Origin of the sequence: Streptomyces mashuensis, from assembly GCF_014654785.1 — a bacterium.
Taxonomy (GTDB): Bacteria; Actinomycetota; Actinomycetes; order Streptomycetales; family Streptomycetaceae; genus Streptomyces; species Streptomyces mashuensis.
In genome coordinates this window covers 285,132-342,802 of record NZ_BNBD01000006.1, presented here as the reverse complement: position 1 = coordinate 342,802, position 57,671 = coordinate 285,132, and the positions used below count along the sequence as shown (strand labels likewise).

52 protein-coding genes, 1 tRNA gene and 1 pseudogene (2 of these 54 cut by a window edge) are annotated in these 57,671 nt (G+C 72.7%); 38 read left to right on the top strand and 16 right to left on the bottom strand.

Going from position 1 to position 57,671, the window contains the following annotated elements:
• Positions 1-235, top strand: the end of a protein-coding gene (locus IE305_RS17970; RefSeq protein ID WP_190130625.1) for a glycoside hydrolase family 5 protein. It extends 1,184 nt beyond the left edge of the window; 235 of the gene's 1,419 nt are visible here — the last part of the coding sequence; its start codon lies beyond the left edge, outside the window; it ends in the stop codon at positions 233-235.
• A 156-nt stretch (positions 236-391) separates the two neighbouring features.
• Here the strand turns inward: IE305_RS17970 and IE305_RS17965 are convergent, their stop codons facing one another.
• Positions 392-1,300, bottom strand: coding sequence for a PadR family transcriptional regulator (locus IE305_RS17965; protein WP_190130624.1), 909 nt, complete (start codon positions 1,298-1,300; stop codon positions 392-394).
• Entirely contained in the window at positions 1,300-2,130 is an 831-nt protein-coding gene (locus tag IE305_RS17960) for a DUF4097 family beta strand repeat-containing protein (protein ID WP_190130623.1), read from the bottom strand. Before IE305_RS17960 ends, IE305_RS17965 begins: the two co-directional genes overlap by 1 nt.
• A gap of 126 nt (positions 2,131-2,256) precedes the next feature.
• On the opposite strand from IE305_RS17960, the gene IE305_RS17955 reads away from it, so the two are divergent.
• Entirely contained in the window at positions 2,257-3,033 is a 777-nt protein-coding gene (locus IE305_RS17955) for a hypothetical protein (protein ID WP_190130622.1), read from the top strand.
• A 73-nt stretch (positions 3,034-3,106) separates the two neighbouring features.
• Here IE305_RS17955 and IE305_RS17950 read toward each other — a convergent pair whose 3' ends face one another.
• From IE305_RS17950 to IE305_RS17930, 5 genes are all read right to left on the bottom strand, one after another.
• Positions 3,107-3,283, bottom strand: coding sequence for a DUF6104 family protein (locus tag IE305_RS17950; protein WP_190130621.1), 177 nt, complete (start codon positions 3,281-3,283; stop codon positions 3,107-3,109).
• 80 nt (positions 3,284-3,363) lie between these two features.
• Positions 3,364-7,149, bottom strand: coding sequence for a multifunctional oxoglutarate decarboxylase/oxoglutarate dehydrogenase thiamine pyrophosphate-binding subunit/dihydrolipoyllysine-residue succinyltransferase subunit (locus tag IE305_RS17945; RefSeq protein ID WP_190130620.1), 3,786 nt, complete (start codon positions 7,147-7,149; stop codon positions 3,364-3,366).
• Positions 7,150-7,386: 237 nt separating this feature from the next.
• Complete coding sequence (locus IE305_RS17940) at positions 7,387-8,526, bottom strand: sensor histidine kinase (protein ID WP_190130619.1); 1,140 nt, start codon at positions 8,524-8,526, stop codon at positions 7,387-7,389.
• Positions 8,523-9,260 carry a response regulator transcription factor gene (locus IE305_RS17935; protein WP_190130618.1) on the bottom strand — a complete coding sequence of 246 codons (738 nt, stop codon included), beginning with the start codon at positions 9,258-9,260 and terminating at the stop codon, positions 8,523-8,525. Before IE305_RS17935 ends, IE305_RS17940 begins: the two co-directional genes overlap by 4 nt.
• A 90-nt stretch (positions 9,261-9,350) precedes the next feature.
• A complete protein-coding gene (locus IE305_RS17930) occupies positions 9,351-10,082 on the bottom strand; it encodes a spermidine synthase family protein (RefSeq protein ID WP_190130617.1) in 732 nt (243 codons plus the stop codon).
• 274 nt (positions 10,083-10,356) lie between these two features.
• Between IE305_RS17930 and IE305_RS17925 the strand changes: the two genes are divergently transcribed.
• The 3 genes from IE305_RS17925 to IE305_RS17915 all read left to right on the top strand — a co-directional run bounded on the left by IE305_RS17925 (position 10,357) and on the right by IE305_RS17915 (position 14,386).
• The gene (locus tag IE305_RS17925) at positions 10,357-11,175 is read left to right on the top strand and encodes a rhomboid-like protein (RefSeq protein WP_190130616.1); all 819 of its coding nucleotides are present in this window, start codon (positions 10,357-10,359) and stop codon (positions 11,173-11,175) included.
• A gap of 149 nt (positions 11,176-11,324) precedes the next feature.
• A complete protein-coding gene (gene lon / locus IE305_RS17920) occupies positions 11,325-13,733 on the top strand; it encodes an endopeptidase La (RefSeq protein ID WP_190130615.1) in 2,409 nt (802 codons plus the stop codon).
• Between the two features lie 98 nt (positions 13,734-13,831).
• Positions 13,832-14,386 (top strand): Uma2 family endonuclease, encoded by a 555-nt coding sequence (locus IE305_RS17915; protein WP_229891120.1) that lies wholly within the window; start codon positions 13,832-13,834, stop codon positions 14,384-14,386.
• A gap of 1 nt (position 14,387) precedes the next feature.
• On the opposite strand, the gene IE305_RS17910 is transcribed toward IE305_RS17915, so the two are convergent.
• Positions 14,388-14,816 (bottom strand): MarR family winged helix-turn-helix transcriptional regulator, encoded by a 429-nt coding sequence (locus IE305_RS17910; RefSeq protein ID WP_190130614.1) that lies wholly within the window; start codon positions 14,814-14,816, stop codon positions 14,388-14,390.
• Between the two features lie 110 nt (positions 14,817-14,926).
• Between IE305_RS17910 and IE305_RS17905 the strand changes: the two genes are divergently transcribed.
• Positions 14,927-15,805, top strand: a complete 879-nt coding sequence (locus IE305_RS17905) for an MBL fold metallo-hydrolase (RefSeq protein WP_190130613.1) — start codon at positions 14,927-14,929, stop codon at positions 15,803-15,805.
• Between the two features lie 122 nt (positions 15,806-15,927).
• Positions 15,928-18,813, top strand: coding sequence for a M4 family metallopeptidase (locus IE305_RS17900; protein WP_373311666.1), 2,886 nt, complete (start codon positions 15,928-15,930; stop codon positions 18,811-18,813).
• A gap of 155 nt (positions 18,814-18,968) precedes the next feature.
• Here the strand turns inward: IE305_RS17900 and IE305_RS17895 are convergent, their stop codons facing one another.
• Positions 18,969-19,826: a lysozyme gene (locus IE305_RS17895; protein ID WP_190130612.1), complete on the bottom strand. Its 858-nt coding sequence runs from the start codon at positions 19,824-19,826 to the stop codon at positions 18,969-18,971.
• Between the two features lie 222 nt (positions 19,827-20,048).
• On the opposite strand from IE305_RS17895, the gene IE305_RS17890 reads away from it, so the two are divergent.
• Complete coding sequence (locus IE305_RS17890) at positions 20,049-20,543, top strand: MarR family winged helix-turn-helix transcriptional regulator (RefSeq protein WP_373311664.1); 495 nt, start codon at positions 20,049-20,051, stop codon at positions 20,541-20,543.
• A gap of 62 nt (positions 20,544-20,605) precedes the next feature.
• Here IE305_RS17890 and IE305_RS17885 read toward each other — a convergent pair whose 3' ends face one another.
• On the bottom strand, positions 20,606-21,379 hold the full coding sequence (locus tag IE305_RS17885; protein ID WP_190130611.1) for a protein phosphatase 2C domain-containing protein: 774 nt from the start codon (positions 21,377-21,379) through the stop codon (positions 20,606-20,608).
• A gap of 192 nt (positions 21,380-21,571) precedes the next feature.
• Between IE305_RS17885 and IE305_RS17880 the strand changes: the two genes are divergently transcribed.
• The 5 genes and pseudogenes from IE305_RS17880 (at position 21,572) to IE305_RS17860 (ending at position 27,388) form a co-directional block, all read left to right on the top strand.
• A complete protein-coding gene (locus IE305_RS17880) occupies positions 21,572-24,472 on the top strand; it encodes a sensor histidine kinase (protein WP_190130610.1) in 2,901 nt (966 codons plus the stop codon).
• Between the two features lie 26 nt (positions 24,473-24,498).
• Positions 24,499-25,011: a roadblock/LC7 domain-containing protein gene (locus tag IE305_RS17875; RefSeq protein ID WP_229891144.1), complete on the top strand. Its 513-nt coding sequence runs from the start codon at positions 24,499-24,501 to the stop codon at positions 25,009-25,011.
• Complete coding sequence (locus IE305_RS17870; protein ID WP_190130608.1) at positions 25,008-25,448, top strand: DUF742 domain-containing protein; 441 nt, start codon at positions 25,008-25,010, stop codon at positions 25,446-25,448. The genes IE305_RS17875 and IE305_RS17870 overlap by 4 nt, the downstream gene beginning before the upstream one ends.
• A pseudogene (locus tag IE305_RS17865) lies at positions 25,429-26,079 on the top strand (GTP-binding protein); the annotation flags it as partial. The gene IE305_RS17870 and the pseudogene IE305_RS17865, both read left to right, overlap by 20 nt.
• A 73-nt stretch (positions 26,080-26,152) precedes the next feature.
• Positions 26,153-27,388 (top strand): styrene monooxygenase/indole monooxygenase family protein, encoded by a 1,236-nt coding sequence (locus IE305_RS17860; protein WP_190130606.1) that lies wholly within the window; start codon positions 26,153-26,155, stop codon positions 27,386-27,388.
• Between the two features lie 200 nt (positions 27,389-27,588).
• Here IE305_RS17860 and IE305_RS17855 read toward each other — a convergent pair whose 3' ends face one another.
• The 4 genes from IE305_RS17855 to IE305_RS17840 all read right to left on the bottom strand — a co-directional run bounded on the left by IE305_RS17855 (position 27,589) and on the right by IE305_RS17840 (position 30,423).
• Positions 27,589-28,233 (bottom strand): coiled-coil domain-containing protein, encoded by a 645-nt coding sequence (locus IE305_RS17855; RefSeq protein ID WP_190130605.1) that lies wholly within the window; start codon positions 28,231-28,233, stop codon positions 27,589-27,591.
• 143 nt (positions 28,234-28,376) lie between these two features.
• Positions 28,377-28,655 (bottom strand): DUF8847 domain-containing protein, encoded by a 279-nt coding sequence (locus tag IE305_RS17850; protein ID WP_190130604.1) that lies wholly within the window; start codon positions 28,653-28,655, stop codon positions 28,377-28,379.
• Between the two features lie 24 nt (positions 28,656-28,679).
• Entirely contained in the window at positions 28,680-29,453 is a 774-nt protein-coding gene (locus tag IE305_RS17845) for a TetR/AcrR family transcriptional regulator (protein ID WP_190130603.1), read from the bottom strand.
• A gap of 34 nt (positions 29,454-29,487) precedes the next feature.
• Positions 29,488-30,423, bottom strand: coding sequence for an AurF N-oxygenase family protein (locus tag IE305_RS17840; protein WP_190130602.1), 936 nt, complete (start codon positions 30,421-30,423; stop codon positions 29,488-29,490).
• Positions 30,424-30,674: 251 nt separating this feature from the next.
• On the opposite strand from IE305_RS17840, the gene IE305_RS17835 reads away from it, so the two are divergent.
• Complete coding sequence (locus tag IE305_RS17835; RefSeq protein WP_190130601.1) at positions 30,675-31,781, top strand: ferritin-like domain-containing protein; 1,107 nt, start codon at positions 30,675-30,677, stop codon at positions 31,779-31,781.
• A 149-nt stretch (positions 31,782-31,930) separates the two neighbouring features.
• Complete coding sequence (locus IE305_RS17830; protein WP_190130600.1) at positions 31,931-32,761, top strand: polysaccharide deacetylase family protein; 831 nt, start codon at positions 31,931-31,933, stop codon at positions 32,759-32,761.
• Positions 32,762-32,771: 10 nt separating this feature from the next.
• Here IE305_RS17830 and IE305_RS17825 read toward each other — a convergent pair whose 3' ends face one another.
• A complete protein-coding gene (locus IE305_RS17825; protein ID WP_190130599.1) occupies positions 32,772-33,641 on the bottom strand; it encodes a class I SAM-dependent methyltransferase in 870 nt (289 codons plus the stop codon).
• A gap of 162 nt (positions 33,642-33,803) precedes the next feature.
• Here IE305_RS17825 and pdxR point away from each other — a divergent pair, with 162 nt between their 5' ends.
• Positions 33,804-35,267: a MocR-like pyridoxine biosynthesis transcription factor PdxR gene (gene pdxR / locus IE305_RS17820; RefSeq protein WP_190130598.1), complete on the top strand. Its 1,464-nt coding sequence runs from the start codon at positions 33,804-33,806 to the stop codon at positions 35,265-35,267.
• 167 nt (positions 35,268-35,434) lie between these two features.
• Positions 35,435-36,190 carry a metallophosphoesterase gene (locus IE305_RS17815; RefSeq protein ID WP_190130597.1) on the top strand — a complete coding sequence of 252 codons (756 nt, stop codon included), beginning with the start codon at positions 35,435-35,437 and terminating at the stop codon, positions 36,188-36,190.
• A 129-nt stretch (positions 36,191-36,319) separates the two neighbouring features.
• Here the strand turns inward: IE305_RS17815 and IE305_RS17810 are convergent.
• Positions 36,320-36,391 (bottom strand) — tRNA-Arg (locus IE305_RS17810).
• 119 nt (positions 36,392-36,510) lie between these two features.
• On the opposite strand from IE305_RS17810, the gene IE305_RS17805 reads away from it, so the two are divergent.
• The 21 genes from IE305_RS17805 to atpA all read left to right on the top strand — a co-directional run.
• Positions 36,511-36,987, top strand: a complete 477-nt coding sequence (locus IE305_RS17805) for a response regulator (RefSeq protein WP_229891118.1) — start codon at positions 36,511-36,513, stop codon at positions 36,985-36,987.
• A 26-nt stretch (positions 36,988-37,013) separates the two neighbouring features.
• Positions 37,014-37,829 carry an ArgS-related anticodon-binding protein NrtL gene (gene nrtL, locus IE305_RS17800; RefSeq protein WP_190130595.1) on the top strand — a complete coding sequence of 272 codons (816 nt, stop codon included), beginning with the start codon at positions 37,014-37,016 and terminating at the stop codon, positions 37,827-37,829.
• A gap of 20 nt (positions 37,830-37,849) precedes the next feature.
• A complete protein-coding gene (lysA, locus tag IE305_RS17795) occupies positions 37,850-39,241 on the top strand; it encodes a diaminopimelate decarboxylase (protein WP_190130594.1) in 1,392 nt (463 codons plus the stop codon).
• Between the two features lie 161 nt (positions 39,242-39,402).
• Complete coding sequence (locus IE305_RS17790) at positions 39,403-40,695, top strand: homoserine dehydrogenase (RefSeq protein ID WP_190130593.1); 1,293 nt, start codon at positions 39,403-39,405, stop codon at positions 40,693-40,695.
• A gap of 74 nt (positions 40,696-40,769) precedes the next feature.
• Positions 40,770-41,834: a threonine synthase gene (thrC, locus tag IE305_RS17785; RefSeq protein WP_190130592.1), complete on the top strand. Its 1,065-nt coding sequence runs from the start codon at positions 40,770-40,772 to the stop codon at positions 41,832-41,834.
• Between the two features lie 318 nt (positions 41,835-42,152).
• Positions 42,153-43,067: a homoserine kinase gene (gene thrB / locus IE305_RS17780; RefSeq protein WP_190130709.1), complete on the top strand. Its 915-nt coding sequence runs from the start codon at positions 42,153-42,155 to the stop codon at positions 43,065-43,067.
• 414 nt (positions 43,068-43,481) lie between these two features.
• Positions 43,482-45,479, top strand: coding sequence for a transcription termination factor Rho (rho, locus tag IE305_RS17775; RefSeq protein ID WP_190130591.1), 1,998 nt, complete (start codon positions 43,482-43,484; stop codon positions 45,477-45,479).
• A gap of 344 nt (positions 45,480-45,823) precedes the next feature.
• A complete protein-coding gene (locus IE305_RS17770; RefSeq protein ID WP_190130590.1) occupies positions 45,824-46,933 on the top strand; it encodes an LCP family protein in 1,110 nt (369 codons plus the stop codon).
• A 133-nt stretch (positions 46,934-47,066) separates the two neighbouring features.
• Positions 47,067-47,291 (top strand): 50S ribosomal protein L31, encoded by a 225-nt coding sequence (gene rpmE, locus IE305_RS17765; RefSeq protein WP_190130589.1) that lies wholly within the window; start codon positions 47,067-47,069, stop codon positions 47,289-47,291.
• A gap of 159 nt (positions 47,292-47,450) precedes the next feature.
• Positions 47,451-48,539, top strand: a complete 1,089-nt coding sequence (gene prfA / locus IE305_RS17760) for a peptide chain release factor 1 (protein ID WP_190130588.1) — start codon at positions 47,451-47,453, stop codon at positions 48,537-48,539.
• A gap of 86 nt (positions 48,540-48,625) precedes the next feature.
• Positions 48,626-49,471 carry a peptide chain release factor N(5)-glutamine methyltransferase gene (gene prmC, locus IE305_RS17755; protein ID WP_190130587.1) on the top strand — a complete coding sequence of 282 codons (846 nt, stop codon included), beginning with the start codon at positions 48,626-48,628 and terminating at the stop codon, positions 49,469-49,471.
• 47 nt (positions 49,472-49,518) lie between these two features.
• The gene (locus tag IE305_RS17750; protein ID WP_190130586.1) at positions 49,519-50,166 is read left to right on the top strand and encodes an L-threonylcarbamoyladenylate synthase; all 648 of its coding nucleotides are present in this window, start codon (positions 49,519-49,521) and stop codon (positions 50,164-50,166) included.
• On the top strand, positions 50,163-50,816 hold the full coding sequence (locus IE305_RS17745; RefSeq protein WP_190130585.1) for an arsenate reductase/protein-tyrosine-phosphatase family protein: 654 nt from the start codon (positions 50,163-50,165) through the stop codon (positions 50,814-50,816). The genes IE305_RS17750 and IE305_RS17745 overlap by 4 nt, the downstream gene beginning before the upstream one ends.
• Before the next feature lie 124 nt (positions 50,817-50,940).
• Positions 50,941-52,290, top strand: coding sequence for a serine hydroxymethyltransferase (gene glyA / locus IE305_RS17740; RefSeq protein ID WP_190130584.1), 1,350 nt, complete (start codon positions 50,941-50,943; stop codon positions 52,288-52,290).
• Positions 52,291-52,390: 100 nt separating this feature from the next.
• Complete coding sequence (locus IE305_RS17735; RefSeq protein ID WP_190130708.1) at positions 52,391-53,767, top strand: MraY family glycosyltransferase; 1,377 nt, start codon at positions 52,391-52,393, stop codon at positions 53,765-53,767.
• A gap of 343 nt (positions 53,768-54,110) precedes the next feature.
• Positions 54,111-54,557 carry a Cg1360 family ATP-synthase-associated protein gene (locus tag IE305_RS17730; RefSeq protein WP_190130583.1) on the top strand — a complete coding sequence of 149 codons (447 nt, stop codon included), beginning with the start codon at positions 54,111-54,113 and terminating at the stop codon, positions 54,555-54,557.
• 282 nt (positions 54,558-54,839) lie between these two features.
• Positions 54,840-55,634, top strand: a complete 795-nt coding sequence (gene atpB, locus IE305_RS17725) for a F0F1 ATP synthase subunit A (protein WP_190130707.1) — start codon at positions 54,840-54,842, stop codon at positions 55,632-55,634.
• Positions 55,635-55,711: 77 nt separating this feature from the next.
• Positions 55,712-55,963: an ATP synthase F0 subunit C gene (gene atpE / locus IE305_RS17720; protein ID WP_190130582.1), complete on the top strand. Its 252-nt coding sequence runs from the start codon at positions 55,712-55,714 to the stop codon at positions 55,961-55,963.
• A 36-nt stretch (positions 55,964-55,999) separates the two neighbouring features.
• Entirely contained in the window at positions 56,000-56,563 is a 564-nt protein-coding gene (locus IE305_RS17715; RefSeq protein ID WP_190130581.1) for a F0F1 ATP synthase subunit B, read from the top strand.
• Positions 56,560-57,375: a F0F1 ATP synthase subunit delta gene (locus IE305_RS17710; protein WP_190130580.1), complete on the top strand. Its 816-nt coding sequence runs from the start codon at positions 56,560-56,562 to the stop codon at positions 57,373-57,375. The genes IE305_RS17715 and IE305_RS17710 overlap by 4 nt, the downstream gene beginning before the upstream one ends.
• 121 nt (positions 57,376-57,496) lie before the next feature.
• Positions 57,497-57,671 carry the beginning of a F0F1 ATP synthase subunit alpha gene (atpA, locus tag IE305_RS17705; protein ID WP_190130579.1) on the top strand. It continues 1,397 nt past the right edge of the window, so only the first 175 of its 1,572 coding nucleotides appear in the window; its start codon is at positions 57,497-57,499; its stop codon lies beyond the right edge, outside the window.

Here is a 57,671-nt window from a genome sequence, read left to right as displayed (position 1 = left end):
ACGGAGCGAAACGTATGAGGCGGGCGCCCGCAGGTACCGCCTGTCGTACATTCCGCGCCGCGGGGGCGGCGAGAGTGAGCTTTCCCTTCCGCCGCGGAGTGGGGGGTGGCGGGTGAGGGTTTCCGGGCCGGGGCGGGCGGATACGCGGACCGTTCCGGCGGGGGAGGCGGGAACGGTGCGGGTGTGGGCCGTGGGGGGTCGGGGTGCGGTGACGGTGGTGGCGGAGGAGGGGTGAGGGTGCCCCGCTACCGCGGCGGTGTCCTCAAACGCCGGACGGGCTTGAGTTGGCTGAGGCCTCAGCCAAAACCAGCCCCGCTGGGGGCACCTCCCAGCGGTAGCTGGGGGAGTTTGAGGCGCGGGGTCCGGGGCGGAGCCCCGGTTACCGAGGGCCCTACTCCCCCCGCAGCACCGCACCCGCTCGTGCTGCCGCCTCCGCCAAGTCGCGCCGCAAAAGTGCCAGCTGACCGGCAGTGATTCCATGGTCCCGCGCAGCATCCCGCACCTCGTCGCGGAACCGGTCCAGCAGCCGGTCAAGGTCCCGCGCCGGGTCCTTGGACAGCGTGTCGTCCGCCGTCGCCCACTCCGGCCGCGGCGGAGGCGCCGACTCACGCGGGCCCGTTCCGGCCAGCGTGCCGAGTTCCCTGGCGAGGGCGTTGACGCCCTCGACCAGGCCGGCCGGCCAGTCGCCGTGCCGCGTGTGCTCGCGTACCTGTTCCTGCACGCGGTCCTTGATGCGCAGCACCTCCTCGCGGGCGTGCTCCTGCATCTGCCGGGCCTGGCGGCGGGCCGTCTGCGCGTCCTGGCGGGCGCGGCGGTTCTCCTCCTTGGCCCGGCGGACCTGCTCCTTCCATTCCTCCTTGGCCCGGCGCAGCTCCTCCTTCGCCCCGGCGAACGGGTCCGGCGAGACCTGCGTACGGGCGTTGCGCGCCGCCTCCCGCATCTCGCGCCGCAGGTCACCCGCCGCGCCGCGGACGTCCTCGCGGATGTCCGCGGCCAGGGCCGCGACCGACTCGCGGATCTCGAGCTCCAGCTCGGCCAGCTCGCCGCGCCGGCCGTCGAGCTCGTCGCGGCCCGCGGCCGTGAGGGAGTACACCTTGCGGCCGCCCTCCGTGGTGTGGGTGACCAGGCCCTCGGCCTCCAGTTTGGCCAGGCGCGGGTACACCGTGCCGGCCGAGGGCGCGTAGAGGCCCTGGAACCGCTCCTCCAGGAGGCGGATGACCTCGTAGCCGTGGCGGGGGGCCTCGTCGAGGAGACCGAGCAGGTACAGCCGCAGCCGGCCGTGGGCGAAGACGGGGGCCATCAGAGGACCTTTCCCTCGTGCTCCTGGGGGCGGCGCAGCAGTGCGACCGCGCCCGAGACGGTGGTGACCCGCAGCCGGCCGCCGCCCTCGCCGAGCCTGCCGGTGATGGTCTTGGCGCCCCACTGGCCCTCGACCCGCAGGTCGTCGAAGGCGCAGGAGACGTCGCCGCTGGTGGTGTTGGCGTTCACCTCGGCGTCGACCTGCTGCGGCAGCCGGATGGCGATCTGGCCGGAGACGCTGGTCAGCGCCAGCTCGGGGTGGCGGCCGGCGGCCAGGTCGACCGTCATGTCGCCGCCGACCGACTCGGCCTTGACCGTGCCGCTGCGGTGCTCGACGAGCGTCAGCTCGCCGGAGACCGACTTGAACCGGAGGTCGCCGCCGAGGGACTGCGCCTCCAGCCGCCCCGACACCGTCTCGGCGTCGACCGGGCCCGTGACGCCGACGAGCGTGACGTCACCGGAGACCGAGTGCACGTCGGTGGCGCCGGAGATCCCCGACACCACCGCGTCCGCCGTGACGACGCCGGCGTCCGTGCGGGTCGCCGTCGGCACGGTGAGCGTGACGGTGGCGCTGCGCTTCCAGCTCTTGCGGTCGAGCCACTTGAGGAAGCTGCCCGGCAGGTCCGGGTAGCCGACGGTCAGCAGGCCGTCCTCCAGCTTGACGACGAGAGGGGCGCCCTTGATCTCGGTCAGCTCCAGCCGGGCGGGGCCCGAGTCCGACGCGACGACGTTCAGCGCGCCGCCGATGATGCGTGCCTTGAGGGCCGTGACCGGTCCGTCGAAGGTGAGCTTGGCTGGTTCTGCGAGCGACCACGGTGACTGGTCCGGCATCCTGGGCCTCCTGGCGGCACTGACGACACGACGCAACATATCGCGACCGATATCGCGTCTCTGAGAAACACGATATATCGCGGTCCCGCGAAGTCAAGGGGCAACCGCGTGGCTTAGCGTTGACGCATGTCCGCAACTGATCACAGCCGGCCCGCCGGGGCCCTGCTGCTCTGCCGGGCCGAGCCCGGCAGGGTCCGCCCGTCCGCCCAGCTCCTGCGCGAGCCGCTGCTCCTCGCCCCGGCCGGCGAGGGCTGGAGCGTCCTGGTCCCCGGCGAGGAGTCCTGGCAGGCGGAAGGCACCTCCCCGGCCGCCGTCACGGCCGAATGGGCGCACGCCCTGACCACGGCCGAACCGTGGCCGGCCGTCGGGCTGTGGTGGGACGACCGCGGCGCGGGCTTCGTCGTGGCCTCCGGTTTCCGCCGCACCGCCGGCTACACCTGGCTGGCGGACGGCACCCCGCGCGGCGAGGAGACGGCGCTCGCCGCGCTGCGATCGAGGCTGGGCCTGGACCCGGTGCTGGACGCGGCCGCGTTCGACCGGCTCGCGGAGGCCGACCCCGACGCGGACGCCGCGGCCCGTATCCGCGGCCTGATCGCCGTCCTGGCCCGGGCCGGCCTGCACCTCCCGCCCGGCCTGGCGCCCGGCACCAGCACCGCGGCACTGCGCACGGCCGTGGGCACGGCCCCGGGAGTACGGGCCGTGGAGTGGCCGGGGTGGCGCGAGGCGGTCTGCGCGGGGCCGCGGGCGCGGGCGCTGAGTGCGGCGGAGATCGCGGTCGGTGCGGGGCTGTTGCTGGCCGGCCGCCGCCGCGCTCGCCGGGGGCTCGCCGTCGCGGGTGCCGTGCTCGTCGCCGACGGGGTGCTCACGCTGGCGTACGACCGGTGGCGGGCGAGGGGGGAATAGACCCCAGCCCCCTGAACGCGAAACGCCGGACGGGCTGCCATGGCAGCCCGTCCGGCGTTTCGCGTTCACCCGTTCACTCGTCCTCGTCGTCCAGACGCGCCAGCCACGTGGCCAGGCGTTCCACCGGGACCTCGAAGTCCGGGTTGAGGTCGACGAACTCGCGCAGGCGCTCGGCCACCCAGCCGAGGGTGACCTCCTCCTCGCCGCGCCGGTTCTCCAGTTCCTCGATGCCGCGGTCGGTGAAGTACAACGTGCTCTCCTCTTACGGGGCCGGGCCCCCACCGCTGTCGCGATGGGGGCCCGGCACTCTTACGGCTTCGGCCGGACGTCTCAGACGTCGAAGACCTCGGCGACCAGGGCCTGCTGCTCCAGCTGGTGGCGCTTGGCCGAGCCGACCGCCGGGGACGACGAGTGCGGCCGGGACACCCGGCGCAGCCGCTCCCGGGCCGGCAGGTCGGCGCCGACCGCCAGGTCCAGGTGGTCGATCAGGTTCAGCGCGATGAACGGCCACGCACCCTGGTTCGCCGGCTCCTCCTGCGCCCAGATGTACTTCTCGGCGTTGGGGAACTTGGCGATCTCGGCCTGGAGCTCCGCACCCGGCAGCGGGTAGAGGCGCTCGAGGCGGAGGATGGCGGTGTCGTTCGCGCCGCGCTTGGCCCGCTCGGCCTCCAGGTCGTAGTAGACCTTGCCGGAGCAGAAGACGACCTTGCGGACGGCGGCCGGGTCGACGGTGTCGTCACCGATGACCGGGCGGAACCGGCCGGTCGTGAACTCCTCCGCCTTCGACGCCGCGGCCTTCAGGCGCAGCATCGACTTCGGGGTGAAGACGATGAGCGGCTTGTGGTGCGGGTTGTGCACCTGCCAGCGCAGGAGGTGGAAGTAGTTCGACGGCAGCGTCGGCATGGCGACCGTCATGTTGTTCTGCGCGCACAGCTGGAGGTACCGCTCGATGCGGGCCGAGGAGTGGTCCGGGCCCTGGCCCTCGTAGCCGTGCGGCAGGAGCAGGACGACGCCGGACGTCTGGCCCCACTTCTGCTCGGAGGACGAGATGAACTCGTCGATGACGTTCTGCGCGCCGTTGGCGAAGTCGCCGAACTGCGCCTCCCACAGCACCAGGGCGTCCGGGCGGGCCAGCGAGTAGCCGTACTCGAAGCCCATCGCCGCGTACTCGCTGAGCAGCGAGTCGTAGACGTTGAAGCGTGCCTGGTCCTCGGACAGGTACAGCAGCGGCGTGTAGTCCTCGCCGGTCTCGCGGTCCACGAGGACCGCGTGGCGCTGGCCGAAGGTGCCGCGGCGGGAGTCCTGGCCCGCGAGGCGGACCGGGGTGCCCTCCATCAGCAGCGAGCCGAAGGCGAGGGTCTCGCCCATGGCCCAGTCGATGGTGCCGTCCTCGACGCTGGCCGCGCGGCGCTGGAGCTGCGGCAGCAGGCGCGGGTGCACCGTGACGTTCTCCGGCAGGTTGACCTGCGACTCGGCGATGCGCTTGACGACCTCCTGGCTGATCGCGGTGTCCACCGCGACGGGGAAGCCGTCCTGCGGGGCCGGGGCCGGCGCCACGTCGGGCGCGCCGGTGGTGGCCTCGCGGACCTCGGTGAAGACCTTCTCCAGCTGGCCCTGGTAGTCCTGCAGCGCCTGCTCGGCCTCCTCCAGCGTGATGTCGCCCCGGCCGATCAGCGACTCGGTGTACAGCTTGCGCACCGAGCGCTTCTTGTCGATCAGGTCGTACATCAGCGGCTGGGTGAACGAGGGGTTGTCGGCCTCGTTGTGGCCCCGGCGGCGGTAGCAGATCAGGTCGATGACGACGTCCTTGTTGAACGCCTGGCGGAACTCGAAGGCCAGTCGCGCGACGCGGACCACGGCCTCCGGGTCGTCACCGTTCACGTGGAAGATCGGCGCCTCGATCATCCGGGCGACGTCGGTGCAGTACATCGACGAGCGCGAGGACTCCGGCGGCGCGGTGAAGCCGACCTGGTTGTTGATGACGATGTGCACGGTGCCGCCGGTGCGGTAGCCGCGCAGCTGCGACATGTTGAGCGTCTCCGCCACCACGCCCTGGCCGGCGAAGGCCGCGTCGCCGTGCAGCTGGATCGGCAGGACGGTGAAGTCCGTGCCGGCCTTGCCGATGATGTCCTGCTTGGCGCGGGAGATGCCCTCGACGACCGGGTCGACGGTCTCCAGGTGCGAGGGGTTGGCGGCCAGCGAGACCTTGATCTGCTCGCCGTCCAGGCCGGTGAAGGTGCCCTCGGCGCCCAGGTGGTACTTCACGTCGCCGGAGCCGTGCATCGACTTCGGGTCGAGGTTGCCCTCGAACTCGCGGAAGATCTGCGCGTACGACTTGCCGACGATGTTGGCGAGGACGTTGAGGCGGCCACGGTGGGCCATGCCGATGACGGCCTCGTCGAGGCGGGCCTCGGCGGCCGCGTCCAGCACCGCGTCCAGCAGCGGGATGACGGACTCGCCGCCCTCCAGGGAGAACCGCTTCTGGCCGACGTACTTCGTCTGCAGGAAGGTCTCGAACGCCTCGGCGGCGTTCAGGCGGCGCAGGATGCGCAGCTGCTCCTCGCGCTCCGGCTTGGAGTGCGGGCGCTCGACGCGGTCCTGGATCCACTTGCGCTGCTTGGGGTCCTGGATGTGCATGAACTCGATGCCGGTGGTGCGGCAGTACGAGTCGCGCAGCACGCCGAGGATGTCGCGCAGCTTCATCATCGACTTGCCGGCGAAGCCGCCGACCGCGAACTCGCGCTCCAGGTCCCACAGGGTGAGGCCGTGCTCGGTGATGTCGAGGTCGGGGTGCTTGCGCTGGCGGTACTCCAGCGGGTCGGTGTCGGCCATGACGTGGCCGCGGACCCGGTAGGAGTGGATCAGCTCGAAGACGCGGGCGGCCTTGGTGACGTCGTCGTCGTGCGAGGCGTCGATGTCCTTGAGCCAGCGGACCGGCTCGTAGGGGATGCGCAGCGCCTCGAAGATGTCGTCGTAGAAGCCGTTCTCGCCCAGCAGCAGCTGGTGCATGATGCGCAGGAACTCGCCGGAGGCGGCGCCCTGGATGACCCGGTGGTCGTAGGTCGACGTCAGGGTCATGACCTTGGAGATGCCCATCTTGTTCAGGGCGTCCTGCGAGGTGCCCTGGAACTCGGCGGGGTACTCCATGGCGCCGACACCGATGATCACGCTCTGGCCGCCCATGAGGCGCGGCACGGAGTGGACGGTGCCGATGCCGCCGGGGTTGGTGAGCGAGCACGTCACCCCGGTGAAGTCGTCCATCGTCAGCTTGTTGTTCCGGGCGCGGCGGACGATGTCCTCGTACGCCTGCCAGAACTCGAAGAAGTTGAGGGTCTCGGCCTTCTTGATGGCCGCGACCACCAGCTGGCGCTCGCCGTTGGGCTTGACCAGGTCGATGGCCAGGCCCAGGTTGACGTGCGGCGGCTTGACCAGGGTGGGCTTGCCGTCCTTCTCGGTGAACGACCAGTTCATCGAGGGCATCAGCTTCATGGCCTGGACCATGGCGTAGCCGATGAGGTGCGTGAAGGAGACCTTCCCGCCCCGGGCGCGCTTGAGGTGATTGTTGATGACGATGCGCTGGTCGAACAGCAGCTTCACCGGCACGGCGCGGACGGACGTGGCCGTCGGCACCTCCAGCGAGGCGTTCATGTTCTTGGCGACGGCGGCGGACGGGCCGCGCAGCGTCACGTACTCCGGGGCCTCCGGCGCGGCGGCCGGCTCGGCGGCCTTGGCGGGCTTCGCGGCCGGGCGGGGCGTCGGCGTCGCGGTCTTCACGGCGGCGGGAGCCGGAGCGGCCGGCGCCTGGGGCGCGGCCGGGGCGGCCTTCGGCGCGGCGGGGGCCGCGGCGGCCGGCTGCGCGGCCGGGGCGGCGGCGGCCGGGGCGGGGGCCGCGGGCGTCGTGCCCTCGGTCACCGCCGGCGGCGTGGCCGGCGCGCCCGGCTTGTAGTCGGCGAAGAAGTCCCACCAGGCTCGGTCGACCGAGTTCGGGTCCTGGAGGTACTGCTGGTAGATCTCGTCGACGAGCCACTCATTGGGACCGAACACATCGGCAGGGCTCTTGCCCTGCCCTGCTTGGTCGGTCGAGACGCTCGAGGTGTTGGGGGACTGTGGCGACACGGCGGCAACCGCCCTCTTCCGCTTCCTAAGGTGGTGGACAGCGGGAATAAAGGCTACGCCTGTCGGCACCGTTGATGCAGGCCACCCGGGCCAGTCGTCGTGTAAGTCACACTCCGCCCCGGGTTTCGGGGTACGGCCGAGCGGGAAAACCCGAAAGTTCCTCGTACCCGGGTCTTCCTGTGGCGTCACCTCGTCCCGCCGTCTCTCCGGACGGGATAAGTGCTCCTGCCAACGACCCTACGTCAAGACATCTCGCGAGGTCCCCCCGGAAGAGTGACCCGGAAGAGTGACGCGGATGCGGCAGCCCCGCGGCGACTCCGCCACCCAGATGTTCCCGCCGTGCAGGTCGACCGCCCAGCGTGCGATGGCCAGGCCCAGCCCTGTACCCCCGTCGGCACCCGTACCGGGCTGGCCGTGGGGGCCCCGGTTGAACCGCTCGAAGACCCGGTACCGCTCCGCCTCCGGGATGCCCGGGCCCTCGTCCACCACCTCCAGGGACAGCGACTGCCCGCCGCTCTCCCCGCGCCGGGCGCGCACCGTCACCCGTCCGTGCGGCGGGCTGTGTTTGACGGCGTTGTCCACCAGGTTGGCCACCACCTGGTGCAGCCGCTCCACGTCGGCGTGCGCCGTCAGCTCCGGCGGCGACACGTCCAGGTGCAGGTGCACGTCCTTGCGCGCGTGCGGTGCGGAACCGCTGCCGCTGGCCATGCCGGCCTCCTTCAGCACCCCCGCCAGGTACGGCCACACCTCGAAGCGCCGGGCCCGCAGCGGCACCACCCCGTTGTCCAGCCGCGACAGGTCCAGCAGCTGCTCCACCAGCCGGCCCAGCCGCTCGGTCTGCCGCAGCGCCGTGCGCATCGTCTCCGAGTCCGGCTCGCAGACCCCGTCGACCACGTTCTCCAGAACCGCCCGCAGCCCGGCGATGGGCGTGCGCAGCTCGTGCGAGACGTTGGCCACCAGCTCCTTGCGGTGGGTGTCCACCGCCTCCAGGTCGGCCGCCATGCGGTTGAAGGCGTGCGCCAGGTCGCCGAACTCGTCCCGCCGCCCGGCCCGCACCCGCCGGGTGTAGTCGCCCCGCGCCATGGCCCGGGTGACCTCGGTCATCTCGTCCAGCGGGGCCGTCAGGCCGTGCGCCACGAACTGCGTGACCAGCAGCGACGCAATGATCGAGAAAATCGTGATGATGCGCAGCTCCGTCGCCGAGTGGATCGCGACGAACACCAGGAAGGTGGTGATCACCACCGACCCGACGACCAGGGCGCCGAGCGCCGCCTTCACCGAGCGGTACGGGTCCAGCGGCCGCAGCGCCTCCCAGAGCCGGCCCCCGACCCGGCCCCACAGCCCCGGCCGGGCCTGCGCCGGAGCGTCCCGGCTCATGCCGCCGGGGTCTCCAGCGCGTAGCCGACCCCGTGCACCGTACGGATCCGCTCCGCGCCGATCTTCCGGCGCAACGCCTTGATGTGACTGTCCACGGTGCGGGTGCCCGAGGCGTCCGCCCAGTCCCACACCTCCGCCAGCAGCTGCTCCCGCGACAGCACCGCGCGCGGCGTGTTCGCCAGGCACACCAGCAGGTCGAACTCGGTGGGCGTCAGGTGCACGTCCCCGCCGCGCACCCGCACCCGGCGCTGCGCGTGGTCGATCTCCAGCTCGCCCAGCCGCAGGATGCCCGTCCGCGGCGTGTGCGCGGCCAGCGTCGCCCGCTCCACGCGCCGCAGCAGGACGTGCACCCGGGCCGCCAGCTCCCGCATCGAGAACGGCTTGGTCATGTAGTCGTCCGCGCCCACGCCCAGCCCGACCAGCATGTCGGTCTCGTCGTCGCGCGCCGTCAGCATCAGCACGGGCACCGGCCGCTGTGCCTGCACCCTGCGGCACACCTCCAGCCCGTCGAAGCCCGGCAGCATGATGTCCAGGACCACCAGGTCCGGCTGCCACGCCTCGGCGGTGTCGACGGCCGCCGGCCCGTCGGCCGCGGTCCGGACCTGGAACCCCTCGGCTTTCAGCCGTGCCGCGATGGCGTCGACGATCGTCCGGTCGTCCTCGACGATCAGTACCCGGCGCTGAGCGCCGGCGGAGGCTGTCACGCCGCTCGGGCCGATGTGTGTCTGCTCCATGCGCCCCGCCCCTAAGCGTCTTCCCTTGGTGCTTTCCACCAGTCCTGCGCTGTTGGAAGGCACAGGGTACGGGCACGCGGCGGGCCTCGGCTACGCGGCGCTGATGCCGAGGTGGACCACGTCCGGGACGCCCCGGGCAACGCTGATCTCTTCAGTGGTTACCCCGGCGAATCCGGCATTCCGGAGGCTCTGTTCGAACGCCGGGGAGGGCTGTGCGGACCACACCGCGAGCACACCGCCGGGCGTCAGGCGCTCCCGGCAGGCCGCGAGCCCGGCGGGCGTGTAGAGACCGCCGTTGTCCTCCGTCACCGTCCAGTCGGGGCCGTTGTCGATGTCGAGGCAGAGCGCGTCGTAGCGCGGCCCCGGCGCACGGAGGTGCGCCACCAGGTCGGCGAGGACGATCTCGGTGCGCGGGTCGGCGAGGGCGGCCGCCGAGACCGTGCCGAGCGGCCCGGACCGGTGCCAGTCGACCACCGCCGGCTCCCGCTCCACCACGGTGATGCGGCCCCAGCGCGGCTCGGCGGCCGCCCGGGCCAGCGAGAAGCCGACGCCCAGACCGCCGATGAGCAGGGCGGGCGCGGGCCGGTCCGCGGGCAGGGCGGCCAGCGCGGCGTCGACGAGGAGACGCTCGGAGCGGCCGTCGGCGGTGTCCATGAGGAAACAGCCGTTGGCGATGATCTCGTAGACCGCGTGGGAAGAATCCCCGTGCGGGCCGCGGCGCCGCAGCACCACCTCGCCGTACGGGCCCTCGCGGCGGTCGAGGACGACGGGGGAGGACCCGTCCGCGGAGTTCCGGACGGCGGGGACGTTCGAGAGGGTCATGGCTGCGCAGTCTCCTCGGGTGTCGGGGTACGTACCGGTCGTCGCGCCGGACCCGTCCGGCGCCTGCGAACCGGCCGACGCAACCACGCGTCAAGAGGTTGACAAGGGTGGCCACCGTCACGGCCCGAGCTTGCCCGGGGCGGCCGGTGTGCACCTTAATGTTCACGTCGGGGTGGACCGCCGCGGCGGACCCGGGGAACGGGTCGCCGGCGCGTGCGCCCGGGTGCCCGGAAGGGCCGCGGAAAGGGGCAGGCCGAGTGATCGCGGAGACCGAGTGATCGCGGAGGACGCCGACGCGTACGCCGGCACGGCGGGGCCCGCCGGTGCCGCCCGGCCCCGCCCGCGCCGCCTGCTCCGCGCGGTCCGGCTGCGCCGCGGCCTGCGCGCCGCCGTACGGCTGCTGCCCACGCCCGCCGGCACGCCGTTCACCTTCTGCTACGGCCTCGTCCTCGCCGCCACCGCCGTCTACACCGACCTCGGCGACCCGGCCACGGTCGGCCGGCTGCTGCGCGAGTCCAGCACGGACGCCGCCCACCTCACCGACCAGCCGCTGCTCGTCCTGCTGGCCAGCGCCCTGTGGGTGGCCGGCGGCTTCTGGTCCCTGTACGCGCCGGGGTTCGTCCTGGTGGTGACCGCGCTGGAACGGCGCGTGGGCGCGGCCCGCACGGCGGGCGTGTTCCTCCTCGGCCATGTGCTCGCCACGCTGGCCACCGAGCTGCCCGTCGCGGGCGCGGTGGCCGCCGGCCGGCTGCCGGAAGCCGCGCTGCACCGCCTCGACTACGGCATCAGCTTCGGCCTGATGGCGTGCGTGGGCGCGCTGTCGGGGCTGCTGCGCCGGCCCTGGGACCGGGTCGTGGCGGGCCTCGCGGCGGCGGTGTGCGCCCGCGACCTGTGGGAACTGGCCGACCCGCTGGCCAGCTGGGGCCACCCCATCGCGCTGCTGATCGGCATCGGGTGCCGGCCGCTGCTGCGGGACAAGGGGGAGAAGCGGGGCAAGGGGGAGAAGCGGGGCACCGGGGAGGCGGCCGGGGTCGCCGTCCCCGCGCCGCGCGCCTCGGACGAGGACGCGCCGTCCACGACGGCGGCCCGCTGAGCGCGTACGCCGACCTCCACCCGTACGGGTGATCCCGCGTCCCGTCACGCGGGCCTCTGATCGCTCAGAGCGAACACCGCGTGGGGAACAAGCGCACGGCGGCAAGCATTGAGTGCATGTAGCTCAACTTGCCTGCCGAAGGGGAGATCATGGCTTCGATGTCCACACCGCTCACCCTGCCCGTGCTGCCGCTCGACGACGAGGTGGTCCTGCCCGGGATGGTCGTCCCGCTCGACCTGACGGACTCCGAGGTCCGGGCGGCGGTCGAGGCGGCACAGTCCGCGGCGGCCGAGGGCGCCAAGCCGCGGGTGCTGCTGGTGCCGCGCGTGGACGGCACGTACGCCGGCGTCGGCACGCTGGGCACGGTCGAGCAGGTGGGCCGGCTCTCCGGCGGCGACCCCGGCGCGCTCATCCGCGGTGTGCGCCGGGTACGGATCGGGGCCGGGACGACCGGGCCCGGGGCCGCGCTGTGGGTCGAGGGCACGCCCATGGAGGAGCCGGTGCCCGACCCGCTGCCCGGCGCCGTCACCGAGCTGATGAAGGAGTACAAGGCGCTGGCCACCAGCTGGCTGCGCAAGCGCGGCGCCTGGCAGGTCGTCGACCGCGTGCAGCAGATCGACGACGTCGCCCAGCTCGCGGACAACTCCGGCTACTCGCCCTTCCTCACCGTCGCCCAGCGCGTCGAGCTGCTGGAGACGGCCGACCCGGTGGCGCGCCTCAAGCTCGCCGTGAAGTGGCTCGGCGACCACCTCGCCGAGCAGGACGTCGCCGAGTCCATCGCCAAGGACGTCCAGGAGGGCGTCGACAAGCAGCAGCGCGAGTTCCTGCTGCGCCGCCAGCTGGAGGCGGTGCGCAAGGAACTGGCGGAGCTCAACGGCGACCCGGAGAGCGAGTCCGAGGACTACCGGGCCCGCGTGGAGGCCGCCGCCCTGCCGGAGAAGGTGCGCGAGGCGGCGCTGAAGGAGGTCGGCAAGCTGGAGCGGGCCTCCGACCAGAGCCCCGAGAGCGGCTGGATCCGCACCTGGCTCGACACGGTCCTGGAGATGCCGTGGAACGAGCGCACCGAGGACGCGTACGACATCCCCGGCGCGAAGGCGGTGCTCGACGCGGACCACGCGGGCCTGGAGGACGTGAAGGAACGGATCACCGAGTACCTGGCGGTGCGCAAGCGGCGCGCCGACCGGGGGCTGGGCGTGGTCGGCGGGCGGCGCGGGGGTGCGGTGCTCGCGCTCGTCGGCCCGCCCGGCGTGGGCAAGACCTCGCTCGGCGAGAGCGTGGCCCGCGCGATGGGCCGGAAGTTCGTCCGTGTCGCGCTCGGCGGCGTGCGGGACGAGGCGGAGATCCGCGGCCACCGCCGTACGTACGTGGGCGCGCTGCCCGGCCGGATCGTCCGGGCCGTCAAGGAGGCCGGGTCGATGAACCCCGTCGTCCTCCTCGACGAGATCGACAAGCTGGGCTCGGACTTCCGCGGCGACCCGGCGGCCGCCCTGCTGGAGGTCCTCGACCCGGCACAGAACCACACCTTCCGCGACCACTACCTGGAGGTCGAGCTCGACCTGTCGGACGTGGTCTTCCTCGCCACGGCCAACGTCCTGGAAGCCATCCCCGAGCCGCTGCTCGACCGCATGGAACTGGTCCGCCTCGACGGCTACACGGAGGACGAGAAGGTCGTCATCGCCCGCGACCACCTGCTGCGGCGGCAGCTGGAGCGGGCCGGGCTCGACGCCGACGAGGTCGTGGTGGAGGACGCGGCACTGCGCAAGCTGGCCGGCGAGTACACGCGCGAAGCGGGCGTACGGAACCTGGAGCGCGCCATCGCCCGGGTGCTGCGCAAGGTCGCGGCCCGGCACGAGCTGGGCGAGCAGGAGCTGCCGTGCACCATCGGCGTGGAGCAGCTGCGCCCGCTCATCGGCCGGCCGCACCACACGCCGGAGTCGGCCCAGGACCCGGCCGAGCGCCGCACGGCGGTGCCGGGCGTGGCCACGGGCCTGGCGGTGACGGGCGCGGGCGGCGACGTGCTGTTCGTCGAGGCGTCGCTGGCCGACCCGGAGACGGGCGGCGCGGGCCTGACGCTCACGGGCCAGCTGGGCGACGTGATGAAGGAGTCGGCGCAGATCGCCCTGTCCTTCCTCCGCTCGCACGGCGCGGAGCTGGAACTGCCGGTGGCCGACCTGAAGGAACGCGGCGTCCACCTGCACGTCCCGGCGGGCGCGGTCCCGAAGGACGGCCCGAGCGCAGGCATCACGATGACCACGGCCCTGGCCTCGCTCCTCTCCGGCCGCCAGGTCCGCCCGGACGTGGCGATGACGGGCGAGGTGTCCCTGACGGGCCGCGTCCTGCCGATCGGCGGCGTCAAGCAGAAGCTGCTGGCAGCACATCGCGCGGGCATCACGACGGTGATCATCCCCAAGCGCAACGAACCGGACCTGGACGACGTCCCGGCGGAGGTCCTGGACCGGCTGGACGTCCACGCGGTCTCGGACGTACGGCAGGTGCTTGAGCTGGCACTGACGCCGGCGACGGTGGGGGCGGAGCCGGAGGTCCCGGCGGCGGCGTGAGCGGTGGCCCGCGGCCCGGTTCCGTACGCACGGCAGTGCGAGGGAACCGGGCTGCGGGCGTGTCGTTGTACTGCGCGGGTGGCGGGGGAGGAGCGCAGGTGACGGGCCATGATCCCGAGCTGGAGGAGATGTTCGAGCTCCTCTACTCGATCACGCCGGAGCTGTTCCACTCGGAGATCGTGGGCGGCGCCATTTGCATGGTGCCGAAGCGGAACGTGCACTCGGTCATCGTCACCAGTGTGTTCCGCCAGTTGATGCGCTGTTCCGGGCCCGGCGCCGAGGTCGTGTACGACGTCCGTCTCGACCTTCCAGGCTGGCGCAACGCCTTCGCGCCGGACGTGTACAAGCTGTCGGCCGGCGCCCGGCCCGACGCAAGGGGCGAGTGGCGCTATCAGGACGTCGAGTTCGTCCTCGAAGTCATCACGCGCGGCACAGCCGAGAACGACTACGGCAAGAAGAAGGACGCGTACGCCGCCGGGGAGATCCCGGTGTACCTCATTGCGGACCCGTACACCGGTGAGTGCCAGGTCCACACCGATCCCCGAGACGGCGCGTACCAGCACGTCCGTACCGTCCCCTTCGGTGAGAAGGTCGATCTCACCGACACCGTCGTCGGCATGACCCTCGAAACCGACCGCTTCCCCCGCGACTGACCTATTCCTCCGGCCCCAGCGCCCGTTCCAGCAGGCCGTACAGCGCGTCGCGCTCCTCTGCCGTCAGGCCGCCCAGGGGTGAGCCCTCCTCCAGGAGGGTCATCAGGTCGTTCCTCATCGCCGTCCCCTGCTCCGTCAGGACCAGTTGCTTCGCGCGGCGGTCCGTGGGGTGGGGGCGGCGTTCCATGAGGCCCTGGGCCTCGAGTTTGTCGATGACGAACGTCGCGTTCGAGGGCTCGCAGCCCATGCGCCCGGCGAGCTGCCGCATCGTCATCGGCTCGTCCAGCTCCCGCAGCGCCGTCGCCTGCGGTGCCGTCAGTCCCAGCCGTCCCGCGCGCTCGCGGACGTGGTCGGAGATGCGGCGGGACAGGTCGTTCACCAGGCCGCACACGCGGCGTTCGTTGCAGATGCCTGGCCCCGGGGTCGTCATGGTGCCCAGCCTACCCAGCCACATCAAGGCTTCATCTTTATAGCTTGAATCACTTCAGCTTGAATGAGTACAGCTTGAATCATTCAAGCTGTAAGTATATGGTCCCCGGCATGACCGATCTTGCTTCGCGGCTGAACCGTCCCTCCGTCCTCCGTTCCCTCCGCCTCGGCGACGACATCACCGTCACCTACCTCCCCGACGGCGCCGGCGAGCTCCGGCCCCGCGGCTGGCTGCCCGCCACCACCGACGAGGACTGGGCCGCCCACCCCCAGTACCTCGACGCCAACGGCAACCTCGTGGCGAGCATGGGCGCCCTGCTCGTCGAGCACGGCGACCGGGCGATGCTCATCGACTCCGGCTTCGGGCCGCACACCATGGAGGCCCCGGACGAGGACGGTCCCATCGGTTCCATCTCCGCCGGCGCCCTCCTGGAGAGCCTTGCCGCGGCCGGCCGCGCGCCGCACGAGATCGAGGCCGTGGCCATCACCCACCTCCACCCCGACCACATCGGCTGGGCCGTGACCGCCGCGCCCGGCGAGGACGAGCCGCCGTTCGTCAAGGCCGACTACCTCATGGCCGAGGACGAGTGGAACCACCGGCACCTCGTCGAGGCCACCCCGCAGGAGGCCCTCGACGTCCTCGCCCCGCGCGTCCGTACCGTTGCCGACGGCGAGGAGATCTTTCCCGGCGTCCGCGTGATGCTCACCCCCGGCCACACCGCCGGCCACGCCGCGTACGTCGTCACCGGCAGCGAGCGGCGCCTGATCGCCTTCGGTGACGCCCTCCACTCGCCCGTGCAGGTCGACCACCCCGAGTGGTCCGCCGTCGTCGACCACGACCCCGTGCAGTCGGCCGGCCACCGGCGCCGCCTCGTCGACGAGCTGGCGCAGCCCGGCACCGTCGGCTTCGGCGTCCACTTCGCCGACGTCGTCTTCGGCCGTGTGCAGCGCGACGGAGACGGCCCCGCCTGGCGGCCCGTCGACGCCTGACGCTCGTACGGCCGAAACTCGTCCCTCCGTTCGGACGCCCCATTGATCGCCCCCCGTCCCGCCGGTTGCATGTGCCGCGACCACGAGATGTTCCTGCGTTCCGCACGTACGGAGGGGGACCCTTGCGCAGATCCGAAGGAACCGAGGGAGCACGTTCCGGGAGACCGGCCGGCCGGGGACGGCACGGCATAGCCGGGGCGGCGGCGCTGCTGGGCGCCGCCGCCCTCGTCGTCTCCGCCCTGCCGGCCCAGGCCCTGGCCGCACCGCCCGCCCCGGACCCCACCGGGATCGTCCCGGGGAAGGGAACCTCCACCCCTTCCCTGGTGGACGGCATCCGGGAGCAGGCCACGGCCGGCGGCAGCGCCGCCGACGCGGCCCGCGGCCACCTGGCCGCCAAGAAGAACCGTTACCGCATCGCCGATCCCGGCCGTGACCTGCGGCCGGTGCAGACCGTCGCCACCGGCGGCCACGAGACGGTCCGGCTCCAGCAGAAGCACCGCGGCATCGACGTCCTCGGCGGCCAGTACGTCGTCCGGATGGAGAAGAAGGACGGCAAGCGCGTCGTCACCGGCACCTCCGGCAAGTACTTCACGGGCCTGACCGCCGACACCACTCCGCAGGTCGCCGAGGACACCGCCGTGCGCCGCGCCGTCACCGCGACCGCGCAGCGCCTCGCCCACGGCCGGCTGGCCAAGGGCGACAAGGGTGCCAAGGGCGACAAGGCCGCCGCCAAGCTCACCGGCACCGCCCGCGGCCTGGTCGTCCTGCCCCGCGGCGCGGGCGTCCTCACCCACCACGTGACCGTCCGCGGCACCGACCCCGCCACCGGCGCACCCGTCCTGCACGAGGTGTACGTCGACGCCAAGGCGGGGTACCCGGTGCTCCAGTACAGCGGCATCAAGACCTTCGGGGGTGCCACCCCCCAGTCGGCGCCCGCCCCGAAGGCCGCCGCGGCCACAACCGCCAAAGCCGCCACCACCGCCAAGGCCGCCGACGGTGACGCCGGTGCCAGGCACCCCGGCGTGGCCGGCTCCGGTGTGAAGTACGACGGCACCACCGTCGAGCTGGGCCTGTTCTTCGACACCGCGCGCGGCGAGTACGTGATGACCGACCACTCCCGCATGTGGGACACATCGAAGAACGTCCTCTCCACCTGGGACGCGCGCGGCAAGGACGTCTCCGAGGTGTCCGGGCGCTGGCCCGACGGCATCAAGGAGTTCGGCTCACCCACCCCCGGCTTCGGCAAGGACGCCACCGAGGCCGGTGCCGTCGACGCGCACTGGGCGGCCGGCAAGGTGTACGACTACTACCGCAAGGTGCACGGCCGCGACGGCCTCGACGGCCGCGGCTCCACCGTCAACTCGCTCGTCGGCGTCACCCTCTTCGGAGGGCCGTACGTCAACGCCTTCTGGGACGGCGAGAAGATGGTCTACGGCGCCGGCGACGAGAAGCACTACCGCACTCTCTCGGCCGACCTGGACGTCGTCGGGCACGAGATGACGCACGGCGTCGTCGAGCACTCGGCCAACCTCGTCTACGCCGGCCAGTCGGGCGCGCTCAACGAGGCGCTCGCCGACTACTTCGGCAACGCCATCGCCGTCGACGCGGCCGGCATCCGGATGGACGACCCCGACGCGGGCCTCATGGGCGGCAACCTCTGCCGCGACAAGGCGCCGCGCCAGTGCGCCTTCCGCGACCTCAACGACGGGGCGAGCACCTCGAAGAACTTCCTGGGCGTCGCCTTCGGCACCGACAACGGCGGCGTCCACCTGAACTCGACGATCTTCTCCGGCGCCCTGTGGGACATGCGGGAGGACCTCGGCCGCACCCTCGCCGACAAGATCGTCTACAAGGCGCTGACGGAGTACATGACCCCGCTCGACGGCTTCACCGAGGGCCGCGAGGCGGTCCTCGCCGCCGCCCGGGCGCTGGGTGTGCAGGGCAAGGACATGAACACCGTCAAGCGGTCCTTCAACGCCCACGGCATCGTGCCCAACTGGGAGCAGGCCCTCGGCGTCGACACCGACGTCCTCTCGGCCAAGCTCAACACCGCCGACTCCGGCACCGGTGCGGGCGGCGGCTGGTGGGTGACCTCGCGCTCCAACGACGACGGCACCGAGGCGTACTCCGTGTGGGCCGGGCGGACCGACGGCTCCGGCAGCGCGAAGCTCGTCAGCCCGAACGACGGCCGCTACCACGCCAACCCCGCCACCGACGGCAAGACCGTGGTGTGGACCGCGTACAGCCCGGCGGGCGTGGAGGTCCTGTCGCGGCCGCTGGCCGGCGGGCCGACGAAGAAGCTGTACGGCAACCCGGACGTCACGCCCGCCGGTGTGCGCGTCGAGGGCAACGTGGTGGCGTTCGAGACGATGGACGTCTTCGGCGCCCGCCACGTGGGCTATCTGCGGACCGGTGACAAGCAGCCCACCTGGGTGGACGGCGGCGGCACCGACGTGGGCACCGCCTCGCCGTCCCTCTCCCACGGCCGCCTCGCCTACGCCAAGGTCTACCCCGACGGCGACACCTACCGGTCCGGCGTCGAGGTCCTCGACCTGGCGAGCGGCACGCGGACGCTGATGAAGCAGCTGGGCACGCCCGAGGCCATCGGGCGGACCGCCATCACCGGCAAGCACGTCTTCTGGCTCGCCGACGAGGTCGTCGACCAGGGCCAGGTGGCGGTGCGCCGCGCGAACCTCGACGGCACCGGCACGGTCGACCTCAGCCCGGAGCAGGGTGAGAACGCGCTGCACGCCTCCGACCTCACCGCCTCCGACGACGCGGTGACGGTGACCGCGGAGCTGCCCGACTCCGCCTACCGCAACGAGACCCTGGCCAAGCTGTGGCAGTTCGCGGCGGACGGCTCCGGCGGCCGGGCCCGGGTGTCCTGCAACCGCGGCGAGCAGGTCGCTCCCGCGGCGGCCGGCGGCCGGCAGGTGGTGTGGATCGACGGCACCACCGGTACGACCGACCTGGTGACCCGCACCCGCCCGGCGGGCCGCTGCGGCTGACCCGTACGACACCGGGCCCGTACGACACCGGGCCCGTACGACACCGGGCCCGTACGACACCGGGCCCGTACGACACCGGGCCCGTACGACACCGGGCCCCCGGCGCCGATGAGCCGGGGGCCCGGTGGCTCGTGGAGCCCTCCGCCGGTCCTCCGTCAGCCGTCGGCGAGGGCCTGGAGTCTGCCGTACGTGCCGTTGAAGCGGTTGTGGTCGCCGACCGTGGGGCCGGTGTCGGTGTACTGCCAGATCGTCTGGAAGGACCAGCCGGCCGGGAGCTCGCCGGCCGAGGAGCCGTAGCGCGGCACCCACAGCGGGTTGTACGTGCCGAAGCCGCCGTAGTTGCCGGTGCACTTCTTCCACCACGTGGTGGAGGTGTAGAGGACCGCGTCACGCCCGGTGCGCGAGCGGTAGGTGGTGAAGAAGTCGTCGATCCAGTCGATGAGGGCGGCCGCGCTCTTGCCGTAGCAGGTGCTGCCGTAGGGGTTGTACTCCATGTCGAGGACGCCCGGCAGCGTCTGGCCGTCGCCCGACCAGCCGCCGCCGTGGTCGGCGAAGAAGTCGGCCTGGACGGAGCCGCTGGAGTTGTCCGGCAGCGCGAAGTGGTACGCGCCGCGGATCATGCCGGTGCCGTACGAGCCCGTGTACTGCTGGGCGAAGTAGGGGTTGGTGTAACTGGAGCCCTCGGTGGCCTTGACGTAGGCGAACCGGGCGCCGCTGTTCCACAGCGACTTCCAGGAAACGTTTCCGTTGTGGCTGCTGACGTCCACGCCCTCGACCGTGGAGCCGCGGACGCCGTCGGGCAGGGAGTCGGGGGCGTTCTCCGTGCCCTCGTGGGCGCGGATGGTGGAGCCCATCCAGTCGCGGTCGGGGTGGCCGGGGCCGGTGGGGACGGCCGCGCCGGCGGCCGTGGGGATCGGGGCGAACAGACTCATCAGAAGGGCGAACAGGGAGACGAGGGCGGCCGCCGCGGTGGGGGGAAGCGGGCGGCCCTGGCCATGGTGGTGCTCGGGCATGTCGTGCCTCCGGGGCCATGGTGGGGGGAAGGGACGAGCGGGTTCAATGGAAGGCGCATTGATATGACCATGCCATTTATCAAACTACGGGCGTAGAAGCGGGCTGCGGTAGACACCCGGGGTGCTGCCGTTGGTCTAATCCTGCGAAATACTGGCGGAGCTGCGGCGATGCGCCGCGCACTCGTCAATCTTTCAGCGGCTGGAAAGCAGGAGAGGGCTCACGTGCACGACACCGGTATCCCCGGCCCCGGGGGCCACGGCCCCCGGCTCGGGGTCGGCGAGGACATGGACCCCGCCTTCCTCGCCCTGGAACGCGAGCTGACGGTCTTCCTGCGGCGCGCCCGGTCCTCCGCCGGGCAGTTCGCCCGCGAGGTCCACCCCGACCTGGAACCGGCGGCGTACGGCATCCTCGCCCGCCTGGAGGAGATGGGCCAGCAGCGCGCCACCGACGTGGCGGCCTACTTCGGCGTCGGCAAGGCCACCATGAGCCGGCAGCTGCGCGCCCTGTGCGACCTCGGGCTCGTCGCCCGCGTCCCCGACCCCACCGACGGCCGGGCCTCCCTCATCCAGCTCACCGAGGAGGGCCGGCAGCGGTTCACCCGGGTGCGGGACGCCCGGAGGGCCCAGTACGTGAACAAGCTCGCCGACTGGGACCGCGGCGAGGTCGCCGAGCTGGCCCGCCTCCTCCACCAGATGAACGAGCGCGTGGAGGGGTAGGGCCCCTCCCTGGGCGCCCTCCCTGGGCGCCCCCGGCGGGCGTGCGCGCCGCCCGCCCGCCGTCACAGCTCCGCGTACACGACCGCCGCGTCGTCGTGGCACTTGCCGCGGCGGAACGCCGTGCCGTCCGGGTCCGCGCGCTCCGCCTTCCGTACGCGGTCCACCAGCGCCCGCGGGCCCTCCTTCGCCACCAGCGCGAAGCACTCCGCCCAGCCGCCCGCGCCGAACACCTCCACCCAGCGCGCCGCGCCGTCGCTGAGCACGGCCAGCGCCCGGACCTCCGCACGCGGCGTACGGCCCGTCACCGCGCGCTCCACCACCGCGGGATCCGCGGCGGCCGTGAAGAAGCCGCCCTCCGCGTTGCGCTGCGCGTCCGTCACCGGGCCGAGCGCGGCCAGGCGGGCGATCCGGTCGTCCAGCACCGGCGTCACCGTGCCGTCCGTGCCCTCCAGCAGCAGCACCGAGTCCGACAGCACCAGGTGCTCCACGACGGCGTCGTCCCAGCGCGCCACCACCACCGTGGCCTGCGGCGTCCGGCGGTGCGTCAGGTCGCAGCCGGCGCCGTGCGCCCGCGCCGTACGGGCCACCGCCTCCGCCAGGCACCGCGCCAGCGGCATCGTCCGTTCTGTCGTGGCCAGTTCGAGGAGGGCGCCGCCCAGCCGGGCGGTGAACCACGGCACGTCGTGCACGCATCCGGTGCCGCCGTCCGGCGGCGGCGTCACCCCGTCCAGCAGGACCAGCGCGCCGCCGGAACCCGACGCGGGCAGGGCGACGGCCGTGAAGTCCTCGTTGGGGCACGCCACATCGCCCGGCCGCGTGGCAAGTTCGATACGCATGCGACCAGTGTGCAGGATGACGGACTTTCCCGGTTTTTCCCCGGCCATGACCGGCAATTCCCCGCCCGCTGACGCGCATCCTTCCGGCGTGCCGGGCTGTTGAGCATATGGGCACTCACCGACAGCACGCGGTGGGTGACACCGAGTACGGCACAGGGCGGGACACGGACGACAGCAGATTGCGAGCTACCGGTGCGGAAGAAGCGGCTTCGCGGCGGCCGGCGCGAACAGCAGACCACAGGAGTCCCGGAGCGCACCGCCCGCGTACGCAACCGGCTCATCGCCTCCGTCGCCCTCGTCTCCCTGACGGCCCTGGGGGCCGGCGCCTTCGGCGTCGCCGACGCCATACGCGACCTCGGCGACTCCCGCCGGCTCGCCGCGCTCGCCAAGACCGACGGCGGGGCCGTCTCCCTCGCCCACGCCCTGGCCGACGAGCGCGACGCCATGACCGAGTACGTCGCCGGAGGGAGCGCGGGCGCCGTCCCGCCCGGCGCGTCGGAGGACCAACGCGCCCGCGTGGACCGGCAGATCACCGAGTTCCGCGCCCTCGCGCCCGCCTCCGTCCGCACCCGGCTCGACGCCCTGCCCGAGCTGCGCCGCCGCGCCCTCGCCGGCCCCGGCGACGCGCTCGCCGTCTTCGACGCGTACTCCGCCACCCTCCGGTCGCTCGGCGGCATCGGCGCGGGCCTCGCCGACGGGCTGCCCTCCCGCGCCCGTTCGGCGCAGGCCGCCGCCCTGCCCGCGCTCGGCCGCGCCACCGAGGAGACCTCCGCCGCCCGCGCCCTGCTGCTGGCCGCCATCGCCGCCCGCACCCAGCGCCTCGCCTCCGAGAACGCAACCGAGCCCCTGGCGTCCGCCGCCCAGCGCGCCGCACTGCGGCAGGAGACCGCGCTGGAGGACTTCCGCCGTCTCGCCCCGGCCGCGCTGCGCAGCGAGTACGCCCGCACGGTCCGCGGCCCGCAGGCCGACGCCGCCGCCCAGCGGCTCGCCCGCACCCTCACCCACCCCCAGCCCACGGCCGCCGAACTGACGGCGCCCGGCCCCCTCCGGGCCGCCCTCACTGCCCGCCTCGACCAGCTGCGCGGCCTCGAAACCGGCCTCGCCACCGAGGAGATGGCCCGCCTCGCCGGGCTGCGCGGCCACGACACCACCGCCCTGGAGGCCCGCGGCGCCCTCGCCGCCCTCGCCTTCCTCCTCGTCCTCGGCACCGGCGCGTGGACGGCCCGCTCCGTCACCCGCCCCCTCGACGCGCTCCGCCAGGGCGCCCGGCGGGTCTGCGCCGACCCCGTCACCAAGGACCCCGTCTCCTTCCGCGGCCGCGACGACGAGTTCGCCGAAGTGGCCCGCTCCGTCAACGTCCTGCACGGCACCGTGCTGCGGCTGCGCGAACGCGTCGCGCTGCTGGAGGGCGAACGCGGCCGGCTCGACGCCGCCCGCCAGGACCTCGCCGACGAACGCGACGCCCTGCGCCGCCGCCACCAGGAGGCCACCGAGCGCATGGCCGGCCTCTCCGGACGGGTGCAGACCACCTTCACCGGGCTGTCCCGGCGCACCCTCTCCCTCGTCGAGCAGCAGCTGGGCGTCATCGAGTCGATGGAGGCCCACGAGGCCGACCCCGACCGGCTCGAAGTGCTCTTCCGCCTCGACCATCTCGCCACGCGCATGCGCCGCCACAACGAGAACCTGCTCGCCCTCGCCGGCGCCGAGCGGCCCTGCGGCCACACCGGGCCCGTACCGCTGCTCGACGTGCTGCGCGCGGCGGTCAGCGAAACGGAGCGGTACGAACGCGTCCGCATCCACTCGCTGCCCGCCCGCGCCCAGGTCGCCGGGACCGCCGCGGACGACGTCAGCCACCTGGTCGCCGAACTCCTGGAGAACGCCACCTCGTTCTCCCCGCCCGACGTGCAGGTGCAGGTCTCCGGCTGGCTGCTGGAGAACGGCGAGGTGATGCTCTCCGTCCAGGACGAGGGCATCGGCATGGCCCCCGAACGGCTCGACGAGCTCAACACGCTGCTCGCCGACGCCGACCCCGACCCGCACGGCTCGCCCTCGGGCCGCCAGGGCGAACCCGTGATGGGCCTCGGCCTGTACGTGGCGGCCCGGCTCGCCGGGCGGCACGGCGTACGGGTGCAGCTGCGCGAGCAGCGGCCGGGCGGCATCACGGCCGTGGTCGTGCTGCCCGCCCACCTCGTGCCGGCCGACCAGCCGGCCGTACCCGACCCGGCCACCGCACCCCCCGTCCCCGGCTCCGCGCACACCGCGCCCCACGTCGGCCTGCCGGGCGTGGCCGCCGAGGCCAACTCGCACGTACTGCCCGGGCGTTCCGGGTACGGCGTGGAGGACGGGAGCCTGCTGCCGGGGCAGCGGCGGTCGGGCCCCTGGGCCGCGCAGGACGAGCAGACGATCCAGCTCACGACGGTACGGGGACGGGGGGCGGGACAGGGGCCGGGTACGGGACCGGGTACGGGGCCGGTGGCACCGCCCGTACCGCCGCCCGCACCGCCGGTGTGGGAGGAGGGCGGCCACCGGGCGCACCACCCGCCGCAGGGCCACGACCCGTACTGGACGTACCAGGAGACCGGGCCGTACGCGTCCGGGGGCGTCCCCGGCGGCGGTGTGCACGACGCCGGTGGCGGGGCCCGGCACGCGCGCCGTGGGACCGACCGGGCCACCGACCGGGCCACCGACCGGGCCACGGACCGGGCCACGGACCGTTCCACGGGCTGGGAGATCAGCGGGGTGACGGCCCACGACCCGGGCGAGCCGCCCGAGCCGCCCCGGTCGCCCGAGCCCCGCGAGGTCCGGCACAGCACCCCGCAGCCCCTGGGCACCATGCCGGGCGCCGCCCCCCTCACCGGCACCGGCCTGCCCAAGCGCACCCCCCGGCCGGTGGCCCCGCGGCCCGCGCCGATGAGCGTGCGGCAGGGCGTGGACGCCGAGGCGCTGCGCCGCAAACTCGCAGGGTTCCAGCAGGGCGCGCGGGAAGGACGGCGGGACGCCGAGGCCGAGCTGACGGGGCGTGGGCGAGGAACTGATCGGAACCGAGCGGGGGCGCCGGACGAGGGCGGCTCCGTCGAGGAGGCACGCGGTTGACTGCATTTTCCCAGGGGGCGACGCCCGTGACGCCCGCCCGCACCCACGGCGTCACGGCCCCGGGTCCGAGCGACGGGGCCCGCAACCTGCACTGGCTGCTGACCGACCTGGTGGAGGAGGTGCCCGGCGTGCTGTCCGTCGCCGTCGTCTCCTCCGACGGCCTGCTCCTGCTCTCCTCCACGCCGGAGACCGTGCCCGGCACCCCACCCGGCCCGGCGTCCGAACGCTGCCCGGGCGAGGGCCCGCGCGGCTCGTCCGCCGACCTCGCCACCATCGTCGCCGGGCTGGGCAGCCTGACCACCGGGGCCGCGGCCCTGATGGACGGCGGCACGGTCAAGCAGACGATGGTCGCCATGGACGGCGGCGGCCTGTTCGTCATGACCATCAGCGACGGTTCCCTGCTGGGCGTGCACACCGCGCCCGACTGCGACATGAGCATCGTCGCCTACCACATGGCCCTGTTCGTGGGCCGCGCCGGTCACGTCCTGACGCCCGAACTCCGCAGGGAGCTCCGGAAGTCGGTGGAGGCCGGCGCATGACTGCCCTCGCGCCCGGCACCCGCGCCCCCGCCCCGTCCGCGCCACGACCGCCCGTGTCCGTGCCCGCGCCCCGGCGTGGCGGCGGCGCGGGGCGCAGGGCGGCGCGGGTGCGCCCGTACTCCGTCGCCGGGGGCCGGGGCGGCTGCGGCCACCTGCTGCTCCTGGAGACGTTCGTGGCCGCGTACGGCGGCGACGGCGTGGACGGGCCGCCGGGGCGGGGGCTGCCCGAGGCGGGCGCCGTCGTCCGGCTGTGCCGTCGGCTGCGCTCGGTCGCCGAGGTGGCGGCGCTGCTCAGGATGCCGCTGGGCGTCGTGCGCCTGCTCCTCGCCGACCTCGCCGACCAGGGAAGGATCCGCGTCTACGGCAGCGGTCACGCCACCGGGCGGCCGGACCGCCTGCTGCTCGAAAGGGTGCTGAGTGGACTACGCAGGCTCTGACACGACGGAGGGCGCCGGCGCCCATCCCGTCCATCCCGTCCATCCGGCGGACGAGGAGCGGGCGCGCAGCTGGCAGACGGACCTCACGCGCGCCCCCGCCGCCACGAAGATCGTGATCGCGGGCGGTTTCGGGGTGGGCAAGACGACGTTCGTCGGCTCGGTCTCCGAGATCACGCCCCTGCGGACGGAGGCGGTGATGACCGCGGCCGGCGAGGGCGTCGACGACCACGCGGCCGTACCGGAGAAGGCGACCACGACCGTGGCCATGGACTTCGGCCGGATCACGCTCGACGCGGACCTGGTGCTGTACCTGTTCGGCACGCCGGGGCAGAAGCGGTTCTGGTTCATGTGGGACGACCTGGTGCGCGGGGCCATCGGCGCGGTGGTGATGGCCGACACGCGGCGGCTGGCGGACTGCTTCCCCGCGCTCGACTATTTCGAGAGCGCGGGGCTGCCGCACGTCGTGGCCGTCAACCAGTTCCAGGGCACGCCGCGGCACGACGCCGAGGCGGTGCGCGAGGCGCTGTCGCTGACGCCGGACGTGCCGCTGGTGATGATGGACGCGCGGCGCCGCATCACAGTGGTCGAGACGCTGCTGACCCTGGTCGGGCGGGCCCTGGAGGTCACCCCCGCCCTGGGGTCCACGGGCCGGCCGCGCACCGACGGCCGGTCCGTCGCCGCTCGCGGGCGGAGCTGAGCCGGGCGTGCGACGGATCCTCATGGTCGGGGCCGGCCAGGCCGGGCTCCAGCTCGCTCTGGGCCTCCAGGCCAAGGGCTACGACGTCACGCTCATGGCCAACCGCACGCCCGCGGAGGTGCGGGCCGGGCGGGTGACGTCGACCCAGCTGATGTTCCGCACGGCCCTGCGGTACGAGCGCGAGCTCGGCCTCAACTTCTGGGAGGGCCTGGCCCCGCGCGTGACGGGCCTGGGCGTGTCGGTCGCGGGTACGGTGCCGGGCGTGCCGGGGGTGCGGCGCGCCGTCGACTGGGTGGGGCGGCTGGACGGGCCGGCGCAGTCCGTCGACCAGCGGGTGAAGCTGGCGGGCTGGCTGGAGGCGTTCGCCGAGCGCGGCGGGCGCGTGGTGGTGCACGCGGCGGCCGTCTCGGACCTGGACGTGCTCGTGCACCGTCACGACCTGACGCTGGTGGCGGCGGGCAAGGGCGAACTGGTGTCGCTGTTCGCCCGCGACCCGGCCCGCTCCCCGTACGGCGCGCCGCAGCGGGCGCTGGCCCTGGCGTACGTGCACGGGCTCGGCCCGCGCGCCGACGGCGCGGGGGAGGAGGTGGCGGGCTGGAACCTGGTGCCGGGCGTCGGTGAACTGTGGGTGATCCCGGCGCTGACGACGTCCGGGCGGGCCGACATCCTGTTCTGGGAGGGCGTGCCGGGCGGCCCGTGCGACGTCTTCGGCGACGTGCGCGACCCCGGCGAGCACCTGGCGCGCGTGCTGGCGCTGCTGGAACGCTTCGTACCGTGGGAGTACGGCCGCGCCACGGCCGTGGAACTGACGGACGCCGGCGCCACCCTGGCCGGCCGCTACGCGCCCGTGGTCCGCGACCCCGTCGGCCGGCTGCCCTCCGGCGGCCTGGTCCTGGGCGTGGCCGACGCGGTGGTGGCCAACGACCCTCTGACGGCCCAGGGCGCCAACTCGGCGGCCAAGTGCGCCGCGTCGTATCTGGCCTCGATCGTCGAACGCGGCGAGGAACCCTTCGACGCGGCCTGGATGCGCACGGCCTTCGCCCGCTACTGGTCCTCGGCCCGCCACGTCACCCGCTGGACGAACACGCTGCTGGCCCCGATGACGCCGCACGCGCGGACGCTCCTGTCCACGGCGGCGGACGACACGGCGCTGGCGGACCGCTTCGCCAACGGCTTCGACGACCCGTCGGACTTCGAGGACTACTTCTACGAGGCGGGGGAGGGAGAGGAGAAGGGGGAGTGAGACGGGCTTCCCGCGCCGCCGGACACCGCTGGGCGCCGGGTGCGGGGGGCGTGTGCGTGCTTGTGTCCTGGCGGCCGCGCCGCCTGCCGCTCCGTGCGTTGGCCGCGGCTGCTGCGTGTGGGGGGCGGCCCGTGCGCGTCGGCGGCGCGGTTCCCGCGTACGTGCCGCGGCCGTCGCCCTGCACCCCGTAACAGGCCGGCTCAGGCGCGGCCCCCGCGTTCCAGGCGGCGCCAGGCCGTCAGCTGGGCGTCCGTCAGGGACGCGAGGACGCGCTCGACCTCGCCGAGGCGTTCGCGGGCCGTGTCGCGTTGTCTGCGGCGGGTCGCGGCCAGCGTCTGGCGGGTGTTGAGGGCGCCGCGGGCGCGGGCGGCCAGCGTGGCCGCCCGGCGTTCGGCCTGCTCCAGGCGGCGTACGGTCGCGGCTCTGCGCCGGGCGGCGCGGTCGAGGGTGTGGCCGCGGTCCAGGGCGCCGCGCGGGTCGCGGCTCAGCAGGAACTCCACGCCCACCGGGAGCGGCCGGCAGGCCCCGCGGTACTGCTCGCGGGCCACGGCGCCCGCCGCCTCGCGGCCGGCCGCGAGCGCGAGCCGGGCGCGGGCCGCGTCCTCGGCGAGGTGCTCGGCGCGGTCCTCCTGCGACCGCAGCCGTTCCCCCGTGGCGCGGTAGTCCTCCGTCGCCTCCTCCGCCTCGCGGTACAGCGTCCGCAACCGGCTCAGCAGCGCACTGACCGGCTGCCCCGGCGGCGGCGCCGCGGGCGGCGCCCCCGCACCGGCCGCGGGGACGGGCACGGCGAGCGCGCCTCCAGCCAGCAGGGCCGCCGCGCAGCAGCGCACGAACCGTCCCGACACCGGCGCACCTCCCGCCTCCGTCTCCCGCCTCCCGATGACGCAGAGGCCCGGAGCCTTCCCAGCGCCGGGAGACTCGTATGACCAGTACGACGAATCGGGGCCGGAACGGCGCAGCGACGTCACCCGTGCGGGGTGCGGCCGGCTCAGCCGGCCGGCGGCTTGGACCAGGGCCGGCGGAGGCCGCCGCCGTGGCCGTGCGCCTCGGGGTCGTGCACGTACTTCCAGCCCTTGGGCAGCGCGAGCCGCCGCGTCACGGCGGCCGGCTCGCGCCGGTAGACGTACACGGTCGGCCCGGCTCCGGGCTCGTCCGCCGGCACCGGCACCTTGTACGTCTTCGGGGGCAGCCCCGTCGGCCCGACGAGGACGTCCAGCACGCGTCCGTCCAGGGGCCCGCCCTCGAAGGGCGTCTTCTCGCTTCTCACACGACCAGTGTCCGTCAGGGGTCGTCAGGGCGCGGTGGAGGGCCGGGGCGGGGGTGGCGGCGGGAAGAGGTGCTGCGCGTCCGCCAGCAGCGGCGCCGCGCGGCGCGCCAGCGCGGCGGCCCGCCCGTCGGGCCGCTCCAGGGCGAGCGCGGCCCGGGCGACGCGCCCGGTCTGCGGGTCGCCGGCCGCCGTGGCCGTCAGCAGGGCCACGAAGTGGTCGACCAGCCAGTCCCGCAGCTCCTCGCGCGGCGGCCGCTCCGGCTCGTCCAGCCGGATGAGCGAGGCCGCCTCGACGGCCGCGATCCACGTGCGCACCATCATGCGCAGCCGCGGCCCGGGGTCCGGCACGGCCAGGTGCCGCAGGATCTGCGCGGCCGCGGCCCGCCGCACCCCGTCGACGATGGCGCAGGTGCGCGAGGTCTCCACGACGCTGCCGCCCTGCAGCAGCGCGGTGAACCCGGCGTCGTGGCCGTCGACGAACGCGAGGTAGCGGTCGAGGGCCGCGGCGAGCCGTACCGTCAGCGGGCCGGTCTCGGGCTCGGCGAAGCACAGCAGCAGGTCGTCGGCGGCGCTGCGCAGCGCCGCCTCGTACAGCTGCGGCTTCCCGCCGGGGAAGTACCGGTAGACCAGCGGCCGGGACACACCGGCGGCGGCCGCGACGTCGTCGAGGGAGACGTCCTCGGGGGCGCGGTGCGCGAACAGGCCCAGCGCCGTACTGATCAGCTGGGCGCGCCGTTCGGCCACGCCGAGCCTCCGATAGGCCCGCTCGGCACGGGCACCTGCGCCGGTGACGGTCATGCAGGCAGCGTAACGGGCACCGGTGCCCGCACCGTCAGGCCAGCAGCCCGGAGCTGCGCCACAGCCGGCGGCCGACGCCGCGCAGCATCCCCACGTCGTCGAGGAACTCCGTGAGCCGGCTCGCCCCGGCCCGCATCACCTCGCGGCGGTGGGCGCTGGCCCGTACCTGCGCGACGGCCGTGCGGCGGTCGAGCCCGACGGCCGTGTAGACGGCGGGGTTGACGAAGGCGACGGAGAAGACGCGGGCGGCCTCGCCGGCGCTCACCCGGGCCAGGTGCGTCTCCCAGCGCGGCGCGGTGAGCATCTGGCGCCGCAGCTCCTCGCGCGCGTACCGCACATGGCGCGCCTCCTCCACGACGTGGATGCGCGTGACGCCGCGGACGAGCGGCTGGACGCGCTCGTCGGGGAAGGTCAGGCGCTGCATGTGATCGAGGATCTCCTCGCCGAGGAGGGTGCACGCGAAGGAACCGGGCGTGGTGGAGACGGTCTTGAGCACGCGGGCGAGGTTGTGGTGCAGGCGGGAGACGGGGTAGGCGGGGGTGCCGGCGTGCCGGATCATGCGGGCGAACATCTTGGAGTGCCGGCACTCGTCGGCGATCTCGGTGAGCGCGTAGCGCACGTGCGCGCTGGTGACCGGCTTGTCGTAGATGTGCCGGACGAGCAGCTGCATGAGGATGATCTCGAACCAGATGCCGAGGGAGGCGAGCGACGCGGCCTCGTGCCGGGCGAGGTCCCTGCGCTGTTCCTCGGACATGCGGCGCCAGAGCGGGGTGTCGTAGAGGGAGACCAGCTCGGGCGGCCAGTACCAGGCGCCGGGGACGGGCGGGGCGTCCCAGTCGAGCTCGGTGTCGGGGTCGAAGGAGTGTCTGGAGGACGACTCGAGCAGCCGCTCGGCCAGGTGCTCGCGGTCCTTGAGGGGGCCGAGGGCGTCCTGGGTCCGGGGCGTGCGCCGGTCGGGCGCGGTGGTCATGACGGATCCCACCTCGGGGGGTCGGGGAATCTCCGGGGGGAACTCGGGGGGAACGCAGGTATGGCTCAAGGAAGTTACCCCGAGTTACTATTCTTATAAGACAATCTGTCAGTAAGACGAGTCAACCCCTGGGGTGGCATCCGGACTTGCCTCATTGACCGTGCGGCAAGAGACGTGTGAGCCTGCCCCACATCCGCCCGTGAGTGCCCCGATGCTCGGATCGGCAAGGGACAAAGGGACAGGAGGCGTCGATGACGACGCGCAAGCTGTACGCCCACGACCCCGGCGGCCCCGTCTGGGAGATCCCCGCCGCCGGCGCCGCGCGCTTCGGCTGGGAGTACGAGGACGGCCGCGAGCGGCTCCTCGCGCTCTACCAGAAGGGCAAGGACAAACAGTGGGACGCCGGCCGGCGGATCGACTGGGACCTCGAGGTCGACCCGTACGACCCGGTGGGGGTGCCGGACGAGAACCTGATGATCTACGGCACCCCCTACTGGACGAAGATGAGCGAGGCCGACAAGCGCGAACTGCGCCGCCGCTTCGCCTCCTGGCAGTTCAGCCAGTTCCTGCACGGCGAGCAGGGCGCGCTGGTGTGCGCGAGCCGCATCACGGAGTCCGTGCCGGACCTGGACGCGAAGTTCTACTCGGCCACGCAGGCGATGGACGAGGCACGGCACGTCGAGATCTACAGCCGCTTCCTGCACGAGAAGATCGGCATGCTGTACCCGATCAACCCGAGCCTGCAGTCGCTGCTGGACGACACGCTGCGCGACAGCCGCTGGGACATGCCGTACCTCGGCATGCAGGTGCTCATCGAGGGGCTGGCCCTGGCGGCGTTCGGGATGCTGCGCGATACGACGAACAGGCCGCTGCCGAAACAGATCCTGACGTACGTGATGCAGGACGAGGCGCGGCACGTCGCCTTCGGCCGAATGGCGTTGCGTGACTACTACAAGCAGCTGTCGGACGCCGAGCGGCGGGAGCGCGAGGAGTTCGTGGTCGAGGGCTGCTACCTGATGCGGGACCGGCTGCGCGGCACGGAGGTGCTGGCCGACTTCGGCATTCCGCAGGCGGAGGCGGAGGAGCTCAGCGAACGGTCGGAGTTCCTGCAGTTCTTCCGCAAGCTGCTGTTCAGCAGGATCGTTCCGTGTGTGAAGGACATCGGCCTGTGGGGGGAGGGGCTGCAGCGCGCCTATGTGGAGATGGGGGTGCTGGAACTGGGGGACTCGAGCCTCGACCAGCTGATGCGGCAGGACGAGGAGATCGCCGAGCAGCTGGACGCCGAGCGCTTCGCGGCGGAGGAGGCGGCACGGGCGGCGGAGGTGGCGGCGGCGATCGAGGCGGGGGCTGAGGACTGAGGGCTGGGGACACACACGTGATGGCGGAAAAACGGCCGTTCCGTCGCGATTCTGTGAGCGATGGCGCGTTGGGGAACGCACTGCGGTAGAGCGGCCGTCTACGCGGACAAGAAGCACGCAGGCACCACGCGTGAGGGGGTGGGGAAGCCATGGCTCGACTGACGGCCGGGCGGCGGCACGTGGTGATCGCCGCGGGGGGCGTCCTGGCGCTGGCCGGGGTGGTCTCGGGAACGGTGGCCGTGGCCACGGAGGGGTCCGACAACCCCAGGGAGATCAGCTCCCGTGGCCCGGCGCAGGACCCCAAGGGGAAACCTTCCGGCACACCGTCCGGCACAGCACCCGGCACCACGCCGGCGGCCACGCCGTCGGCTCCGGTCTCGCCGGAGATCTCGCACGAGACGGAGGCCGGCGGCCGCACCGTGGCCCTCACCATCGACGACGGCCCGCACCCGACCTGGACACCCAGGACGCTGGCGGTGCTGAGGGCGGCGGGCGTGAAGGCGACGTTCTGCATGATCGGCCCCCAGGCGAAGGCGTACCCGGACCTGGTGAAGAAGGTCGTCGCCGACGGCCACCGCCTGTGCGACCACTCGGTCGACCACAACACGGCCATGGACAAGCGCTCCGAGGACTACCAGAAGCAACAGGTCCTGGACGCCAAAACCATGATCGAACAAGCCGCCCCCGCCCACACCCCCATCCCCTACTACCGCGCCCCGGGCGGCGCCTTCACCCCGTACAGCCGCCAACTGGCCGCCGCCAACGGCATGCGCCCCCTGGGCTGGGACGTCGACACCCGCGACTGGCAACGCCCGGGCGTCGACCGCATCGTGGAAACAGTCAAACGCGAAGTGGCCAACGGCCCGGTCATCCTCTTCCACGACGGCGGCGGCGACCGCAGCCAGAGCGTGGAAGCCCTGGCCCGCTGCATCGCCTGGCTGAAACAACAGGGCTACGGCTTCTCGTTCCCGAAGGGGTGACCTTGGCCGGCTACACCTCGGCGAGGAGGATGTGTTCGGCCCTGGGCAGGCGCAGGCCGTCGTGACGATCGGCGAAGTACCGGGCGGCCAGGTCGTCGGGGGATATGTGCACGGCCTTCGTGAACCCCGCCTCCAGGGCCGCCTGCCGCATCTCGTCGGGCGAGTACAGGCTGATGAACGGGGTGCCCGAGGCGGCGGCGTTGCGCATCGAGAATTCCTGGACCCGCCGCTCGTCCGGGTCGAGCATGTCGAGCGGCAGCAGGAAGGTCGTGGCGAACACGGAGCCGGGTGCGAGCGCGGCGGCCTGGCGCAGCGTTGCGGTGTTGGCTTCGTGCGTGAGGTACATGCTGACGCCGGTCGACGCGACGACCGTCGGCTTCCGCGGGTCGAACCCGGCGGCGTTCAGCCGCTCCGGCCACGAGTCGCCGGCCTCGAAGTCGACGGGAACCAGGGTCAGCCAGGCCGGGACGCCGTAGCCGAGCTCGGCCAGGCGCTGCCGCTTCCACGCCTGCGTGCCCGGCTGGTCGACCTCGAAGACGCGGAGGCGGGAGGCGAGTTCGGGGCACCGCTGGGCGAAGGTGTCCAGGCCCGCACCGAGGATCACGTACTGTGCCAGGCCGGCGTCGGCGCGTTCGGCGACGAGGTCCTCGACGAAGCGGGCGCGGGCGACGATGGACGCGCGGACGCCGCTGATGCCCGGCATGGTCATGTCGCCGCGGTCACGCCAGCCCTGCCCGGGGTCGGCGAGCTCCAGCCCGATCTCGTCGTCGAGCACGTGGGGCGGGGCGTCGGCCTGGACGTGAAGGGCGCGCCACAGGGCGACGCGCACCGCGGTGTGGTCGGGTTCGTTCTGGCCGGAGAGACGCTGTCCGCCGGTCATGGTGGTGTCCTTCCCTGTTGTCGTTGCCGCCGGCACGTGAGGCTTCCGGAGTGACGGTCCGTCCGCCGGGGCCCTCGGCCTGCGCTCCCCCGATCCGGCCGCGCGGCCGGGCTTCGGCCTCGAATGTAGAAGGATGCCGGACCAGGAATAAGATCCAGTTGCATGTCGAATTCCTGGTCCGGTTCCCGGCTCGACCTGCACATCTCCTTCGACGCCGCAGGCGGGCGGCGCTCCGGCCTGGAGGCCGCGCTCCGGGAGGCGATCCACCAGGGACGCCTGCCCGCCGGATCGCTCCTGCCGTCCACCCGGGGGCTGGCCCAGGAACTCGGACTCTCGCGGGGCACCGTCACCGCCGCCTACGATCAACTGGTCGAGGAGGGCTATCTGACCACGCGCCCCGGGTCGGGCACCAAAGTGGCCGAGGTGCCGCAGCGCGCCCAGGCGGCCCCCGAGCGCCCCGCACCCGAGCCGGCGACTCCGCGCCACGACCTCCGCCCCGGGCTCCCCGACGTCACCGCCTTCCCCACCCGGGCCTGGCTCGCCTCCACCCGCCGTGTTCTCACCCGTGCGCGTCCCGAGGTCTTCGGCGCAGGGGATCCGCAGGGCCGGATCGAGCTGCGCAGGGCCCTCGCCGACTATCTGGGCCGCACGCGCGGCGTGATCACCACGCCCGACCGGATCGTGGTCACCTCCGGCCACTACCAAGGTCTGGGCCTGCTCAGCGGCGTACTGGCCGCGAGCGGCACCGGCACCGTGGCCGTGGAGGACCCGGGACACAACCTCTTTCGCGAAGTCGTCCAGCGCGCCGGGATCACCACCCTCCCCCTGCCCGTCGACTCCCACGGTGCCCGCATCGAGGCGCTCGCCCGGCACACGGAAGCCGTGCTCCTCACCCCCTCGCACCAGTACCCGACCGGCGTTCCCCTGCATCCGGGCCGCCGCCAGGCACTGTGCGCGTGGGCGCGCTCCACGGGCGGTCTGATCGTCGAGGACGACTACGACGGCGAGTACCGCTACGACCGCCAGCCCGTCGGAGCCCTCCAGGGTGTCGCTCCCGACCACGTCGTCTACTGCGGCACCGCGTCCAAGACCCTCGCCCCCGCTCTTCGCCTGGCCTGGATGGTCCTGCCGCCCCACCTGGTGCAACCCATGGTGCAGGCCAAGCAGCAAGCCGACCTGTACACCGAGACCCTGGGCCAGCTCGTCCTCGCGGACCTGGTCACGACTCACGCCTACGACCGCCACATCCGCGCCGCCCGCCTGCGCTATCGCCGCCGACGCGAACTCCTCCTAGGCCGGATAGCCGCCCACCCCGGTCTCACCGCCCATGGAGTGCCCGCCGGTCTGCACACGCTTGTCACCCTCCCCTCCGGCGGCCGCACCGAAGACGAGCTCCTGGCCAGTTGTGCCCACCACGGCGTCGCCCTGCGCGGTCTCACCGAACTCCATCACCACCCTGCCGACAGCCCGCAGGGCCTGCTGATCGGCTTCGCCGCCCCGTCCGAATCCGCCTACCCGGTCGCCCTCGACGCCTTGTTCACCGTTCTGGCTTCCGACGGCCGGCGCCGTACTCCGGTGGAGCCCGCGCGCAGGCCGGCCGACGCGGAGGTGCTGCACGGGCGGTGACAGCCAGGTCGAAACGCGGACCGGACCAATTCTTCGGCAGCAAAGTGGATCTTACGTGTGGTCCAGTCGCTCAATAGGCTCGCCGAAGCCATGGAGGGGAGTCGGGCCCGACCGCCTACCACCGCGCCCACTGCACCGGGCCAGCTTCGGAAGGACCAGGCGTAACCGTGATCGTGACAGCCCACCTCAGCGACCTCCACCTCGACGGACAGCAGCGCAGCACCGACCGCACGAGGGCGGTCGTCGACTACTTGAACGCCCTTCCCTACGACCTCGACGCCGTGGTGGTGACCGGTGACATCGCCGACCACGGACTGCCGGCCGAGTACGAGCTGGCCCGCCAACTGCTGGCGACCCGGCACCCGTTGCTGGTCTGCCCGGGAAACCACGACGAGCGCACCGCCTTCCGCCGGTTCCTGCTCGGGGAACCCGCCTCGACGGCACCGGTCAACCGGGTCCATCGCACGGCCGGGCTCACCATCGCCCTGTGCGACTCCTCGATACCGGGGAAGGACGAGGGGTTCATCGAGGACGACACCCTGCTCTGGCTGGAGGACGTGCTCGCCCGGACGCCGGGCGACATGCCCGTTCTCGTCGGCTTCCATCACCCGCCGGCCGTGCTGCACAGCCCCCACATCGACGGCCTACGGCAGTTCGGCCAGGAGCGGCTCGCCGCCCTGGTGGAGCACCATCCCAACATCGCCGCCCTCATCTGCGGACACGCCCACACCGCGGCGGCGACCACATTCGCCGGCAAGCCCCTGATCGTCGCCCCCGGTGTCGCCTCCACTCTCCGCCTCCCCTGGGAACACCCCGCCCACCCGGCGGACCACGTCCACCTCGACCAGCCCCCGGCGCTCGTCTTCCACGTCCTGGACGAGACGGGACGGCTGACGAGCCACTACCGCAACGTCGTCGCCTGAGCCCGGCCGCCTTCGCCGACGAGCGACGGACGACAACGACGAAGCCCCGGACTCAGTGGGACTGAGTCCGGGGCTTCGTCACTGGCACTTCAGCAGGTCATCGGCCCGATGCGACCGTTCTCCGCGAAGTGCCCCCGGCAGGATTCGAACCTGCGCACACGGCTCCGGAGGCCGTTGCTCTATCCCCTGAGCTACGGGGGCGTGTCGGCCGTTTCGCTGTGGTGCTCGCGGCGACGGGTAGAACATTACCAGCTCCTCCGGGGTGGCCGGGACCGGGTGATCGACTTTGGGGGGACGGGGTTGCCCGGTGGGGGGTGGAAGTGGGGAAAACCCGGACGCAGGGGCGGGGGCGCGCCTACGCTCGGGGTGTGCCTGGCTCGTCCGGCCGGGTCCTTGTTGTGGACGACAACAGGGTCATCCGGCAGCTGATCAGGGTCAATCTCGAGCTCGAGGGGTTCGAGGTGGTGACCGCGGCCGATGGTGCCGAGTGCCTGGACATCGTCCACCGGGTGCGGCCCGACGTGGTGACCCTCGATGTCGTCATGCCCAGGCTCGACGGGCTGCTCACCGCCGCCCGGCTGCGTGCCGATGCGCGGACGCGCGAGGTGCCCATCGTGATCATCAGCGCCTGTACCCAGCCGGAGCTCGACGGCGGGCGCGACGCCGGTGTCGACGCGTTCCTCGCCAAGCCCTTCGACCCCGCCGAGATGGTGCGTGTCGTACGGCGGTTGATGCGGCCCGACGAGCACCCCTCGATCGTCGTGTCCGGCGATCCGGGGACCGTCGTCCGGCCCTAGGAGTGATCTCCCCTAGGCTTGCTCCTGTGACCCCCGCCGATCTGTCCCGTACGGTCCTGGAGGCCGTACGTCGCGCCGTGGAGGACGACGAGCTCGCCGCCGTCGTGCCCGCGCGGGTCAGTGTGCGGGTGCCGCCCCGGCCCGGGTGCGGGGACTATGCCACCAATGTGGCCCTCAGCCTTGCCAAGGACGGTCCTCAGCCGGCGCTCGCCATTGCCGAAGTGCTGCGGCGGCGGCTACTTGCCGAGCCCGGCATCGAACGGGTCGACGTCGCCGGGCCCGGCTTCCTCAACATCCACCTGGCCGGTTCGCCCGCCGCCCGGGTCGTCGCCGAGGCCCTCGCCACCCCCGTCCCCTCCGGCCCGGTCTTCGAGCTCCGGCCCGACCCCGACCTCGTCGCCCGGCTCGGTGCCGACGCCGCCCGGTGGAGCCTCCTCTGCCCGCCCGGCCTCGACCGCGACCTCCTCCTCGTCCAGAGGGAGGTCAATCCGCTCTTCCTCGTCCGGTACGCCCATGCCCGGTGCCGGGCCCTCGTGCGGAATGGGGGGGAGGTGGGGGTCCTGCCCGTGGTGGGGGAGACCGGGGACGAAAACCCCCTCACCGCGCTGCTTGCCGATCATCCTCGGCTCGTCGCCGCCCGTTCCGCCCCCCGTCTCGCCCGGCACCTGGAGCGGGTCGCCGACGCCTTCCTCCGGTGGCAGGCCGGCTGTGCCGTGCTGCCCCGCGGGGACGAGAAACCCTCGGCCGTCCACCGCGCCCGCCTGGCCCTCGCCGAGGCCACGGGAACGGTGCTGGCCGACGGCCTGACCCAGCTCGGCATCACCGCACCCGCACATCTCTGAGATCCGAGGAGACCAGAGCCATGAGCCGCTCCGCCCACCCCGCCGGGCCCCGTTACGCCGACGTCCTGCCCGAGGGGCACTACTCCCCGCCGCCCGCCGACCTCAACGCCCTCGACCCGCGCGTCTGGGCCCGTACCGTCGGCCGTGACGAGCGCGGCGCCCTCACCGTGGGCGGCCTCGACGTCGCGACGCTCGCCGAGGAGTTCGGCACCCCCGCCTACTTCCTCGACGAGGACGATTTCCGGGCCCGGTGCCGCGCCTGGAAGGAGGCCTTCGGGGACGATGCCGATGTCTTCTACGCCGGGAAGGCTTTTCTTTCCCGCGCCGTCGTGCGCTGGCTGCACGAAGAAGGGCTGAATCTCGACGTCTGCTCCGGCGGCGAGCTCGCCACCGCCCTTTCCGCCGGCATGCCCGCCGCTCGTATCGCCCTGCACGGCAACAACAAGTCCACCGAGGAGATCACCCGTGCCGTCGAGGCCGGCGTCGGGCGCATCGTCGTCGACTCCTTCCAGGAGATCGTGCGGGTCGCCCACATCGCCGAGCGGCTCGGCAAGCGGCAGCCCGTGCAGATCCGGGTGACCGTGGGCGTCGAGGCGCACACCCACGAGTTCATCGCCACCGCCCACGAGGACCAGAAGTTCGGCATCCCGCTGGCCGGCGGGCAGGCCGCCGAGGCCGTGCGGCGCGCCCTCAAGCTGGACGGGCTGGAGCTGCTCGGTGTGCACTCGCACATCGGCTCGCAGATCTTCGACACCTCCGGCTTCGAGGTGGCCGCCCACCGCGTCGTCGGGCTGCTGCGGCAGGTCCGTGACGAGCACGGCGTCGAGCTGCCCGAGATCGACCTCGGCGGCGGCCTCGGTATCGCGTACACCTCCGACGACGACCCCCGCGAGCCGCGCGAGATCGCCACCGCGCTGCGCGAGATCGTCCACCGCGAGTGCGCCGCCGCCGGCCTGGCGGTGCCGCGCATCTCCGTCGAGCCCGGCCGCGCCATCGTCGGCCCCACCGCCTTCACGCTCTACGAGGTCGGCACCGTCAAGGAACTGCCCGGCCTGCGGACGTACGTCAGCGTCGACGGCGGCATGTCCGACAACATCCGTACGGCCCTCTACGACGCGCAGTACTCCGTCGCCCTGGCCTCCCGCACCTCCACCGCCGCGCCCATGCTCAGCCGGGTCGTCGGCAAGCACTGCGAGTCCGGCGACATCGTCGTGAAGGACGCCTTCCTGCCCGCCGACACCGCCCCCGGCGACCTGCTGGCCGTCCCGGCCACCGGCGCCTACTGCCGGTCCATGGCGAGCAACTACAACCACGCGCTGCGCCCGCCGGTCGTGGCCGTACGGGACGGGCAGGCGCGTGTCATCGTGCGGCGCGAGACGGAGGAGGATCTCTTCCGGCTCGACGTCGGGTGAGGGATCGGGTGAGGGGCCCGGTGCGGGGACGCAGGAAAATCCACGCTCCGGGCGTACGGATGCCGGACAAAGGTGGTCTCGGATGCTGGACCCGGGGGCGGGATCCCGCGGCCGGTGAGTGAGACTGGTACCTACCGAAAACGCAGGAGAATCGAGGTCGGATGATGCGTACGCGTCCGCTGAAAGTGGCGCTGCTGGGCTGTGGAGTGGTCGGCTCAGAGGTGGCGCGCATCATGACGACGCACGCGGACGACCTCGCGCAGCGCGTCGGTGCCCCCGTCGAGCTCGCCGGCATCGCCGTGCGCCGCCCGGACCGGGTGCGCGCCGGCGTGCCCGCCGGGCTCGTCACCACCGACGCCACCGCCCTCGTCAAACGCGGCGACATCGACGTCGTCGTCGAGGTCATCGGCGGCATCGAGCCGGCCCGCACCCTCATCACCACCGCCTTCGAGCACGGCGCGAGCGTCGTCTCGGCCAACAAGGCGCTGCTGGCCCAGGACGGTGCCGCGCTGCACGCCGCCGCGGAGCAGCACGGCACCGACCTCTACTACGAGGCCGCCGTCGCCGGCGCCATCCCGCTGATCAGGCCGCTGCGCGAGTCGCTCGCCGGCGACAAGGTCAACCGGGTGCTGGGCATCGTCAACGGCACCACCAACTTCATCCTCGACCGCATGGACTCCAGCGGCGCCGGCTACTCCGAGGCGCTCGACGAGGCCACCGCGCTCGGCTACGCCGAGGCCGACCCCACCGCCGACGTCGAGGGCTTCGACGCCGCCGCCAAGGCCGCGATCCTGGCGGGCATCGCCTTCCACACCCGGGTGCGGCTCGACGACGTGCATCGCGAGGGCATGACGGAGGTCACCGCCGCGGACTTCGCGTCCGCGAAGCAGATGGGCTGCACCATCAAGCTGCTCGCCATCTGCGAGCGCGCCGCCGACGGCCGTTCCGTCAGCGCCCGCGTGCACCCGGCGATGATCCCGCTCAGCCACCCGCTGGCCTCCGTGCGCGAGGCGTACAACGCGGTGTTCGTCGAGGCGGACGCCGCCGGCCAGCTGATGTTCTACGGGCCCGGCGCCGGCGGCTCGCCGACCGCCTCCGCCGTCCTCGGCGACCTCGTCGCCGTCTGCCGCAACAAGGTCGCGCAGGCCACCGGGCCGGGCGAGTCCGCCTACGCCCAGCTGCCCGTGAGCCCCATGGGCGACGTGGTCACCCGCTACCACATCAGCCTCGACGTGGCCGACAAGCCGGGCGTGCTCGCCCAGGTCGCCACGGTCTTCGCGGAGCACGACGTGTCCATCGACACCGTCCGCCAGCAGGGCAAGAGCGGTGAGGCCTCCCTCGTCGTCGTCACCCACCGCGCGCCCGACGCCGCCCTGTCGGCGACCGTGGCCGCCCTGCGCGGGCTCGACACGGTGCGCGACGTGGCGAGCATCATGCGCGTCGAGGGCGAGTGAGAGCATTGGCCCACAGTTCGAACGGCCGGCCGGGCCGGTCCGGCGCACCAGGCGAGTCAGGAGTGACCAGAGCAATGTCCACCCACCAGTGGCGCGGCATCATCGAGGAGTACCGTGACCGGCTCCCGGTCACCGACAGCACGCCGGTGGTGACGCTGCGCGAGGGCGGTACGCCCCTGGTGCCGGCCCAGGTGCTCTCCGAGCGCACCGGCTGCGAGGTGCACCTCAAGGTCGAGGGCGCCAACCCCACCGGGTCCTTCAAGGACCGCGGCATGACCATGGCCATCACCCGCGCGAAGGAAGAGGGAGCGCGGGCCGTCATCTGCGCCTCCACGGGCAACACCTCCGCCTCCGCCGCGGCGTACGCGGTGCGCGCCGGCATGGTCTGCGCCGTCCTCGTGCCGCAGGGCAAGATCGCGCTCGGCAAGATGGGCCAGGCGCTCGTCCACGGCGCCCGCATCCTCCAGGTCGACGGCAACTTCGACGACTGCCTCGACCTGGCCCGCGGCCTCGCCGACAACTACCCCGTCTCGCTGGTGAATTCGGTCAACCCGGTGCGCATCGAGGGGCAGAAGACCGCCGCCTTCGAGATCGTGGACGCACTGGGCGACGCGCCCGACATCCACGTCCTGCCGGTAGGCAACGCGGGCAACATCACCGCCTACTGGCGCGGGTACCGCGAGTACGCCGCCGACGGCATCGCCTCGCGCACGCCGCGGATGTGGGGCTTCCAGGCGTCGGGCGCCGCGCCGCTCGTGCGCGGCGAGCCGGTCAAGGACCCGCACACCATCGCGACCGCCATCCGCATCGGCAACCCGGCCTCGTGGCAGTACGCCGAGGAGGCGCGGGACGCGTCCGGCGGGCTCATCGACGAGGTGACGGACCGCCAGATCCTGGCCGCCTACCGGCTGTTGGCCGCGCAGGAGGGCGTGTTCGTCGAGCCGGCGTCGGCGGCGAGCGTCGCCGGCCTGCTGAAGGCCGCCGAGCTGGGCCTGGTCGACCGCGGCCAGCGGATCGTCTGCACGGTCACGGGGAACGGGCTCAAGGACCCCGACTGGGCCGTCGCGGGCGCGCCGCAGCCGGTCACGGTGCCGGTGGACGCGGCCGTTGCCGCGCGCCAGCTGGGCCTGCTGGGCTGACGGCCCCGCAGCCGCACGACCGAAAGCCGCACGACCGAACGCCGGACAGGCCCGGTGGCGACGACCGCCGGGCCCGGCCGCCGGGCCCTTCCAGCGAGCCGGATCATTGGGGCGCAAACCGGCAGAAGCACAGGTAGCGGTGCGACACGCATCGTGCGCCTCCTGTGCGCCCTATGTCGCCACAGAACCTTCCTTCGATAGGCTGTGCACACACCGCCCCGTCGCAGACCGTGCCGTCCCCACACGGCATCGCCGTCGCGACCCTTGCGGATGTCGCACGCCATCATCCACGGCCACACCAAGGAGAGTCATCGAGCGATGGCCGGTCCCGCGTTCCGCGCCGCCGCCGTCCGAGTGCGCACCCCCGCCACCAGCGCGAATCTCGGTCCCGGCTTCGACGCCCTCGGCCTGTCCCTGGGGCTCTACGACGACGTCGTGGTCCGGGTGGCGGAATCCGGGCTGCACATCGACATCGCCGGTGAGGGTGCCGACACCCTGCCGCGCGACGAGAGCCATCTCCTCGTACGGTCGCTCCGCACCACCTTCGACCTGCTCGGCGGCCAGCCGCGCGGCCTGGAGGTCGTGTGCGCCAACCGCATTCCGCACGGCCGGGGCCTCGGCTCGTCGTCGGCGGCCATCTGCGCGGGCATCGTCGCCGCGCGGGCGGTGACCATAGGCGGGGCCGAGAAGCTCGACGAGGCGGCCATGCTGGAGCTGGCCACCGAGATCGAGGGCCACCCCGACAACGTCGCCGCCTGCCTGCTCGGCGGGTTCACCGTCTCCTGGATGGAGGCGGGCGTGGCGCGGGCCGTGCGGATGGACCCTGCGGATTCCATCGTTCCGGTGGTCTTCGTGCCTGCGAAGCCCGTACTGACCGAGACCGCCCGCCGGCTGCTGCCGCGCACCGTCCCGCATGCGGACGCCGCGGCCAACGCCGGCCGGGCGGCCCTGCTCGTGGAGGCCCTGACCAGGCGTCCCGAGCTGCTGCTGCCGGCCACCGAGGACCGGCTCCACCAGGACTACCGCGCCCCGGCGATGCCGGAGAGCGTGGCCCTGGTCAACCGACTGCGGGAGGACGGCGTGCCCGCAGTCATCTCCGGCGCGGGCCCCACGGTGCTCGCGCTGGTCGAGGACGGTGCGGCCGACAAGGTCGCACGGCTGGCGGGCGAGGGATGGGCGGCCAACCGGCTGGCCCTCGACGCCGGGGGGACGAGCGTGCTGCCGCTCGCCTGACCAGTGCCGTCCGGGGACCCGGGCGCACGAAAAACGCGGTTGCCGGTCTTGGAGAGGGGGAATGTTTGTGGGATCCGGTAGTGTTAATCTCAAGTCTGCATCCGACGCCACTACGGCTCGGTGCTGTGTGTCCCGATCAGGGACCGCTTTTCTTCCGGGAGCCTCCCAAACTGCCTGAGCATCCGGCCTGAGCAGATTTCGAGCACGCTCCGGAATCGGCGTGGGCGACATGAGTGAAGCGTTATGTCGTGCCCTTCCCTCATTCATCACGCCGGACCAATGAACTGATTCTTCCGCCGTGTACCACCGGCGGACCACCGCCCCGGCCGGTCCCGAGACGAGGACCGCCGCCGGACAGCACAACCGGTCGCCGAGCCAGACAGGCCGACGCCCGCTCCAGGGAAGGACCCCTTCGTGAGCGACACCACCGATCTGATGGGCGTGAACGCCACCGGCGCCTCCGCGCCCGCCACGGACGCTCCCGCCGCGCCTGCCTCCGGTGCTGCCACCGCCCCCAAGCGGCGCCGTTCGGGCACCGGCCTCGACGCCATGGTGCTGGCCGAGCTCCAGCAGCTCGCCTCCAGCCTCGGCATCAGGGGCACCGCGCGCATGCGCAAGGGCCAGCTGATCGAGGTCATCAAGGAGAAGCAGGCCGGAAGCTCCGCGTCCGCCAAGGCTGACGCGGCCCCCGCGGCCGGCGAGGCCGAGGGCACCAAGCCCAAGCGCCGCGCCACGTCCCGCGCCCGTACGGGTGAGGCCGCCGAGAAGACGGCCGAGAAGGCCGCCGCTGCCCAGCAGCAGATCGAGATCCCGGGCCAGCCTGCGGGCGAGGAGGCCCCGGCCGGCGAGCGCCGTCGCCGGCGCGCCACCGCCCCGGCCGGCAGCCCCGACGCCGCCGAGGCCGGTGCCCGTACCGAGGTCAAGGCCGAGGTGCGCACCGAGGCGCAGCCCGAGGCCAAGGCCGAGGCCGCGGCCGACACCGCCGAGGGCAAGGGCGCCAAGGGCGACCGCCAGGACCGCGGCGACCGCGGCCAGAAGGGCGAGCGCCGCGAGCGCCAGCGGGACCGCGACCGCCGCGGCAACCGCGACGGCGAGGCCGGCGGCGGCCAGCAGCAGGGCGGCGCGGGCCGCCAGCAGCGCGCCGAGCGTCCGCAGGACGACTTCGACGAGGACGGCGGCGGCCGGCGCGGCCGTCGTGGCCGCTACCGCGACCGCCGTGGCCGTCGTGGCCGCGAGGACTTCGCGGGCGAGCCGCAGGTGTCCGAGGACGACGTCCTGATCCCGGTCGCGGGCATCCTCGACATCCTCGACAACTACGCCTTCATCCGTACCTCCGGCTACCTGCCGGGCCCGAACGACGTCTACGTCTCCCTCGCCCAGGTCCGCAAGAACGGCCTGCGCAAGGGCGACCACGTCACCGGTGCGGTGCGGCAGCCCAAGGACGGCGAGCGCCGCGAGAAGTTCAACGCGCTCGTCCGCCTCGACTCGGTCAACGGCATGGCGCCCGAATCGGGCCGCGGGCGGCCGGAGTTCGGCAAGCTCACCCCGCTCTACCCGCAGGACCGGATGCGGCTGGAGACGGACCCGGGCGTGCTGACGACCCGGATCATCGACCTGGTCGCGCCCATCGGCAAGGGCCAGCGTGGTCTGATCGTGGCCCCGCCGAAGACCGGCAAGACCATGATCATGCAGGCGATCGCCAATGCGATCACCACCAACAACCCCGAGTGCCACCTGATGGTCGTCCTGGTCGACGAGCGTCCGGAAGAGGTCACCGACATGCAGCGGTCGGTCAAGGGCGAGGTCATCTCCTCGACCTTCGACCGCCCGGCCGAGGACCACACCACCGTCGCCGAGCTGGCCATCGAGCGCGCCAAGCGCCTCGTCGAGCTGGGTCACGACGTGGTCGTCCTGCTGGACTCGATCACCCGTCTGGGCCGCGCCTACAACCTGGCCGCCCCGGCCTCGGGCCGCATCCTGTCCGGTGGTGTCGACTCGACCGCGCTCTACCCGCCGAAGAAGTTCTTCGGTGCCGCGCGCAACATCGAGGACGGCGGCTCGCTGACCATCCTGGCCACCGCGCTGGTCGAGACCGGCTCGCGCATGGACGAGGTGATCTTCGAGGAGTTCAAGGGCACCGGCAACATGGAGCTCAAGCTCGACCGGAAGCTCTCGGACAAGCGCATCTTCCCGGCCGTGGACGTGGACGCCTCCAGCACCCGCAAGGAGGAGATCCTGCTCGGCGGCGAGGAGCTGTCGATCGTCTGGAAGCTGCGCCGCGTGCTGCACGCCCTCGACTCGCAGCAGGCGATCGAGCTGCTTCTCGACAAGATGAAGCAGACGAAGTCGAACGCCGAGTTCCTGATGCAGATCGCGAAGACCACGCCCTCGCCGGGCAACGGCAACGACTGATCGCATCGTCGCGAGCAACGAGCACGGAGCCTCCCCGTCACCTTCCCGGTGACGGGGAGGCTCCTCCCGTTTCCGGGCCCGTCGCCCCGCCGTCCCGCCGTCGTGATCTTTCCGTGACATTTTGAGATTTGCACCACAGCGACCCCGGCCGTCCACCGGCCGGATCGTCACCCCTCCCATGGCCGAAACCGCAGGTGAGGGCTGCAACGGCAGCATTTTGCGTACAACGTCCGACGTATCTTTTCTCAGACATTCCTCAGATACCGCTGTGCAACCCTGGCGCAGACTTCCCCGTCAACCAGCACGGGGCGAGCAGCGAAGGACTGCAAGGGACTGAGGGAGACATGGCCGAGGAGAGCAAGGGCAGGCGGGCCGGTGCCCACCGCCGTGGCGGGCGCGGCCGCCGCCGGAAGCCTCCGGTCCGCCGCAAGGGGCGCCGGATAGCCGCGTGGAGCGCGGCTGGTCTGGTGCTGTTCGGCGGCGCGGGCTGCGGCTACCTCTACCTGAAGTTCAACGGCAACCTGCACAGCGTCGACATCAACGCGGCCCTGGGCAAGAACCGCCCGGACAACGTCGACAACGGCTCGATGGACATCCTGCTGCTCGGCTCCGACTCCCGGGCCGGCGCCAATGGCAAGTACGGCCGCGACGAGGGCAGCTCCCGCTCCGACACGGCGATGATCGTCCACGTCTACGCGGGTCACAAGGAGGCCAGCGTGGTCTCCATCCCCCGCGACACCATCGTCTCCCGCCCCGCCTGCACCACCCCGTCCGGCAGGACGGTGCCCGCGGTGAAGCGCGAGCAGTTCAACGAGGCGTACTCCATCGGCGGCGCCGTCTGCGCGGTCAAGACCGTCGAGGCGATGACCAACATCCGCATGGACCACTACCTGGAGGTCGACTTCGCCGGCTTCCAGAACCTGATCGACAAGCTCGGCGGCGTGAAGGTCACCACCACCAAGCCGATCAACGACCGGTGGAGCCACCTCAAGCTGGACGCCGGCGAGCACGTCCTCACCGGCGAGCAGTCGCTCGGCCTGGTCCGCACCCGGCACGGCGTGGGCGACGGCAGCGACCTCGGCCGGATCAAGCTCCAGCAGGCGTTCATCAAGGCGCTGCTGGACCAGGTGAAGTCGGTCGGCCTGTTCACCAGCCCCACCAAGCTCTACGGCATCGCCGACACCGCCACCAAGGCGCTCACCACCGACAAGGACCTGGCCTCCGTCGACAAGCTCTACGGCTTCGCCAACAGCCTCAAGGGCATCGGCTCCGGCGACATGCGCATGGTGACGCTGCCCGTCGGCCCCGACCCCCGCGACCAGGACCGGGTGATTCCGCTGCCGGCCGCCACCGAGGCCCTCTGGGCCGCCCTGCGCGACGACAAGCCCGTCCCGGACGTCGCCCTCAAGGAGGGCGACGGCGCGAAGACGCAGGCCGACGACGTGGTGAAATAGCCCGGGAATACCGGCCGGCCGCCCCCCGTTTTGGGGGATGCGGCCAGTACTGGCAGACTGGTACGTCGGCCCCGGTTCACGTAAGGCAATCCCGCCTCTACGACCCGGTGCCCTCCCGAACCTAGGAGAACCCTTGAAGCGCGACATCCACCCGGAGTACGTCGAGACCCAGGTCAGCTGCACCTGCGGTAACTCGTTCACCACCCGTAGCACGATCGACGGCGGCGTCATCCGCGCCGAGGTCTGCTCGGCTTGCCACCCCTTCTACACCGGCAAGCAGAAGATCCTCGACACCGGTGGCCGCGTGGCGCGGTTCGAGGCCCGCTTCGGCAAGAACGCCGGGTCGGCGAAGAAGTAGCGACCCCCAGGCGCCGGTCCGCGGGCACCCTTCGTGCGAGGGGTGCCCGGACCGGCGCTTTGTCGTCCGGCAGGACCGGCCCCGAGGGCCGGCCCGCAGGCCGCAGCACCCAGGCCCGTACCTTCGCCTTCATCTCCACCAGTCCACCAGGGAATCTTGATGTTCGAGGCAGTCGAGGAACTGGTCGGTGAACACGCCGACCTCGAGAAGCGGCTCGCCGACCCCGCCGTCCACGCGGACCAGGCGAACGCCCGCAAGCTCAACAAGCGCTACGCCGAGCTGACCCCGATCGTCGGCACCTACCGCGCCTGGCGGCGGACCGGGGACGACATCGAGACCGCCCGCGAGTTCGCCGCGGACGATCCCGACTTCGCCGCCGAGGTCAAGGAGCTGGAGAAGACGCGCGAGGGGCTCACCGAGAAGCTCCGGCTGCTGCTGGTCCCGCGCGACCCCAGCGACGACAAGGACGTCATCCTCGAGATCAAGGCGGGCGCGGGCGGCGACGAGTCGGCGCTCTTCGCCGGCGACCTGCTGCGCATGTACCTGCGCTACGCGGAGCGCGTCGGCTGGAAGACCGAGATCATCGACGCCACCGAGTCCGAGCTGGGCGGCTACAAGGACGTCCAGGTCGCGGTGAAGGCGAAACCTCATCGGGACAGCAACGGCGCCACCGAGCCCGGCCAGGGCGTCTGGGCCCGCCTGAAGTACGAGGGCGGCGTGCACCGCGTCCAGCGCGTGCCGGCCACCGAGTCGCAGGGCCGCATCCACACCTCCGCCGCGGGCGTGCTCGTCACCCCCGAGGCCGAGGAGATCGACGTCGAGATCAACCCCAACGACCTGCGGATCGACGTCTACCGCTCGTCGGGCCCCGGCGGCCAGTCGGTCAACACCACCGACTCCGCCGTGCGCATCACCCACCTGCCCACCGGCGTGGTGGCCTCCTGCCAGAACGAGAAGAGCCAGCTCCAGAACAAGGAGCAGGCCATGCGCATCCTGCGCTCCCGGCTGCTGGCCGCCGCCCAGGAGGAGGCCGAGCGCAACGCCGCCGACGCGCGCCGCAGCCAGGTCCGCACGGTGGACCGGTCCGAGAAGATCCGCACCTACAACTTCCCGGAAAACCGCATTTCGGACCACCGCGTGGGGTTCAAGGCGTACAACTTGGACCAGGTGCTCGACGGCGATCTGGACGCGGTGATCCAGGCGTGCGTCGACGCCGACTCGGCCGCCAAGCTCGCCGCGACGAGCTGACGGCCGGCCGACGGCCGATGCCCCGGCCGGCGACGGCCCCGACCGGCCGACCGACCGGTGTGTGACCAGGACGCGAGAGGACCAACGTGAATCTGCTGCTCGCAGAGGTGGCGCAAGCCACCCAGCGGCTGGCCGACGCCGGCGTGCCGTCTCCGCGCTTCGACGCGGAGGAGCTCGCCGCCTTTGTGCACGGCGTCAAGCGGGGTGAGCTGCACACCGTCCCCGACGCGGACTTCGACGCCCGCTACTGGGAGGCGGTGGCGCGCCGCGAGGCCCGCGAGCCGCTGCAGCACATCACCGGCCGCGCCTTCTTCCGCTACCTGGAGCTCCAGGTGGGCCCCGGCGTGTTCGTGCCCCGCCCCGAGACCGAGTCGGTCGTGGGCTGGGCCATAGACGCCGTCCGGGCCATGGACGTCGTCGAACCGCTGATCGTCGACCTGTGCACCGGCTCCGGCGCCATCGCGCTGGCCCTCGCCCAGGAAGTGCCCCGGTCCCGGGTGCACGCCGTCGAGCTCGACGAGTCCGCCCTGGCCTGGGCGCAGAAGAACGTCGAGGGCTCCCGGGTCAAGCTGCACCACGGCAACGCCCTGACCGCCCTGCCCGAACTGGACGGCCAGGTCGACCTGGTGATCTCCAACCCGCCGTACATCCCGCTCACCGAGTGGGAGTACGTGGCCCCCGAGGCCCGCGACCACGACCCCGAGCTCGCGCTGTTCTCCGGCGAGGACGGCCTGGACACCATCCGGGGCCTGGAGCGCACCGCCCACCGCCTGCTGCGGCCCGGCGGCGTCGTCGTCATCGAGCACGCCGACACCCAGGGCGGCCAGGTCCCGTGGATCTTCGCCGAGGAGAAGGGCTGGGCGGACGCGGCCGACCACCCCGACCTCAACAACCGGCCCCGCTTCGCCACGGCCCGCAAGGCGCTCCCGTGAGCGTCGCACGACTTTCGACCGACACCCGGCCCGAGGAGGTCTCCTAAATGGCACGGCGATACGACTGCAGCGACGCGCAGGACCGCAGGACCGGTCTGCGCGAGGCAGCCGCCGCGGTCCGCCGCGGTGAGCTGGTCGTCCTGCCCACCGACACCGTGTACGGCGTCGGCGCGGACGCCTTCAGCCGCGACGCCGTGGCCGACCTCCTCAAGGCCAAGGGCCGCGGCCGCGGCATGCCCTCGCCCGTCCTCGTCGGCTCCCCGAACACGCTGCACGGCCTGGTCACCGACTTCTCCGAGCAGGCGTGGGAGCTCGTCGACGCCTTCTGGCCCGGCGCCCTCACCCTGGTCGCCAAGCACCAGCCGTCCCTCACCTGGGACCTCGGCGAGACCCGCGGCACCGTCGCGGTCCGCATGCCGCTGCACCCCGTGGCCATCGAGCTGCTCACCGAGTTCGGCCCCATGGCGGTCTCCAGCGCCAACCTCACCGGCCACCCCGCGCCGCAGACCTGCGACGCCGCCCAGGAGATGCTCGGCGACTCCGTCTCCGTCTACCTCGACGGCGGCGCCACCCCCGCCGACGTGCCGTCCTCCATCGTGGACGTCACCGGCGAGGTGCCCGTCCTGCTGCGCGCCGGCGCGCTGAGCGCCGAGCAGCTGCGCGAGGTGGTACCCGAACTCGAGGTGGCCAATTGATCGCCCCACAGGGGCGTGGCATAGCGGGACCGGACACCTCCACCGACACCTTCCGCATCCTCCACGTCAGCACCGGCAACGTCTGCCGCTCGCCCATCACCGAGCGGCTGACCCTGCACGCCCTCACGCACCGCCTGGGCGACCCCCGGGCGGGCGGCGTGGTGGTGGAGAGCGCCGGCACCTGGGGCCACGAGGGCGCGCCCATGGAGGCGCACGCCGCCACGGTCCTCGCCGACTTCGGTGCCGACCCGCACGGCTTCATTGGCCGGGAGCTGCTCGACGAGCACGTCATCCGCGCCGACCTGGTGCTCACCGCCACCCGCGACCACCGCGCCCAGGTCATCTCCATGGGCCACTCGGCGGGGCTGCGCACGTTCACGCTGAAGGAGTTCACCCGCCTCGTACGGGCCATAGACCCCGCCACGCTGCCCGACCCCGAGCGGGCCGGCGGTGTCGTCGAGCGGGCCCGTGCCCTGGTGCAGGCCGCCGCCGCGCTGCGCGGCTGGCTGCTGGCGCCCAGCGCGGAGGCCGACGAGGTGCACGACCCGTACGGCGCCCCGATCACCTTCTTCCGGTCCATCGGCGACGAGATCAACCAGGCCCTGGACCCCGTCGTCACCGCCCTCACCGGCGTCCCCGCCCGGCACTGAGGTTCCGGGGCCGCACGGCCCTGCGGCCGCACCCCGGCGGGCCTACATTGGGGGTGAGCCCCCGCGATCCCGCCGGGTGCCCCCGCACCCGGACACCGCCCGCTCCTCACGCCCGGAGGCGGCCATGTCCGCAACCCCCGCACCGGCCGGCGGCATCCGTACGGCGGCCCTCCCCGAGGCCGCACCGGCGACCCCCGTGCCCTCCGCGGCGCCTCCACCGCACCCCGCCTGGGGCGACGGCTTCGCGGACCTGCTGCGCGCCGACCCCGACGTCGCCGGGCTGCTGCTCGCCGAGGCCGAGCGGCAGACCACCGGGCTCCAGCTGACCGCCGCGGAGAACTTCGCCTCGCCCGCCGTCCTCGCCGCGCTCGGCTCGCCGCTCACCAACAAGTACGCCGAGGGCTACCCCGGCGCCCGCCACCACGGCGGCTGCGAGATCGTCGACATGGCCGAACGCCTCGCCACGGGCCGCGCCACGGCCCTGTTCGGCGCCGACCACGCCAACGTGCAGCCGCACTCGGGCACCGCCGCCGTGCTCGCGGCGTACGCGGCCGTCCTGGCGCCCGGCGACACCGTGCTCGCCCTCGACCTGCACCACGGCGGCCACCTGGTGCACGGCTCGCCGGCCACCCTGGCCGGTTCCCGCTACCGCTTCGTCGGCTACGGGCTCTGCCCGGAGACGGGCCTGATCGACTACGACCGCGTCCGCGACCTCGCCCGCCGGCACCGCCCCCGCGCCCTCGTGTGCGGCTCCACGTCCTACCCGCGCCACCCCGACTACGCGGCCTTCCGCGAGATCGCCGACGAGACCGGGGCCGTGCTGATCGTCGACGCCGCCCACCCCATCGGCCTGGTCGCCGGGGGAGCGGCGCCCAGCCCGGTGCCGTACGCCGACGTGGTCTGCGCCACCACCCACAAGGTGCTGCGCGGGCCCCGGGGCGGGCTCCTGCTGTGCGGCACGGACCGGGCGGGTGCCGTGGACCGCGCGGTCTTCCCGCACGCCCAGGGCGGCGCCCAGATGCAGGAGGTGGCCGCCAAGGCCGTCGCGTTCGGGGAGGCGGCAACCCCGGCGTTCGCCGCGTACGCCCATCAGGTGGTGGCCAACGCGCGGGCGCTGGCCGCGGCCCTCGCCGAGGAGGGCTTCGGCATCGCCACCGGCGGCACCGACACCCACCTCGTGGCCGCCGACGTGACGCCGCTGGGCGTCGACGCGGCCACCGCGCGCCGCCGGCTGGCCGCGGCGGCCATCGTCCTCGACACCTGTGGCCTGGGCCCGGGCGCCGCCCGCGGCCTGCGGCTGGGCACCGCGGCGATCACCACGCAGGGCCTGGGCACGGCCGAGATGGCCCAGGTCGCGGGGGTGATGGCGGCGGCCGTCCGGGCGGGCTCGCCGGGCGGCCCGGAGGTCGCCGAAGTCCGGGCCCAGGTGGCCGGACTGGCCGGAAGGTTCCCCCCGTATCGCTCCCACATGTGATCATTTGCAACCGCCACGGCCCCCGGGGCGTCTTCTCCCGCGTTCACGGAACGGGGGCGGACGCGAATATGGTGTGGGGCTGTGATGTCCAGCGCGACCCCTGGGGCAGCCCGTGCGTGAATACCTGCTGACGTTGTGCGTCACCGCGGCGGTCACCTACCTGCTGACGGGACCGGTGCGGAAGTTCGCGATCGCCGCCGGCGCCATGCCGGAGATCCGGGCGCGCGACGTGCACCGGGAGCCGACGCCGCGCCTCGGCGGGATCGCGATGTTCGGCGGGCTGTGCGCGGGGCTGCTGGTGGCCGCGCACCTGTCGAACCTGCGGCGCGTCTTCGAGCTGTCCAACGAGCCCAGAGCGCTGCTGTCCGGCGCGGGCCTGATCTGGCTGCTGGGCGTGCTGGACGACAAGTGGGGCGTGGACGCCCTGGTGAAGCTGGGCGGCCAGATGATCGCCGCCGGTGTGATGGTGCTCCAGGGCCTGACCATCCTGTTCATCCCGGTGCCCGGCGTGGGCACGGTGTCGCTCACGCCGATGCAGGGCACCCTGCTGACCGTCGCGCTCATCGTCATCACCATCAACGCCGTGAACTTCGTCGACGGCCTGGACGGCCTGGCGGCCGGCATGGTGTGCATCGCCGCGGCCGCGTTCTTCCTCTACGCGTACCGGCTGTGGTTCGGCCACGGCCTGGAGGCCGCCGCGCCCGCGACGCTGTTCGCCGCCGTGCTGATGGGCATGTGCCTGGGCTTCCTGCCGCACAACATGCACCCCGCGCGGATCTTCATGGGCGACTCCGGGTCGATGCTCATCGGCCTGGTGCTGGCGGCCGGCGCCATCTCCATCACCGGCCAGGTCGACCCGGACGCGCTGGCGCTGTGGGCGGGGTCGGAGCGGGCCGCGGTGACCACCACCGTGCCCGTCTACATCCCGCTGCTGCTGCCGCTGACGGTGATCGCGGTGCCCGTCGCGGACCTGCTGCTGGCCATCGTGCGGCGCACCTGGAAGGGGCAGTCGCCGTTCGCCGCGGACCGCGGTCACCTGCACCACCGGCTGCTGGAGATCGGCCACTCGCACAGCCGGGCCGTGCTGATCATGTACTTCTGGTCGGCGCTCATCGCCTTCGGCACCGTGGCCTACTCGGTGAACTCGGCGAGCATGTGGATCCTGCTGGTCGTGGTCTTCCTCAGCGCGGTGGGCCTGGTGCTGCTGCTGATGCCGCGGTTCACGCCGCGCGCCCCGCGCTGGGCCGAGCGGTTCGTGCCGCCGCGCTACCGCCGCCGGGCGGTGCCCGCCGCCGCGCAGGCCGCCGGTGCCGGGCCGGCGGTGGACGCCGACGCGGACGGGAGTGCGGACGGGAGCGCGGACGGGGAGGCCGCCGCGGAGCGCCGCCGTCCGGTGCCGGCCGGGCTGCACGGCGCGACGGCGATCGGCGACCGGTCGCGGTTCGCGCACGCCCGCCGCAGCCTGCCCCGCGACTGACCGGGGGCTGACCCGGGGTCTGACGAGCCGTAAGCATTCCGTAGGCGTTCGTGGGCAGGGAGTGTGGCGTGTGTCATGAACGGGGCGTGTCCCGGGGCGCCGCATAGCAGAGGGAAAGGCCCCTCGTCACCCCGATGACCTGCGCATTGACCCCTGAGTGTGACATGCGGCACACGAAGTAGGTAAAGACCTCATCAAATAGTTTGTGATACCGTTCACGAAACCGGGAGTTAGAGCCGAAGGGTCGCGACAGGGCGGCACTTCGCTGCGAGCCGTGCCTCATTCCCGGGGATACGCTCGTCACGACGAATCGTTGCTTCCGACTTTCGCCGGAGAACCCTTCATGCAGTCCAACGACGCCCGAACGCTCCTGCAGTGCGCCGTGCCGACCGCCGTCACCGGCGTGCTCGCCGTCGCCCTTGCCTACGCTCTGGCCGGCGGGAAGGGCTCCGTCGGGGCTGCCGTGGGGGTCGCCCTGGCGGCCGGAGTCATGGCCATGGGCCTGGTGGTCCTCCAGCGGACCGCCAAGCACCTGCCCGACCTGTTCCAGATGATGGGGCTGCTGCTCTACGTCGTCCAGGTCCTGCTGGTCGGTGTCTTCCTGATGGCCTTCAAGAACACCACGCTCTTCAACACCAAGGCCTTCGCCTTCTCGTTGCTCGCCGCGACCCTCGTGTGGATCGGGGCCCAGACGCGTTCCTACCTGAAGGCCAAGATTCTGTACGTGGACCCCGGGTCGGGCGACGCGTCGGGCGGCGGCACGTCCGCCCCCGCCGGTTCCGTGTCATGAGTGGTAGGCCCGGGATAAAGACGCGCGTGCTCACCTGCTATCGTCCGGTGCCATCTGAGGTGCAGCGGACGCAGGCGGCCGCATCCCCGAACTTCCCGGGTGACAGCCGGCGGCCCGTGCGGCTGACGCCTGCAACGCCTGACGGCCGTCACCGGCCGACCTGCCGCACCCCTGTCCGTAAGACCAGTCCAGTGCCGTTCCGTGGCTGCGCGCCGCGCCGACACAACGAGGTTGCCGTACCTATGCGCCACGCTGAAGGAGCTCGCGGTGAGTGCTGACCAGATGCTCGCCTTCGAGACCGATTGCCACATCTTCCAAGGGTGCGGCTTCCCGGCTCCGGGGCTCCACTCATTCGTCTTCGAGCCGCTCTTCACCGTCGGCGGCTTCGAATTCAACAAGCCGATGCTGCTGGCGATCCTCGGCTCGCTCGTCGTCGTGGGGTTCTTCTGGGCGGCTTTCGGCAGGGCCAAGGTGGTCCCGGGCAAGCTCCAGATGATCGGTGAGGCCGGTTACGACTTCGTCCGGCGGGGCCTCGTCTACGACGCCCTGGGGAAGAAGGAGGGCGAGAAGTACGTCCCCCTCATGGTCTCCCTGTTCTTCTTCGTCTGGATGATGAACCTCTGGTCGATCATCCCGGTGGCGTCCTTCCCGGTGACCTCGATCATCGCCTACCCCGCGGGCCTGGCGCTGATGGTCTACATCCTCTGGGTCGGCCTGACCTTCAAGAAGCACGGCTTCGTCGGCGCCTGGAAGAACATCACCGGCTACGACAAGACGCTCGGCTGGATCCTTCCCCTGATCGTGGTGCTCGAGTTCTTCTCGAACCTGATCATCCGGCCCTTCACCCACGCGGTCCGGCTCTTCGCCAACATGTTCGCCGGTCACATGCTCATCGTGATGTTCACGATCGCCAGCTGGTACCTGCTGAACGGGATCGGCATCGCCTACGCGAGCGCGTCCTTCGTGATGACGATCGTGATGACCGCCTTCGAGCTCTTCATCCAGGCCGTCCAGGCGTACGTCTTCGTCCTGCTGGCCTGCAACTACGTCCAGGGCGCGCTCGCCGAGCACCACTGAGCACCCGCTCCTCCCCGTACTGACAGACGTCCGGTGGCCAACCCCCACCGGTCCGTGAAAGAGAAGGAAGTAACGGCATGTCCGCTGCTCTCGAAATGGTCAACCTCGCCTCCAAGGACGCCTTCACCGGCAGCGCCAGCGCGATCGGCTACGGCCTCGCTGCCATCGGCCCCGGCGTCGGCGTCGGCATCATCTTCGGCAACGGCACCCAGGCCCTGGCCCGCCAGCCCGAGGCCGCCGGCCTCATCCGCACCAACCAGATCATGGGCTTCGCCTTCTGTGAGGCGCTCGCCCTGATCGGCATCGTCATGGGCTTCGTTTACCAGTAAACCGACCCGCGACTGTTTCCGACGAAAGGCACTGATGTGTACGCCCTGACGCACTTGGCGTCCGAGGAGATGGAGAACCCTCTCCTCCCGCCGATGCCAGAGCTCGTCATCGGCATCGTCGCCTTCCTCATCGTCTTCCTGTTCCTCGGCAAGAAGCTCCTCCCGAACATCAACAAGGTTCTGGAGGAGCGCCGGGCGGCCATCGAAGGCGGCATGGAGCAGGCCAAGGCCGCGAAGGACGAGGCGCAGCAGGTACTCGAGGACTACCGTGCCCAGCTCGCCGACGCCCGGCACGAGGCCGCGCGCCTGCGCCAGGAGGCGCAGGAGCAGGGCGTCACGATGATCGCCGAGATGCGGGCCGAGGGCCAGCGGCAGCGCGACGAGATCGTCGCCGCGGGCCACGCCCAGGTCGAGGCCGACCGCAAGGCCGCCGCGGCCGCGCTGCGTCAGGACGTGGGCCGGCTGGCCATCGACCTGGCGAGCCGGATCGTGGGCGAGTCCCTGCAGGACCAGGCCCGGCAGAGCCGTACCGTCGACCGCTTCCTCGACGCGCTCGAGGAGCAGCCGGCGGCCGTGACGAAGGCAGAGGCGACCCGATGAACGGAGCGAGCCGGGAGGCCCTGGCCTCCGCCCGGGACGGTCTGGACGCGCTGGCGGACAACACCTCGGTCGACGCCGCGAAGCTGGCCGAGGAGCTGGCCGCGGTCACGGCGCTGCTGGACCGTGAGGTCTCCCTGCGCCGGGTCCTGACCGACCCGGCGCAGCCGGGCGCCGCCAAGGCCGAGCTGGCCGGCCGGCTGCTGCGCGGCCAGGTGGGCGACGCGTGCGCCGACCTGGTCACGGGCATGGTCCGGTCCCGCTGGTCCTCCTCGCGCGACCTGGTCGACGCGCTGGAGGAGCTGGCCGCGAGCGCCGACCTGATCGCCGCCGAGCGGTCGGGCGACCTCGACGACGTGGAGGACGAGGTGTTCCGCTTCGGGCGGATCGTCACGTCCAACTCGGAGCTGCGGGCGGCGCTGGCCGACCGTGTCGCCGGCCGTGAGGCCAAGGCGGCTCTCGTGCGGGAGCTGCTGGGCGGCCGGGCGAAGCCGGTCACGGAGCGCCTCGTGCTCCGCCTGGTGACCGCGCCGCGTGGCCGTAGCCTGGAAGGTGGGCTGAATGCCCTCTCCAAGCTGGCCGCGGACCGCCGGGACCGCATGGTCGCGGAGGTCACCACCGCGGTGCCGCTGAGCGACCAGCAGAAGCAGCGCCTGGGGAACGCCCTGGCCGGGCTGTACGGGCGACGCGTCCACCTGAACCTGGACGTGGACCCCGAGGTGGTCGGCGGCGTCCAGGTGCGGATCGGCGACGAGGTCATCGACGGCACCATCGCCGAGCGGCTCGCCGAGGCGGGCCGTCGGATGGCCGGCTGACCAGCCACCAACTCAAGAGCATGTACTGACGGCCCGGGTTGGGCCGACGGTGTCCTCTGGGGGACAGTCCCCAGACCCCCCAGAATTACTTAGGGCCCAACAAGGAGAGCAGGGAACCCAGATGGCGGAGCTCACGATCCGGCCGGAGGAGATCCGGGACGCGCTGGAGAACTTTGTCCAGGCGTACAAGCCGGACGCGGCCTCGCGCGAGGAGGTCGGTACGGTCAGCGTTGCCGGCGACGGCATCGCGAAGGTCGAGGGTCTTCCCTCGGCCATGGCGAACGAGCTGCTGCGGT

Bases quoted from the DNA above. Each gene is read 5' to 3' on its own strand.
- IE305_RS17825 (WP_190130599.1), bottom strand. From the start codon at position 33,641: ATGACCGGCGGACAGCGTCTCTCCGGCCAGAACGAACCCGACCACACC.
- IE305_RS17730 (WP_190130583.1), top strand. From the start codon at position 54,111: ATGCAGTCCAACGACGCCCGAACGCTCCTGCAGTGCGCCGTGCCGACC.
- glyA (WP_190130584.1), top strand. From the start codon at position 50,941: ATGTCCGCAACCCCCGCACCGGCCGGCGGCATCCGTACGGCGGCCCTC.
- IE305_RS17895 (WP_190130612.1), bottom strand. From the start codon at position 19,826: ATGCCCGAGCACCACCATGGCCAGGGCCGCCCGCTTCCCCCCACCGCG.
- IE305_RS17905 (WP_190130613.1), top strand. From the start codon at position 14,927: ATGACCGATCTTGCTTCGCGGCTGAACCGTCCCTCCGTCCTCCGTTCC.
- IE305_RS17955 (WP_190130622.1), top strand. From the start codon at position 2,257: ATGTCCGCAACTGATCACAGCCGGCCCGCCGGGGCCCTGCTGCTCTGC.
- prfA (WP_190130588.1), top strand. From the start codon at position 47,451: ATGTTCGAGGCAGTCGAGGAACTGGTCGGTGAACACGCCGACCTCGAG.
- IE305_RS17790 (WP_190130593.1), top strand. From the start codon at position 39,403: ATGATGCGTACGCGTCCGCTGAAAGTGGCGCTGCTGGGCTGTGGAGTG.
- IE305_RS17845 (WP_190130603.1), bottom strand. From the start codon at position 29,453: ATGACCGTCACCGGCGCAGGTGCCCGTGCCGAGCGGGCCTATCGGAGG.
- IE305_RS17910 (WP_190130614.1), bottom strand. From the start codon at position 14,816: ATGACGACCCCGGGGCCAGGCATCTGCAACGAACGCCGCGTGTGCGGC.
- IE305_RS17840 (WP_190130602.1), bottom strand. From the start codon at position 30,423: ATGACCACCGCGCCCGACCGGCGCACGCCCCGGACCCAGGACGCCCTC.
- IE305_RS17885 (WP_190130611.1), bottom strand. From the start codon at position 21,379: ATGCGTATCGAACTTGCCACGCGGCCGGGCGATGTGGCGTGCCCCAAC.
- IE305_RS17710 (WP_190130580.1), top strand. From the start codon at position 56,560: ATGAACGGAGCGAGCCGGGAGGCCCTGGCCTCCGCCCGGGACGGTCTG.
- IE305_RS17870 (WP_190130608.1), top strand. From the start codon at position 25,008: ATGACTGCCCTCGCGCCCGGCACCCGCGCCCCCGCCCCGTCCGCGCCA.
- IE305_RS17965 (WP_190130624.1), bottom strand. From the start codon at position 1,300: ATGGCCCCCGTCTTCGCCCACGGCCGGCTGCGGCTGTACCTGCTCGGT.
- lon (WP_190130615.1), top strand. From the start codon at position 11,325: ATGGCTTCGATGTCCACACCGCTCACCCTGCCCGTGCTGCCGCTCGAC.
- IE305_RS17770 (WP_190130590.1), top strand. From the start codon at position 45,824: ATGGCCGAGGAGAGCAAGGGCAGGCGGGCCGGTGCCCACCGCCGTGGC.
- atpB (WP_190130707.1), top strand. From the start codon at position 54,840: ATGCTCGCCTTCGAGACCGATTGCCACATCTTCCAAGGGTGCGGCTTC.
- IE305_RS17935 (WP_190130618.1), bottom strand. From the start codon at position 9,260: ATGGAGCAGACACACATCGGCCCGAGCGGCGTGACAGCCTCCGCCGGC.
- thrB (WP_190130709.1), top strand. From the start codon at position 42,153: ATGGCCGGTCCCGCGTTCCGCGCCGCCGCCGTCCGAGTGCGCACCCCC.
- atpE (WP_190130582.1), top strand. From the start codon at position 55,712: ATGTCCGCTGCTCTCGAAATGGTCAACCTCGCCTCCAAGGACGCCTTC.
- lysA (WP_190130594.1), top strand. From the start codon at position 37,850: ATGAGCCGCTCCGCCCACCCCGCCGGGCCCCGTTACGCCGACGTCCTG.
- IE305_RS17830 (WP_190130600.1), top strand. From the start codon at position 31,931: ATGGCTCGACTGACGGCCGGGCGGCGGCACGTGGTGATCGCCGCGGGG.
- IE305_RS17960 (WP_190130623.1), bottom strand. From the start codon at position 2,130: ATGCCGGACCAGTCACCGTGGTCGCTCGCAGAACCAGCCAAGCTCACC.
- IE305_RS17835 (WP_190130601.1), top strand. From the start codon at position 30,675: ATGACGACGCGCAAGCTGTACGCCCACGACCCCGGCGGCCCCGTCTGG.
- pdxR (WP_190130598.1), top strand. From the start codon at position 33,804: ATGTCGAATTCCTGGTCCGGTTCCCGGCTCGACCTGCACATCTCCTTC.
- thrC (WP_190130592.1), top strand. From the start codon at position 40,770: ATGTCCACCCACCAGTGGCGCGGCATCATCGAGGAGTACCGTGACCGG.
- IE305_RS17940 (WP_190130619.1), bottom strand. From the start codon at position 8,526: ATGAGCCGGGACGCTCCGGCGCAGGCCCGGCCGGGGCTGTGGGGCCGG.
- IE305_RS17930 (WP_190130617.1), bottom strand. From the start codon at position 10,082: ATGACCCTCTCGAACGTCCCCGCCGTCCGGAACTCCGCGGACGGGTCC.
- IE305_RS17750 (WP_190130586.1), top strand. From the start codon at position 49,519: ATGGCACGGCGATACGACTGCAGCGACGCGCAGGACCGCAGGACCGGT.